The sequence below is a fragment of the Enterobacter sp. kpr-6 genome, from assembly GCF_900116015.1.
Lineage (GTDB): Bacteria > Pseudomonadota > Gammaproteobacteria > Enterobacterales > Enterobacteriaceae > Enterobacter_D.
Genome location: NZ_FOYH01000002.1, coordinates 661708 through 719378 on the forward strand (window position 1 = coordinate 661708; position 57671 = coordinate 719378).

Sequence of the window (57671 nt, forward strand, 5' to 3'; positions counted from 1 at the left end):
CAGGGCTATATCTGCTGCGCACGCGGCGGGCAGCGCTCGCACATCGTGCAGGCGTGGTTACGCGCGGCGGGCGTGGACTACCCGCTGGTGATCGGCGGCTATAAAGCGCTGCGCCAGGCGGCGATTCAGGCCACATTCGACGAAGTACAAAAACCGCTGGTGCTGATCGGCGGCTGCACCGGCAGCGGCAAAACGCAACTGGTGAAGCAGCGGGCAGACGGCGTCGATCTGGAAGGGCTGGCGCGTCATCGCGGCTCATCGTTTGGCCGCACGCTCTCTCCGCAGCTTTCACAGGCGAGTTTTGAAAATGCGCTGGCTGCGGAATTGCTGCAAAAATCCGTGTCGCGCTGGGTGCTGGAAGATGAAAGCCGGATGATTGGCGCGAACCACCTGCCGGAATGTCTGCGCGAACGCATGAGCCAGTCACCGATTGCGGTGATCGAAGACCCCTTCGAGCTGCGCCTGACCCGTTTGCAGGATGAGTATTTTGTGCAGATGCATCAGGCATTTCACGCCGCGCTCGGTGAAGAAGCGGGTTTTGCCGCTTACGCGGAGTATCTGCATCACGGCCTGTACGCCATCCGCAAACGACTGGGGTTACAGCGCTTCGCCGAACTGGATGCGGCTTTGACTCAGGCATTAACCGTGCAGCAAAGCAGCGGCACCACGGAGGCGCATTTCGCCTGGCTGGTGCCGCTGTTAAATGAGTATTACGACCCGATGTACCGCTATCAACTGGAAAAAAAGGCCGCGAAGATTGTCTTTCGCGGCTCATGGCAGGATGTGGAAAGCTGGCTGTGAATGAGCACCCTCACCCCGACCCTCTCCCTCAGGAGAGGGAGGGAAATTGCCCCTCACCCCGGCCCTCTCCCTCAGGGAGAGGGAGGAAAACTGACCCTCACCCCGCTCCTCTCCCTCAGGGAGTGGGAGGAAAATTGACCCCACCCCGCTCCTCTCCCTCAGGGAGAGGGGGAAAAGCGGAATGGCGAGCCAGCGCTCGATCGGTTCCCTCTCCTGGGGGAGAGGGTTAGGGTGAGGGCGACATCACCCGCTAAACTGCCGGAACAGCGCCTTACCCTTCAGCAATCGCGTCCCCAGCCAGCCGCCGCAAATCGACAGCAGCAGCGCGCCGCACAGCGGTAGCGTCAGCCACAGCCGCCAGTCCGGCTCCCACGGGAAGTCAAACACCCGCGTCTGCAAAATCGCCAGTGCCGTTTCCGCGCCAATCGCCGCCACCAGCCCGGATACAAACCCCAGCAATGCAAACTCACACCAAAGCGTGGTGCGCAGCAGCTTTTTCCCCGCGCCGAGCGTGCGGTAGACCACCAGTTCCTGATGACGCTGGCGCATCCCGACCTGCACCTGGGCCAGAAGCAGCAGCACGCCGCAGCCGGTCACCAGCACTACCATCACTTCCAGCGCGCGGCTCACCTGCTCCAGCACCTGGCCAACCTGTTTTAAGATCGCGCCAATATCCAGCAGGCTCACCGTCGGGAACTCGCGGTTAAGCTGAGTTAACATCCCGTTGCCGTTTTCCCAGCGGAAGCTGGTCAGCCAGCTTTGCGGCTGCCCGTCGAGCGCGCCCTGCGGGAAGATAAAGTAGAAGTTAGGCCGCAGGCTTTCCCAGTCCACTTTGCGCAGGCTGGTGACTTTCGCCGTAAAGTCCTGAGTGTCACCCATAAAGGTCACGCTGTCGCCGAGCGAAATATTCAGCCGTTTCGCCAGTTCCTGCTCCATCGACACTTCCCCCGCTTTCGGTGGCCAGCTACCTGCGGTAATCGGGTTGTGATCCGGCTTGTGAGCCTGCCAGGTGAGATTCAGCTCGCGGTTGAGCGCTTCGTCTTCGTTACCGTCGGTGGAGTGCCCGTTAATCTGCGTCAGACGCGCACGCACAATCGGGTAGAAAGCGCCCGGCACCACCTGATGTTCCGCGAGGAAAGTTTTCACCGGCGTCACCTGCTCCGGTGCGATGTTGATCAGGAAATAGTTCGGGCTTTCCGCCGGCAGTTGCTGTTGCCAGCGATCGAGCAGATCGCCCCTGAGCACCAGCAGCATCGCCAGCAACATAAAGGAGAGCGAGAACGCCGAGAGCTGGCTGAGCGTCGACCACGGCTGGCGCAGCAGGCGGTTGACCGCCAGACGCAGCGCCAGCGCTTTTAACGTCAGCCGTTTGAGCACGTTAAGCAGCAGCCAGCCCACCAGACCGCACAGCGCGGCCAGCACCACCGCCCCTGCCAGCACCGCCCACAGCAGCACACTGCCGCCCATCAGCCACGCCAGCAGCAGCACGGCGACGGCGAAAATCACCGGGACGTAGAATTTCAGCGGCCAGACATCGGCCACCGCATCGCGGCGCAGTACGCGCAGCGGCTGGGTGGCGAGCAGCAGCCGGTACGGGCGCAATCCCACCAGCAGAGAAATCACCACCATCGCGCCGACTGCCCACAGCCACGGCCACAAGCTCGCCGGCGGAAGTGCTGCAGGCAGCACCGGCTTAAGCAGGATCATCAGCACCCGCTCAAAGAGCAGGCCTATCGCCCCGCCGGTGATGACCGACAGTCCGAGCACCATCAGCCACTGACCGACGATTAGTTTGCGCAGTTGCGCCCGCCCGGCACCGAGAGTTTTGAGAATCGCCACCAGATCGTAACGGCTGCGGCAGTAGTGACCCATCGCCACCGCGACTGCCGCAATCGCCAGCAGCAGCGTTAACAGCGCAGAAAGCAACAGGAATTGCTGCGAGCGCTGAAGGGATTTGCCGAGCGCCCCTTCGTCCTGCTCCATCCCGTACCATTTATGTTCCGCTTTTAGCTGCGGCAGCAGCCATTTTTCATAGGCATCAAGCTGCTGCGGGGTGCCGCCGAATTTAACCCGCCAGGTGACGCGGCTGCCGGACTGCACCGCCCCGGTTTTAGCCACATCGGCGGTGTTCATCAGCAGGCGCGGGGCCATCTGGAAAGGGTTAAAGCCGGAATCCGGCTCCTGCACCACTTCCCCGGCGATGCGCAGACTGGCATCGCCCACGTCAATGGTGTCGCCAGTTTTGAGGTTGAGCAGCGCCATCAGCCGGGGGGCGAGCAGCACCGAGCCCGCCTGCGGTTTGACGCCCGGCGGGCTGGTTTGCAGCTCGCCGTACATCGGGTAGATATCATCCACGGCTTTGACGTTCGCCAGTTGCGGCGTGTCCCCCGCGAAGGTCATGGTGGCGAAGTTGATTTGCTCCCCGACCTTCAGCCCCATCTTGCGCGCTTCATCAAGCCACCCGGCCGGGATCTCCCGCGAGCTACGCAGCGTCCGGTCGCCCGCCATAAACTCGCGGCTCTGCTGGCTTAAGCCTTTTTCCATACGGTCGCTGATGTTGCCGAGCGCCAGTACGCAGGCCACGGCGAGGCTCAGTGCCAGCCAGACGATCAGAAGCGAAGGCGAGCGCCATTCTCGCCAGAACCAGCGGGCAATCATGCTTCCTCCTGCAATTCACCGTTCACCAGCCGCAAACGCCGGTCGCAGCGCGCTGCCAGTTGCGGATCGTGGGTCACCAGGATCAGGGTCGTGCCGTGCTGTTGATTCATGGAAAATAAAAGATCGGCGATTTTCTCCCCGGTCTGACGGTCAAGGTTGCCGGTCGGTTCATCGGCAAACAGCACGCCAGGACGACCGTTAAAGGCGCGTGCCAGCGCCACACGCTGCTGTTCGCCGCCGGAAAGCTGCGCCGGAAGGTGATCGAGGCGCTTCGCCAGCCCCAGTTCGCTTAACAGCGCTCTGGCGTTCTCGCGGCTCTGGCTGCTTTTCTCGCCGCGCAGGAGCGCCGGAAGTTCAACGTTTTCCAGCGCGTTGAGGGTGGGAATGAGCATAAACGACTGAAAAACAAAGCCGACGTTTTGCGCGCGCAGGGCCGCCCGCGCCTCTTCATCCATGTTATGCAGCGGCTGGCCGAGCAGGTTAACCTCGCCGCTGCTACCATCGTCAAGCCCGGCCAGAATCGCCAGTAGCGTAGACTTGCCGGAACCGGACTCACCGATCAGCGCGATGGTCTGCGCGGGTTTGACAACCAGCTCAACTCCGGTGAGGATGGAAAGTTCATGTTCCCCCTGACCGACGGACTTCTTAAGATGATGAACTTCAACAATGTTTTCCGCTGGCATTTGCCCTTCCTTTTTTTGCTTTTGCTAACCTTTCGCGCCGCCGCAGCGGACACGCTGTTGATCCTGGGCGACAGCCTGAGCGCCGGGTATCGTATGGCGGCGAATGCGGCCTGGCCTGCGCTGCTTAATGAGAAATGGCAGCAAAAAACGCCGGTCATTAACGCCAGTATCAGTGGCGATACCTCGCAACAAGGGCTTGCGCGCCTGCCTGCCCTGCTTAAGCAACATCAGCCGCGCTGGGTGCTGGTGGAACTGGGCGGCAACGACGGCCTGCGGGGTTTTGCGCCCGCGCAAACCGAGCAGACGCTGCGTAAAATTTTACAGCAGATTAAAGCTGCCGATGCGCAGCCGCTCCTGATGCAAATACGCCTGCCCGCCAACTATGGTCGCCGGTATACTGAGGCGTTCAGTGCGATTTATCCCGGCCTTGCCAAAGAGTTTGATATTCCGCTTCTGCCGTTTTTTATGGAAGAGGTTTATCTCAAACCACAGTGGATGCAGGACGATGGAATTCACCCCAATCTTGACGCCCAGCCGTTTATTGCGGACTGGATGGCGACACGACTGGCACCTTTAGTAAAACATGACTCATAAATAATCGGGGCTGCCGACGGGTAAAGTTATGCAAAAATCGGTCTTAATTACAGGATGTTCCAGCGGAATCGGGCTGGAAACGGCGGTAGAAATGAAGCGCCAGGGGTTCTGGATCCTCGCCGCCTGCCGTAAACCCGATGACGTCTCGCGGATGAATGCGATGGGATTCACCGGCATTTTGCTGGATCTTGACTCCCCGGAGAGCGTTGACCGCGCCGCCGCCGAGGTGATCGCGCGCACCGAAAACCGCCTCTACGGGATTTTCAATAACGCGGGCTATGGTGTGTATGGCCCGCTTTCCACCATCAGCCGCGAACAGATGGAGCAGCAATTCTCCGCCAACTTTTTTGGCGCACACCAGCTCACCATGCGCCTGCTGCCCGCGATGATCCCCCACGGCGAGGGGCGGATTGTGATGACCTCCTCGGTGATGGGGCTGATCTCCACACCGGGACGCGGGGCCTACGCCGCCAGCAAATATGCGCTCGAAGCCTGGTCGGACGCGCTGCGTATGGAACTGCGCCACACCGGGATTAAGGTGAGCCTGATCGAACCTGGCCCCATCCGCACCCGCTTTACCAAAAATGTGAATCAGACCAGCGACAAGCACGTTGAAAATCCGGGTATTGCCGCCCGTTTTACGCTCGGTCCTGAGGCTGTGGTGGTCAAAGTGCGCCATGCTTTTGAGAGCAAGCGCCCGAAGTTACGTTATCCGGTCACGCTGGTCACTCACGCGGTAAGCTGGTTAAAACGCCTGCTGCCGGGACGCATGATGGATAAAATTTTACGCGGTTGAGTTGAAGGCAAACCGTCTGACCCCATGTAGAAGTAAACGCGAAAACAGAGATAACGCCATGTCCGTACAAAATATTGTCAATATTACCGAAGCGAACCTACAGCAAACCCTTGAGCAGTCCGTTGCCACGCCGGTGCTGTTCTACTTCTGGTCTGAACGCAGCCAGCATTGCCTGCAGTTAACACCGGTGCTGGAGTCGCTGGCGGCGCAGTACAACGGGCAGTTCCTGCTGGCGAAAGTGGATTGCGACGCCGAGCAGATGGTCGCCTCGCAGTTTGGTCTGCGTGCGATCCCCACCGTCTACCTGTTCCAGAATGGTCAGCCGGTGGATGGCTTCCAGGGGCCGCAGCCGGAAGAAGCGATCCGCGCCCTGCTGGAAAAAGTGCTGCCGCGTGAAGAAGAGCTGAAAGCGCAACAGGCGCTCGCACTGATTGAGGAAGGCAAACACGCAGAAGCGCTGCCGCTGCTGAAAGACGCGTGGCAGATGTCGAATCAGGCCAGCGAGTTCGGCCTGCTGCTTGCGGAAACGCAGATTGCGCTTAACCGCTCTGAAGATGCGGAAGCGGTGCTGAAAACGATCCCGATGCAGGATCAGGACACCCGTTATCAGGGCCTGGTCGCGCAGATCGACCTGTTAAAACAGGCCGCCGATACCCCGGAAATTCAGTTGCTGCAACAGCAGGTCGAGATCGACCCGGCGAATGCGACGCTGGCGACCCAACTGGCGCTGCAACTGCATCAGGTCGGACGTAACGAAGAGGCGCTGGAGTTACTGTTCAGCCATCTGAGTAAGGATCTTGCTGCCGCCGACGGTCAGGCGCGCAAAATGCTTCAGGAGATCCTTGCCGCACTTGGCACCGGCGACGCGCTGGCGTCGAAATACCGCCGCAAACTCTATTCCCTGTTGTACTAAGTCGCTGTAATAGGTTTATTCCCCGCCCCGGCAATCTTGCCGGGGTTTTTTATGCCTTTCTGTTCACATCTCTGCCCGCCCCATCCGTTTAGGGAGGGGTATTTGGCATGGATAAAAGTTATACTTACCCGACAGAGTGCATTCCCTAATGGACTGGTAAACAGGAGGTTATATTCATGCTAATTGTTATTCCTATTTTAATTTTTGTTGCGCTGGTGGTCGTTGGCGCTGGCGTCAAAATCGTGCCGCAGGGTTACCAGTGGACGGTTGAGCGTTTTGGTCGTTACACCAAAACCCTGCAACCGGGCCTGAGTCTGGTCGTGCCGTTTATGGATCGCGTGGGCCGCAAAATCAATATGATGGAGCAGGTGCTCGACATCCCTTCCCAGGAAGTCATCTCCAAAGATAACGCCAACGTTGCCATTGACGCGGTGTGTTTTATTCAGGTGATCGACGCGCCGAAAGCCGCCTATGAGGTGAGCAATCTGGAACTGGCCATCATAAATTTGACGATGACCAATATCCGAACGGTATTAGGTTCGATGGAGCTGGATGAAATGCTCTCCCAGCGCGACAACATCAACACCCGCCTGCTGCATATTGTGGATGAAGCAACCAATCCGTGGGGGATCAAAATCACCCGTATTGAGATCCGCGATGTGCGTCCCCCGGCTGAACTAATTGACGCCATGAATGCGCAGATGAAAGCCGAACGTACCAAGCGCGCCTACATTCTGGAAGCAGAAGGGATCCGCCAGGCGCAAATCGTTAAAGCCGAAGGTGAAAAACAGTCGAAGATCCTGAAGGCGGAAGGCGAACGTCAGTCGGCGTTCTTACAGGCAGAAGCGCGTGAACGTTCGGCAGAAGCGGAAGCCCGCGCCACGCAGATGGTGTCTGAGGCGATTGCGGCGGGCGACATTCAGGCGGTGAACTACTTTGTAGCGCAGAAATACACCGACGCGCTGCAACAGATTGGTTCTGCGAATAACAGCAAAGTGGTGATGATGCCGCTCGATGCCACAAGCCTGATGGGATCGATTGCCGGGATCAGCGAACTGATCGCGCAAAGCGGAAGCGAGCGTAAAAAATGATCGCCCTGCTGCTCTACCATCCGCACATTTTCTGGCTGAGTCTGGGCGGGCTGTTGCTCGCCGCTGAGATGCTCGGCGGAAATGGCTATTTGCTCTGGAGCGGCGTGGCGGCAGTGGTCACCGGGATGATCGTCTGGCTGCTGCCGCTGGGCTGGGAATGGCAGGGGGTGATTTTTGCCATCCTGACGCTGCTCGCCGCCTGGCTGTGGTGGCGCTGGCTGGCAAAATGCGTGCGCGAACAGAAGCCTGCCGACAGCCAGCTTAATCAGCGCGGTCAACAACTGGTAGGCCGCCACTTTACGCTGGAAACCGCACTGGTTAACGGTCGCGGACACATGCGCGTGGGCGACAGCTCATGGCCTGTGAGCGCAGACAGCGACCTGCCTGCCGGAACCGCCGTGGAAGTGGTGGCGGTCGACGGCATCACCCTGCGGATACGCCCGCGCATCAGTTAATTTTAGCCGGCGGCGTGCTGCTGCCGGGCATATCCATTAACACCGGTATTTATTACGCCGCGCGAAATCCACCATCTGAAATGTATCCACCCGCTGCGTCGATTCATGAAGCTGAAACAGGCTGGCGTCTTCCAGATACACCGCGCTGCGGATGGTAACCACATGACTGTCGCCGTGCAGATCCAGATGCTGACGCTCATCCTCACCCACCGGATCGACGGTGACGGTTTTAGTGGCGTAGCCTATCGGCAACGCTAAGCTGTTTTCCAGATAATCGTAGATCGACCCTTCGGCGACATCCGCCGGGATCGACGGCACCCACCGGCAGAAAAAGTAATCGCGATCGTAGATCACCGCTTCATGGCGGATCGCGCGTATACGCTCAAGGACGATAACCTCCGCGCTGCCTGCCGCCGGGCAGAGGCTGGCAAAACGCTCCGGCAAAATACCTTTTTCGTTTTTCAGCACCTTTGTATGCGTCAGTAACTGCCGATCCTTTTGCAGTTCGGTAAAACTGTGCAGGCCCGCGCCTTCGATTTGCAGCGGACGCACATCCAGCACCACCGATCCGCGCCGCTGCTTCTTAAAGATAAACCCGTTCTCCACCAGCAGCGCCTGCGCTTTGCGCACGGTTTCGCGCGACACCTGATACTGGCGGGCCAGCGCTTCTTCGGTAGGCAGCGTCTCCCCTGGCAGCCAGCGGCGCTCAAGGATCGCCTGCTCCAGATCGCGGTAGATATCATCATATTTTTTGCGCCCGCTGAGCGGTTCCAGGGGCTTCATGAGGCGTTTTCCTGTTTGCGAATCCAGGCGTCACGTCCCGGATAAGCCCGTCCGGCGGCGATCTCCTGCGCCCAGCGGGTTGATCCTGTGCCCGGAACCGGACCGTTAAGCAGCGGATCGTTTGTCTCGTGCATCCAGGCGGCGACCTTTTCACGCAGCGCTGTGGCGACAGCCTGATAGTCCGGGTGCTCAATCAGGTTGTGCGTCTCAAGGGGATCGCGGGCCAGATCGTAAAGCTCCTCCGCCACGTTCGGCACGTAGAGTCTGTCGCGCACTGCCTGCCCGGAAGGGCTCAGATGCGCATCGACGGGCACATACACCTGCGGGCCGTCGGCGAAATTTTTCACATAGCTGTAATCGCGGGTGCGCACGCCGCGCATGGGGTGGTAGCGGTCATGCCAGGTGAGTTCGGTGAAAAACGCGTCGCGGCCTTCATCACATGAGGTTTGCAGAAGCGCGGCAAAACTTTTGCCGTCAAGCTGCGGCGGGCAGGATGCGCCAACAAGTTCCAGCAATGTGGGCATCAGATCGATATTACATAACAGCGCCTGGCGACGCCCGGTGAGCGCGGATTTGCCCGGCAGCGCGATGATAAGCGCCGTCTCCAGCCCGGCGGTTTTCAGCGCGCCTTTTGCCAGCGGGAATGCCACACCGTGATCGGTGGTAAACACCACGATGGTGTTATCGCGAAGGCCGGTGTTATCCAGCGCCGCGCAGATGCGCCCCACCGCATAATCCAGCACTTTTAACGAACCGTTAAACAGGGCGATGTCCTCGCGCACCGCGCTAACATCGGGCAGGAAATCAAACACTTCAACCGCCTGCGGATCGTCGGCAACGGACTGGTATTCGTCAAAATCACGGTGGGTTTCAAAAAAGCCGACGTTGAGATAAAACGGGCGCGCGTCATGGCGGTGCGCCGTTAAAAATTCCACTACGCGATCCGCCACCTCTGGCGCGCGCTCGCCGGGCACCGGAATATAATCGTCGTAGCCCAGCGCGGTGGTCGAGGAAAATACACGATCCGCAACCGGCGGCACAGTATTAATGGTTTCATGGCTGAGTCCCGCCAGCACCGTATAATAACCGTTCTTACGCAGTTCATCCGGCAGCGTCGTAATACCGGGCGAAATACAAAATCCCAGATGCGCCAGCCCCATCATGCCGTTATTGTGAGGATATAAGCCGGTTAATATGCTGCTGCGACTGGGACTGCACTGCGGAGCGGGACAAAAATAATTGTCAAACTGTACGCCTGCGTTTGCCAGCGCGGTAATATTTGGCGTGGCGACACGATAACCGTAATTTTCAAATTTACGTCCGCTGTCGTGAGATATCATCATTACGATATTAGGCTTCATTATCGACATTCCTTTGCATCATCGTCGCACAAATCCTGACACTGGCTTTATGGATTGTCCAGACAAAATTCAAATCACCCTCACCTATAAATCATTGTTATATATTCATAAAATCAATATTTAAATCTCGTTAACGGCGCAAAAACTGACGTGTAATTATTCACTTAATTTGTCCAGACAATTTAGGATGCCTCACCATGAAAGGATCTCTGGAAGAAAACACGCGCGAACTTCTCGCGCTCATTGGCGGTCGCGAAAATATTATTTCTCTCGGTCATTGTCTTACCCGGTTGCGGCTGGTGTTACACGATGAACAGCAGATTAATATTAAAAACCTTGAGCGCAATGAATTAGTCAAAGGCTCCTTTAGCGCCAACGGGCAATTTCAAATTATTATTGGCCCCGGCCTTGTGGATAAGGTTTATAACGAACTTGCGCGCCAGTCGGGAAATAACCCGACACCTGCCCCGACCAGGCCCGCAGCGGGTAAAAAAACCAATATAGTGCAAAGGCTCATTAAAAATCTGGCGGATATTTTTATTCCGGTGTTACCGGCGATTGTCGCCTCCGGGTTATTACTGGGACTGAATAATATTCTGGCCAATCCAGGTATCTTTTTTAAGGAATCGCTGCTGGCGCATTATCCGGCGTGGCAGGGTGTGTCGGGAATTATCACGCTGATTGCCAATACCTCATTTATGTTTTTACCGGCGCTGATCGGCTGGTCGGCGGTGAAAAAGTTCGGTGGCAACCCGGTGCTGGGGATCGTGCTTGGACTGCTGCTGATCCACCCGGATTTAATGAGCGCCCAGCAGTTTTCAAAGAACCCGGACCTGGTGCAGTACTGGTCGGTTTTCGGCTTTGAACTCAAAAAAGTCGCCTATCAGGGACAGGTGATCACAGTGCTGCTTTCAGCATGGTTACTGGCGCGTACTGAACGCTTTCTGGCGCGTATTGTTCCCGATATGGTGCAGGTTATTGTGGTCGCGCCACTGACGCTTCTGGTCACCGGCTTTTCCGCCTTTTTGCTTATTGGCCCGCTGACCATGCTGGTGGGCGACGGCATGACTAACGGTATTCTGCGGCTGTTTGACGTGGCACCGATACTCGCCGGGGGCCTGTTCGCATTTATCCTCTCACCGCTGGTGATCACCGGTATGCACCATCTGTTTTTGGGGGTGAATCTGCAAATGATCGGCACCCTGGGTTACACCACGCTGTGGCCCATTCAGGTGATGGCGAGCCTTGCGCAGGGTATGGCGGCGCTGACTATTTTCTTTCTGGTACGCAATAAAAAGATGCAGGGCGTGGCGGTGATCGCCGCCGTCTCCGCGTGGCTTGGAGTGACGGAACCGGCCATTTTCGGCGTCAATCTGCGCTATCGCTTTCCGTTTATCGCCGCGATGTGTGGCGCAGGCATCGCGGGCAGCATTGTGGCCTGCTATCAGGTGAAGGCCACCTCAATCGGCATTTCCGGGCTGCCGGGGTTTCTGTCCATTTTTACTGAAAACTGGAAAGTGTACTTTTTTGCCATGGGCACCTCGCTGCTGCTGACTGGCCTGTTTACGCTGCTGCTCTCGCGCACCGTCTGGTTCCGTCAACAGCTATTGAGCAGCGAGGAGAGTTAATTATCCCGGCGGTGGCAACAGCCTGAGAGGTTATCGATGATTGGGCAATCCGCGCTGTCATCGCCGGGGCAGGAGGCCGCCAGCGCCAGCAATTGTTCGCGCATGGTTTGCAACTCAGCGATGTGGCGCTCAATGTCAGCGACCTTTTGCAGCGTGCGCGCTTTAACATCGGCACTGTGGCGGGCGGGATCGTTGAACAGCGTCACCAGTTCGCCGCACTCATCCAGATTAAACCCCACCTGCCGCGCCTGCCGCAGTAGCGTCAGTTCATCAAGATGCTGCTGCGTATAGTGGCGGTAGCCGTTTTCACCGCGCAGCGGTTTTGTCACCAGCCCTTTCTCCTCATAAAAGCGGATGGCTTTGCTGGTTAAGCCGGTGAGTCTGGATACATCACTAATATTCATCATTCCTCCTTGACCTTCCCCTTGATGGAAGGTTTACCCTTTATAACAGTTAGTCAATGCGATTAGCCAGGTCAACCCTATTTACCGGAGGTTTGCTATGTCCCACACAATTCAACTCGCGCTTGATGGCCTTACTTGCGGCCATTGCGTGAAACGCGTCAAAGAAAGTCTCGAACAGCGTCCTGATGTCGACCAGGCAGAAGTCACCCTGACTCATGCCGAAGTGAGCGGCAGCGCGTCTGCCGAAGCGCTGATCGACACCATCAAACAAGCCGGGTATGGCGCGGAGCAAGCGCACCCAAAGGCTAAACCGCTGACAGAGTCATCAACCCCGTCGGAAGCACTGACAGCGGCGCAACCAGAGCTTCCGGCAGCCGATGAGTCCGACGACAGCCAGCAGTTGCTGTTGAGCGGGATGAGCTGCGCCAGTTGTGTTTCCCGCGTTCAGCATGCGTTGCAGGGCGTACCGGGCGTGACGCAGGCACGGGTCAATCTGGCAGAGCGCTCTGCGCTGGTGATGGGCAGCGCCTCTGCCGCTGAATTAGTCAACGCCGTCGAAAAAGCAGGTTACGGCGCTGAAATTATTGAAGATGACATTAAACGTCGTGAACGCCAGCAGGAAACCGCCGTCGCCACGATGAAGCGTTTTCGCTGGCAGGCGATCGTCGCTCTGCTGGTCGGTATCCCGGTCATGGGCTGGGGAATGCTCGGCGACAATATGATGGTCACCGAGGCCAACCGCTCGCTGTGGCTGGCGATTGGCGTGGTGACGCTCGCGGTGATGATTTTCGCCGGGGGGCATTTTTACCGCAGCGCCTGGAAAAGTTTGCTCAATCGCACCGCGACGATGGACACGCTGGTGGCGCTCGGTACCGGAGCGGCGTGGCTCTATTCAATGAGCGTCAACCTCTGGCCGCAGTGGTTCCCGATGGAAGCGCGGCATCTCTATTATGAAGCAAGCGCGATGATTATCGGCCTGATTAACCTCGGCCATATGCTTGAGGCCCGCGCCCGCCAGCGCTCGTCGAAAGCGCTGGAGCGGCTGCTGGATCTCACCCCGCCAACCGCGCGCGTGGTGAGCGAGAGCGGCGAGAAAACCGTCCCGCTGGCTGAAGTGCAGCCCGGCATGACGCTGCGCCTGACCACGGGCGACCGCGTGCCGGTGGACGGCGATATCACCCAGGGCGACGCCTGGCTTGATGAGGCGATGCTCACGGGCGAGCCGGTACCGCAGCAAAAAAGTGCGGGTGATGCCGTTCATGCGGGCACGGTGGTGACCGACGGCAGCGTGCTGTTCCGCGCCAGTCGTACGGGTAGCCAGACCACCCTTTCGCGCATTATTCGTATGGTGCGCCAGGCGCAGAGCAGCAAGCCGGAAATCGGCCAGATGGCGGATAAAATCTCTGCCATCTTTGTCCCGGTGGTGGTCGCCATTGCGTTGCTGAGCGGTGCCGTGTGGTACGTTTTCGGCCCTGCACCGCAAATTGTTTACACCCTGGTGATCACCACCACGGTGCTGATTATCGCCTGCCCGTGCGCACTGGGCCTCGCAACGCCGATGTCGATTATCTCCGGCGTCGGACGCGCGGCTGAATTTGGCGTGCTGGTGCGCGACGCCGATGCGCTGCAACGCGCAAGCGAAATCGATACGCTGGTATTTGATAAAACCGGCACGCTGACCGAGGGCAAACCGCAGGTAGTGGCGGTAAAAACGCTCGGTGAGATGAGCGAGCGCGACGTGCTGCGACTGGCGGCGGCGCTGGAACAAGGCTCCAGCCATCCGCTGGCGCGCGCCATTCTGGAAAAAGCCGCTGACGAGGTGCTGCCGGAGGTAAATGACTTCCGCACCCTGCGTGGGCTGGGCGTGAGTGGCCGCGTGGACGGTCGCGCGGTGCTGCTGGGTAATCAGGCGCTGCTTAACGAGCAGCAGATCGCCACCCAGGAACTGGAAACGCAGATGGCGGAACAGGCCGCACAGGGCGCGACGCCGGTGCTGCTGGCGGTGGACGGTCACGCGGTGGCGATGTTTGCGATCCGCGATCCGCTGCGCGAAGACAGCGTGGAAGCGCTGACCCGGCTGCATAACGCCGGTTACCGGCTGGTGATGCTCACCGGGGATAATCCGGTTACCGCTAACGCGATCGCCAAAGAAGCGGGAATTGATGAAGTGATCGCGGGCGTGCTGCCGGATGGCAAAGCGGAAGCGATTAAGAAATTACAGCAGGAAGGCCGGAAAGTGGCGATGGTCGGGGATGGCATCAACGACGCCCCGGCGCTGGCCCAGGCAGAAGTGGGCATCGCCATGGGCGGCGGCAGCGATGTGGCAATTGAAACGGCAGCCATTACCCTGATGCGCCACAGCCTGATGGGTGTCGCCGACGCGCTGGCGATCTCCCGCGCCACGCTGCGTAATATGAAGCAGAATTTGCTGGGTGCGTTTGTGTATAACTCGCTGGGTATCCCGGTTGCGGCAGGGATTTTATGGCCGCTGACCGGCACGTTACTCGACCCGGTCGTGGCGGGGGCGGCGATGGCGCTGTCGTCGATTACGGTGGTGAGTAATGCTAACCGGTTGCTGCGGTTTACGCCGAAGGGGTAGTGGGGTTTCCACCCTCACCCCGGCCCTCTCCCTGAGGGAGAGGGAGAAAGGCCAGCCCGCGCTCGATTTGTCCCCTCTCCCTGAAGGAGAGAGTTAGGGTGAGGGGAAAAACCCACCCCGCGCTCGATCTGTCCCCTCTCCCTTAGGGAGAGGGCCAGGGTGAGGGTAACCCCCGTCACACCATTTGCACCGCCCTTCCCCCCGCGCTAGCATGGACGTTTCTTTTCAGGGAGCGTGTATGAGCCTGTTCAGCCGATTAAAATCCTCGTTTCGCGCCCTGTGGCAGCCGACCTACCCCTGGCCGGCGCTTGATGTTCATCTTTCTGGCGAGCGGCATCTGCACCTTGTGGGCAGCATTCATATGGGCACCCACGACATGTCGCCCCTGCCCGCGCGGCTTATAAGCAAACTCCAGCAGGCTGATGCGCTGATTGTCGAGGCGGATGTCTCCGGCAATGAATCCCCGTTTTCAGCGCTCCCCCCTCGCCCGCCGCTCGCACAACGTCTGACACCAGAACAGCTGTCCGCGCTGCAAAAGATCCTCAGCGAACTCACGCTGTCGATTGAGGCTTTTGACGATCAGCCCGCGTGGAAAATCGCGCTGGTGCTTCAGGCGACCCAGGCGCAGCGGCTGGGATTGCGGCCCGATTACGGCATCGATTACCAGCTATTGCAGGCTGCACATGTAGCGCAGGTGCCGGTCATCGAACTGGAAGGAACGCAAAATCAGATCGATTTGTTAAGCCAGCTTCCCGATGATGGCCGGGCGCTGTTAGAGGATACGTTAGTGCACTGGCACACCAATGCCCGCCTGCTGCAAATCATGATCGGCTGGTGGATGAATAAGCCTCCGCAGGCTCAGGAGATGACCCTGCCCTCCACCTTTAGCGAGCCGCTGTATGAGGTGCTGATGCATCAGCGCAATCAGGCGTGGTGCGAACGGCTTCACGCGTTGCCGCAGGGCCGGTATGTGGTGGCTGCGGGCGCGCTGCATCTGTATGGGGAAGGGAATTTGCCGTCGTTGCTGGCGCAAAAAAATGGCCAATAATCATATTGGCCCGTCAAAGAGGAATTTCATCGTTATTATCATTCCGGCATGAGTGCCGGTGCGGGTTGATTGTCGCTCAAACTTATCGTTACTGCTAACACTATTGCGCAAGATGGTACTATTTTTGCGAGCCGTGTCAGGCGTAAGCTGGTGGCGTACGCTCCCTGTAATAAGAAGGATTTTTATGACCCCCGCCGTTAAATTACTCGAAAAGAATAAGATCCCGTTTCAGCTTCACACCTACGATCACGATCCCAGTGAAACTAATTTTGGCGATGAAGTGGTGCGTAAGCTCGGCCTCAACGCCGACCAGGTCTATAAAACGCTGCTGGTGGCGATAAACGGCGATATGAAACAGTTAGCGGTTGCGGTCACCCCCGTCGCCGGGCAGCTCGATCTGAAAAAAGTGGCAAAAGCGCTGGGGGCGAAAAAAGTGGATATGGCCGATCCAATGGTCGCCCAGCGCACGACCGGTTATCTGGTGGGCGGCATCAGCCCGCTCGGGCAGAAAAAACGTTTACCGACGCTTATAGATGCCCCAGCCCAGGGGTTTGCCACTATTTATGTTTCAGGCGGCAAGCGCGGGCTGGATATTGAACTGGCCGCAGGCGATCTGGCGAGCATTCTGGGTGCCACTTTTGCAGATATCGCGCGCAGAGAGTAAACCACCCTCACCCCGGCCCTCTCCCTGAGGGAGAGGGTGAAAGGCGGGTCCGTGCTCGATCTGTCCCCTCTCCCTGAGGGAGAGGGTTAGGGTGAGGGTAAAATCCCCACTTTACTGCCACACCACCTCGCCTTCCGGCTCATATGCGGCGGCATCCAGCGGTGAGTTTTTCTGAATAAACTCCTTCAGTACTTCAGCGTCGATAAACCCGGTGTTCACATACCCCGGTTTGTCATCCAGACGCGGATAACCATCGCCACCGGTCGCGTTAAAACTCAATGTCGCCATGCGGTAAGTTTTGGCTTCATCAATCGGCTCGCCTTTGATTTTCAGGTCGCTGAGTTTACCGTTCGCCGCGTTAAAGCTGACGTTAGCAAACTGCGGATACGCGCCGGAATCAGGCTTCATCTGCGCCACGGCGGTCAGGTAGTCAATCACCTCTTTGCCGGTCATGTCGGCGTAAACCACCAGGTTGCCAAACGGCTGTACCTTCAGCACATCTTTGTAGGTGATATCGCCCGCCTCGATAGAGTCGCGGATACCGCCGCCGCTCATCACAGCAAAATCAGCCGTGGTGCGCGCCATCTGTGCGGCTAAAATCAGGTGCCCCAGATTGGTCTGCACAAAACGTACTTTGCTGCGGTCGCCTTCAAGATGCGCGTTGACGTTGCCGATTTTCACCTCAAGCTGCGCTTTGCCTTTGTTCTGGAACGGCGTCAGCAGGGAGAGCATCTGGGCGTTTTCCGGGATTTCCGGGGTGTAAAGTACGCGCTCACTTTCACCGTTATCGTAGGTCACTTTTTTCTTCAGGTTGACCGGGATTAACTGGTAGTGAACCAGTTTCATCTCGCCGTTGCGGAATTCGAAATCCGCGCGACCGACATATTTGCCCCACTCGTGGGCCTGCACAATCCAGATGCCGTTCTGCTGATCCGGCGCACAGGGCGTACCCGGCACGTAATCCGCCTGTTTTTTGTTTTCCGATGCCATGCACACCGGATCCTGTGAGTGACCGCCCACAATCATTGCCAGTGAACCGGCTGGCAGGCTGCGGGCCATTTCCACGTCGCCCGGCGCGTTAGAACCGTGCTCGCCGTTGTCGTAATGCCCCATATGGGTGGTGGCGATCAGTACGTCCGGCTTCTCGTTGGCATTCAGCTCCTGAATAACTAGCTTCGCTTCTTCTGCTGGTTTGCGGAACTCAATGTCGGTAAAAAACTCAGGATTGCCAATTTTGGCGGTGTCGTCCGTGGTTAAGCCGATAACGGCGATTTTCAGATCCTGGCGTTTGAAAATTGCCCAGGGCTTGAATAAGCGCTCGCCGGTGCTTTTCTGGTAAATATTGGCGGAAAGGAACGGGAATTTGGCCCATTTTTCCTGCTGGCGCAGCACGCTCAGCGGGTTATCGAATTCATGGTTGCCGACGGCCATCGCGTCGTAGCCAATCAGGTTCATGCCGCGAAAATCGGGCTCGGCATCCTGGAGATCGGACTCCGGGACGCCGGTATTAATATCGCCGCCGGAGAGCAGAAGCACGCTGCCGCCTTCGGCCGCCACCTCTTTACGAATGCCGTCCACCAGCGTTTTTTGCGCCGATAAACCGTATTCCCGGTAGTCGTTGCGCCAGAAATGACCGTGATGATCGTTGGTATGAAGGATGGTGATTTTGTAGGTTTTATCCTGTTCGTATGCCTGGGCCGGTGCGCTTACCAGCCCCCAGGCCGCGAGGACGGCCAGCGCGACGCCCTGCTTTAAAAATTTCATGCTTCTCTCCCTGACTCATTAATAAACAAAAAAAGTAACGTGCTCCCGCATAATAGACAACTATGTTTTCAGAATTGCGACTTTCCTCAAATCTTTAGTGCAGGTATGTTAGGCAGGTAATAATAAGTAACGCACTGAAATCCCGCCCTCCCCCACAATAAAAGAAAGATTTAATTTTATGGCAATAAGTGAACCCACCCAGACGCTGTCTGGTTCGTCTGCGCCTAAGGCGCGCACCGCGTTTGGTATTTTAGGCGCGATCAGCGTTTCTCACCTGCTGAACGATATGTTGCAGTCGCTGATCCTCGCGATTTACCCGCTGCTCCAGGATGAGTTTTCCCTGTCATTTGTGCAGATCGGCCTGATTACCCTGACCTTCCAGCTCGCATCGTCGCTGTTGCAGCCGATTGTCGGTGCTTACACTGATAAACACCCGATGCCGTGGTCGCTGCCGATTGGCATGTGCTTTACGCTAAGTGGGCTGGTGCTGCTGGCGCTGGCGAGCAGTTTCGGCATGGTGCTGCTGGCGGCGGCGCTGGTGGGAACCGGTTCTTCGGTGTTTCACCCGGAGTCGTCCCGCGTGGCGCGGATGGCGTCCGGTGGTCGTCATGGTCTGGCGCAGTCGCTGTTCCAGGTGGGCGGTAACTTTGGTAGCTCGCTCGGACCGTTGCTGGCGGCGCTGGTCATCGCCCCTTACGGCAAGGGAAACGTGGCTTGGTTTGTATTAGCCGCGCTGCTGGCGATTGTGGTGCTGGCCCAGGTCAGCCGCTGGTATGCCGCGCAACACCGGGTTAATAAAGGCAAACCGGCCGTCAAAGTGGTCAATCCACTGCCGCGCAATAAAGTGATCCTCGCGGTTTCCATATTACTGATGCTGATTTTCTCGAAATACTTCTATATGGCGAGCATCAGCAGCTATTACACCTTTTATCTGATGGAAAAATTCGGCTTATCGGTACAAAGCGCCCAATTCCATCTGTTCGCCTTCCTGCTGGCGGTAGCCGCAGGCACGGTGATTGGCGGGCCTTTGGGCGATAAAATCGGACGTAAATATGTGATTTGGGGCTCTATCCTCGGTGTCGCGCCCTTTACGCTTGTTTTACCCTATGCATCGCTGTACTGGACGGGGATTTTAACCGTCATCATTGGTTTTATCCTCGCGTCGGCCTTTTCTGCCATTCTGGTCTATGCCCAGGAGCTGATGCCGGGACGTATCGGTATGGTTTCCGGGCTGTTTTTCGGCTTTGCTTTCGGCATGGGCGGCCTTGGCGCGGCAGTGCTGGGGCTGGTTGCAGATCATACAAGCATCTTTTTAGTCTATAAAATCTGTGCTTTCCTGCCTCTTTTGGGGATGTTGACCATATTCCTGCCTGATAACCGGCATAAAGCGTAAAATAAGGGCGACCAAACAGCCTGTCTGGTCGCCCGCTTTACCCGCCCGTCTGTGCCTGCCGCCACATCGCATCGGTAATCTCCCCTCATAGTGAAGTTTTCGCATCTGATTGTTGTTTTGTTCATAATTCAACAATTATTCATGATCATAATGGCAAAAATTGTCATAGACTGTAATTCGGGCTTTTGGTTTTTATAGCCAAAATGGACACACCTTCATGAAAGGAGACGGGATGCATCACGCCACACCGCTTATCACCACCATTGTCGGCGGCCTTGTGCTCGCTTTTATCCTCGGCATGCTTGCCACTAAACTGCGTATTTCCCCTCTGGTGGGCTATTTATTAGCCGGTGTGCTGGCCGGGCCGTTTACCCCAGGTTTTGTTGCCGATACGAAACTGGCACCTGAACTGGCCGAGCTTGGCGTTATTTTGCTGATGTTTGGCGTCGGTCTGCATTTCTCCCTGAAGGATTTGATGGCGGTAAAGTCAATCGCCATTCCCGGCGCGATAGCCCAGATTGCGGTGGCGACGTTGCTGGGTATGGCGCTCTCCGCCATGATGGACTGGTCGCTGATGACCGGCATCGTGTTTGGCCTCTGTCTTTCCACCGCCAGTACCGTGGTGCTGCTGCGCGCGCTGGAGGAACGGCAGCTTATTGACAGTCAGCGCGGGCAAATCGCTATCGGCTGGCTGATCGTTGAAGATTTGGTGATGGTGCTGACGCTGGTTCTGCTGCCCGCAGTGGCGGGGATGGTGGAAAAGGGCAATGTCGGGCTTGCCACGCTGGCGCTGGATATGAGCATAACCATCGGCAAGGTGGTGGCGTTTATCGCCATTATGATGCTGGTCGGTCGCCGTCTGGTGCCGTGGATCCTCGCCCGCAGCGCGGCAACCGGCTCGCGTGAGCTGTTTACCCTTTCGGTACTCGCCCTGGCGCTCGGCATTGCGTTTGGCGCAGTCGAGCTGTTCGACGTCTCTTTTGCCCTCGGCGCATTCTTTGCGGGCATGGTGCTGAACGAATCGGAACTCAGCCATCGTGCCGCCCATGACACTCTGCCGCTGCGCGATGCCTTTGCGGTTCTGTTTTTTGTCTCGGTGGGGATGCTGTTCGATCCGCTGATTTTGATTGAGGAGCCGCTGGCGGTTCTCGGCACGCTGGCGATCATTATCTTTGGTAAATCCGTGGCGGCCTTTTTCCTGGTGCGCATGTTTGGCCACTCACCGCGCACCGCCCTGACTATTGCCGCCAGCCTCGCGCAAATCGGTGAATTCGCCTTCATTCTGGCGGGACTCGGCATGGCGCTGGATCTGCTGCCGCAAACCGGGCAGAACCTGGTGCTGGCGGGGGCGATTCTGTCCATTATGCTCAACCCGATTCTGTTCACCGTGCTGGAAAAATACCTCGATAAAACCGAGACGCTGGAAGAGCAGACGCTGGAAGAAGCTATCGAAGATGAGAAGCAGATCCCGGTGGATATTTGCAATCATGCGCTGCTGGTGGGCTTTGGCCGCGTCGGTAGCCTGCTTGGTGAAAAGCTGATGGCACAGGGCATTCCGCTGGTGGTGATTGAAACGTCACGCACCCGCGTGGATGAACTGCGCGAGCGCGGCATCCGCGCGGTGCTGGGTAATGCCGCCAATGAAGAGATTATGAATCTGGCGCATCTGGACTGTGCCCGCTGGCTGCTGCTGACCATTCCGAACGGCTATGAGGCGGGCGAGATCGTGGCGACCGCGCGGGAAAAATGCCCGAATATTGAGATTATCGCCCGCGCGCATTATGACGATGAGGTGGATTACATTACCGAGCGCGGCGCGAATCAGGTGGTGATGGGCGAGCGCGAAATTGCGAATACGATGTTGACGCTGTTGAATAAGCCGCCGGTTGCAGAGGCGGTGACGGGGTAGGTTTGGGGGTCACCCTCACCCTGGCCCTCTCCCTGAGGGAGAGGGGATAGCCCGAGCACGATCCCGCCCTTCCCCCTCTCCCCTGGGGAGAGGGTCGGGGTGAGGGGTCCCCGCTAAATCACCGCTCCCAGTACGCCTCTTCCAGACTGTCTTCCCGCTCCGGCAGGCCGCGCGTTAAGCGCGGTGAATGCTGATTCAGCACCTGATAGCTCACGCGGTTAGCGTATTTACACACCTGCGCCAACGACGAATAGGTCAGCCAGGTGAAATTGTGTTTGCTGGAGTTCGGCACGTTGGTGCGGTGGAAGTTGTTGGCGGTGATATCGTGCAGCAATGCTGCCAGCGCGCCGTCGCCTGCGCCGTTGGTGTTCATGATTTTCTCCGGCCCGCCCATGTACGGCGCGATGTGGGAGAAAATCCGCAGCGGGTTCTGGCAATCCTGATGGCGCATGGCGCGGCTGAATTCATACTGGTTAAACTCGGCAATGGCCCCCGGCAGCAGCGGATGCTGGGTTTTGCGCTTCGCCTGCTCCTCGGTAAAGCCCGCCATATATAACCCCACCGGGCCTGCGGTGCACAGCACCAGGTCAACCCAGTCCAGCGCTTTGTCGCAGGCGAGCAGCGGATCGCTTTCGCCGGTCAGCGCTTCGGCTTCTTCTTCGTTCATCGCCAGAATCGACACGTTCTCTTTCAGGAAATCACGCCACCACTGCGGGTTATCGGCAATCACGTATTTGGTGCCCAGCGTCAGCACTACCGGCACGTTATATTTTTTGGCGTATTCCACCGCCTTCATGGTCGCTTCCGGCATCGGCTCGCCAGGCTTGCAGCGCACCAGATAGGACGTCAGCACCAGCGCGGAAGCGCCAGCAATCACCGATTCAGGGATGCTTTCCGGGCGCAACTGGTTCATCGCGCCGGGGCTGATGGCGAAGGTACGCTCGCCGGAATCGCTCACCAGCGTAAAGCAGCGGCCAATCGGACCGTTCACGCCCTGAAGGTAGTTTAAATCGGTACGGCTGGAGGTGTTGCACAGGTAGCGATAAGCGTAGCCACCGATTTCAATGTTGCTGCACATCACGCCCAGCAGCACCGAGCGGTCATCCGCCAGCACGGAATAGTTGTGCATGGTGTTGCCGATGGTGCCACCGGCAAACTGATGGGTGATCAGATTTTCGCGCATCAGTTCCTGATAGAGGGCCTCGGCAACCTCATCGCTGATGACCAGTGAATGCCCGGCGCTCAGGCCATAACGCGCGACAAACGCATCGTCTACTTTCGCTTCGATATCCACCAGCGTCTGATCGATCCCGACCACCCACGACGTACTGGCGTCGCTTTCAGGTTGTATTTGTTGCAGTAATGGATCGCGGGCGTTGACGGGGAAATAGTGTTTGGATTTGCGTTTGCCGGGAAATTTCATACATATGCTTGTTCGGGAATTGGGCCGGAAATGGTAGCACATTCCCGGCCCGCGGCGCGATCAGCGATAGGGTTCGGTGAGACTCACCATCATCTCAATGTGATCGGCATTATCATTAAGCGCCGGAATGTATTCGTATTTCTCTCCGCCCGCTTCGAGGAAAAATTCCCGGTTCTGCACCGCAATTTCCTCCAGCGTTTCAAGGCAGTCGGCAGCAAAACCCGGACAGGCCACCTGAATATGCTTCACGCCTTTTTCACCGAGCATTTTTAAAGTTTCGTCGGTATAGGGCGTCAGCCACGGTTCACGGCCAAAGCGCGACTGGAAGGTCATCATCACTTTTTCCGGCGGCAGGCCGAGGGCAGAAACGATTTCGCGGGTGGTGTCGCGGCAGCGCTGCGGGTAGTCGTCCCCTTCATCGGCGTAGCGTTGCGGAATGCCGTGATAGGAGAGCAGCAGCAGATCCGGCTCGCCGTGTTCGGCAAACGATGCGCGGATGCTGTTGACCAGCGCGTTGATGTAGGCGCTGTCATCGGCGTAATCGCGGATGAAGGATACGCCGGAGATGCGTCGTTTTTTGCCGAGGATGCGCGCCAGTTCGTCCCAGACGGCCGCCACGGTGGAGCAGGAATATTGCGGGTAGAGCGGCAGCACCACGATGTGTTCCACGCCCTGCGCTAACAGTTCATCGACGGCGCTTTCCAGGGAAGGCGAGCCGTAGCTCATCCCCAGTGCGACGGGCACATCGGCCAGACGTGCGGCAAGCGCGCGCTGCTGACGACGGCTGTAGACCATCAGCGGCGAGCCCTCTTCCATCCATACTGACTGGTAGAGTTTGGCCACGCGCGGCGAACGAATCGGCAGGATCACGCCACGCAGTAGCGGCCACCACAGCAGACGCGGGGTATCCACCACCCTGCGGTCGCTTAAAAACTGCCGTAAGTAGCGTTTCACCGCTCCGGGAGTGGGAGCATCGGGGGTACCCAGATTCGCCAGCAGGATGCCGGTTTTCGCCTGACTCATTCGCGCCTCTTATCCTTTTAAATGGCTGATAATTGTAGCTGAATTGAGTATAAACGGAACCGATTGTAGCGAGAGGAAAAACAGAGGGGGAAATACCCCGGCGCAGGCACCGGGGAGAGAGGCTTAACCGAGGATTTTCGCCAGTTCAGCGCGAACATCGCTCACGGCCTGGGTGCCGTCAACTTTCGCGTACTGGGTGTTACCGGCTTCAGCTTCTTTCTGGTAGTAGCCGATCAGCGGCGCAGTTAGCTGATGGTATTCCACCAGACGTTTACGCACGGTTTCTTCCTGATCGTCTTTACGGGTGGACAGCTCTTCGCCGGTCACGTCGTCTTTGCCTTCCACCTTCGGCGGATTGAATTTAACGTGGTACACACGGCCAGATGCCGCATGAACGCGACGACCAACGATGCGGTCAACGATCAGTTCGTCCGGTACATCGAACTCCAGCACGTAATCGACCTTGATGCCCGCTTCTTTCATCGCGTCAGCTTGTGGAATGGTGCGCGGGAAGCCGTCCAGCAGAAAACCGTTGCGGCAGTCTTCCTGAGAAATACGTTCTTTTACCAGCGCGATAACCAGTTCATCGGTTACCAGTTTGCCCGCATCCATGATGTCTTTGGCTTGTTTGCCCAGCTCGCTGCCTGATTTCACTGCGGCGCGCAGCATGTCACCCGTAGAGATCTGCGGAATACCGTATTTCTCCATGATGAACTGAGCCTGAGTGCCTTTACCTGCGCCAGGAGCGCCGAGCAGAATGATACGCATTGCGTAGTTCCTCTACGTTTGAATTTTTTGTAACGTGATTTGAAGCGAAAACCATACCACTAAAGGCAGTATAACCACAAGGCAACGCGGCGCGGCGGAAGGGGTTTGGCGGGAATTTGCACAGCTGAATCGGTTATTTGGGCGTTGCTTTGGGGAAGCACCCTCACCCCGGCCCTCTCCCTCAGGGAGAGGGAGAAAACCACACCCTCACCCCTGTACGCGCTCGGGCTGTCCCCTCTCCCGTGGGGAGAGGGTTAGGGTGAGGGGTGAGTGACTTAAGACACCAGCAACTGATTCATACGGCGGATAAACTGGTTCGGATCTTCCAGCGTGCCGCGCTCGGCGAGCAGCGCCTGATCCATCAGCAGTTCCACCCATTCTTTAAACTGCGCTTCGTCCTGGGTGTCGGCGGTACGTTTCACCAGCTGGTGATCCGGGTTCAGTTCAAAGATGTATTTCACTTCCGGCACGGCCTGGCCCGCAGCGGCAAAGAGTTTCGCCATCTGGGTGCTCATTTCGTCGTTGTCGGTGGTGACAATCGCTGGCGTATCGGTCAGACGGTGCGTCAGACGGACCTCTTTCACGCGATCGCCGAGCAGGGTTTTCACACGCTCAACAAACGGCTCAAGCGCTTTTTCCGCTTCTTTGACGCTTTCGTCCACTTCGTCGTTCAGCTTGTCCAGCGACTCGTCGGCTTTGGCGACGGACTGGAATGGCTTGCCGTCGAATTCGGTCAGGTAGCTCATCATCCACTCGTCGATGCGGTCAGAGAGCAGCAGCACTTCGATGCCCTTCTTACGCAGCAGTTCCAGATGCGGGCTGCTCTTCGCGGCCGCGTAGCTGTCGGCGGTGATGTAGTAAATCTTCTCCTGGCCTTCTTTCATGCGCGCAACGTAATCGGCCAGCGCCACGGTCTGCTCGGAAGAGTCGGTATGCGTGGAGGCAAAACGCAGCAGTTTAGCGATAGCTTCCTGGTTAGCGTTATCTTCCGCCGGGCCTTCTTTCAGCACCAGACCAAATTGTTTCCAGAAGCCGAGGTATTTCTCGTTGTCATCCTTCGCCAGTTTTTCCAGCATTTGCAGAACGCGTTTGGTCAGCGCGCTGCGCAGGTTGCGGGTGACAGAGCTGTCCTGCAGGATTTCACGCGATACGTTGAGCGGCAGATCGTTGGAGTCAATCAGGCCGCGCACAAAGCGCAGGTAGTTCGGCATGAACTGTTCGGCTTCGTCCATGATGAACACGCGCTGCACGTACAGTTTCAGGCCGTGCTTGTGATCGCGGTTCCACATATCCCACGGGGCCTGCGACGGAATATAGAGCAGGCTGGTGTACTCCTGCTTCCCTTCCACGCGGTTGTGGCTCCAGGTCAGCGGATCGGTAAAGTCGTGGGCGATGTGCTTGTAGAATTCCTGATATTCGTCGTCTTTGATTTCCGACTTGTTACGCGTCCACAGCGCCTGGGCTTTGTTGATTTTCTCCCAGGAAACGACGGTTTCGCCGTCCTGCTCTTCGCTTTTCTCAATCTCAACCGGCAGCGCGATGTGATCGGAGTATTTACTGATGATCGAACGCACGCGCCAGTCGTTGAGGAAATCGTCTTCACCTTCACGCAGGTGCAGGGTGATTTCGGTCCCGCGATCTTCTTTGGTGATGTCGGCTACGGTGTAGTCGCCTTCGCCAGCGGATTCCCAGAACACGCCGTTTTCAGCGCTGTCGCCCGCCGCACGGGTGCGTACGGTGACTTTATCGGCAACGATAAACGCCGAGTAGAAGCCCACGCCGAACTGACCGATTAGCTGGCTGTCTTTCGCCTGGTCAGAGCCCATGGATTGCAGGAAAGATTTGGTGCCGGATTTGGCAATCGTGCCCAGGTGGTCGATGACCTCGTCGCGATTCATGCCAATGCCGTTGTCGGCAATGGTCAACGTACGCTTATCTTTATCGAACGACACGCGCACGCGCAGTTCACCGTCGCCTTCATAGAGATCGGGATTGGACAGCGCACGGAAGCGCAGTTTGTCTGCCGCATCCGAGGCGTTAGAGATAAGCTCACGCAGGAAGATTTCTTTGTTGGAATAGAGCGAGTGGATCATCAGATGTAAAAGCTGTTTTACTTCTGACTGGAAGCCGCGTGTTTCTTGTCCTTTCATCGGAAAATTACCTCAACAATGCCATTTGGTGTTGAGGGGGAGATGGGGTTATGGCGGAATGATTTCAAGCGGGGGCAATAAAAATTGCCCCCGTTTTTTGCTAAAAGCGGATTTTGTGACGCCCGGCCAGCGAGTGCGAAAGCGTTGTGCCATCGACCATCTCCAGCTCGCCGCCGACCGGCACGCCGTGGGCGATGCGGCTGGCTTCCACGCCATATTGCGCGCAAAGTTCAGCGATATAGTTGGCGGTCGCCTCCCCTTCCACCGTCGGGTTGGTGGCGAGGATCACTTCTTTCATCTGCTCCGACTCCAGCCGCTGCTCCAGCCGGTCGAGGCCGATATCATCCGGTCCGATGCCATCAAGCGGCGAGAGATGCCCCATCAGCACAAAATAGCGGCCGGAAAACTGCCCGGTTTGCTCGATGGCGTAGATGTCTGCCGGGCTTTCCACCACGCAGATTTGGCCATTTTCCCGACGGCGCGGGTTCGCACAGATGTTGCACACTTCCTGTTCGGTAAAGGTACGGCAATCGGCACAGTGGCCGATCTCAGACATCGCGCGGGTCAGCGCCTGCGCCAGGCGCATACCGCCGCTGCGATCGCGCTGCAACAGCGTAAACGCCATGCGCTGCGCCGATTTCGGACCGACGCCCGGCAGACAGCGCAGCGATTCCATTAATGCGGTAAGTAACGGACTGGTTTGCATTACACCCGTCCTTTATAAAAAGAGTTCATCGATAGCGGCTGGCAGTGCATTCTCAGGCTTCATTCCATCAGGGATCTTAACTCATAGCCTAACATCCGCCCTGCGGATCAACAACGCGCAGGCAGAAAAACGGCTATCCGCAGATAGCCGTTTCGATCAGGTTACAGATTGTCCAAAACGTCCCATCCGGTGATCGTGAAGCGCCTGGTCGATCTCCTCGCGGGTGTTCATGACAAAGGGCCCTTCGCCGACAACCGGTTCGTTTAACGGCTCGCCGCTCAGTACCAGCACCACCGCATCGTTGTTGGCTTCAAGCGTGACGGTTTCGCCTTTCGCGTCCAGCACCACCAGTTGCGAATCGCGTACCACCTCCTGACCGTTAATTTCCAGCGTGCCTTTGAGCACCACCAGCGCGGTGTTCCAGCCATCCGGCAGCGTCAGTTGCGTGACGCCATGCGGTTGCAGGCGCAGATCCCAGATATGCATCGGCGAGAAGGTGTGCGCCGGGCTTTTCTGGTCGCCATATTCTCCGGCGATGACCCGCAGCTCACCGGCGTTATCCGGCAGCGTCACGCGGGGGATATCCGCATCGGCAATGGGCTGATAAGCAGGCGCAGTGTTTTTGTATGCCGCCGGGAGGTTAACCCACAGTTGCACCATTTCCAGCGTGCCACCGCTTTCGCTGAAGGCCGGAGAGTGAAACTCCTCATGCAAAATCCCGCTACCGGCGGTCATCCACTGCACGTCGCCTGGTCCAATCAGCCCGCCGCTGCCGATGGAGTCGCGGTGCGCCACTTCCCCTTTGTACACGATGGTCACGGTTTCAAAACCCCGATGCGGATGCACGTCCACGCCGCGCTGACCTTTGATGCTTGGTTTGAATTCAGCGGGGCCCGCGTAGTCGAGCAGTAAAAACGGGCTGAGCTGGCTGGCAAAATCCTGGTACGAAAACAGGGTACGCACCGGAAAACCCTCACCCACCCAGTGCGGTGCCGGAGCAGAGTAAACGCCAAGAATTGCTTTCATGATTGACTCCAGGTCATGTCGATTTTTGATGCTTTAAGCTTACTCATAAGACAACCGGCCCGGTAGAGTGCTAATCTGGACTCAGCGTTCTATATTCAGGACAATCAAATGCAGGATTTGAACGATTTCTGGTACTTCGTGCAGGTGGTGGATCACGGCGGGTTTTCGCCTGCCAGCCGGGCGGTGGGCATTCCGAAATCGCGCCTCAGCCGCCGCATTCAGTTGCTGGAAGAGCGGCTGGAAACCCGGCTTATTCAGCGCTCCACCCGCAGTTTTACTGTCACCGAGGCCGGGCAGATTTTTTATCGCCACTGCAAAGCAATGATGATTGAAGCCGAAGCCGCGCAGGAAGCGATCGACAGTTTGCGCGCTGAACCGCGCGGCGTGGTGCGCCTGACCTGCCCGATTGCGCTGCTGCATGTGCACGTGGGCGCGATGCTGGCGCAGTTTATGGCGCGTTATCCGCAGGTGACGGTGCAACTGGAGGAGACGAATCGCCAGGTGGACGTGGTGAATGAGAGTGTCGATCTGGCGATCCGCGTGCGGCCAGGACCGCTGGACGACAGCGAACTGGTGATGCGAAAACTGGCGGATCGCGGCATGTGCCTGGTTGCCAGTCCGGCGCTGGTGGCGCGCTTTGGCCTGCCCTCTTCCCCCGCCGATCTTGCGCCCTGGCCGAGCCTTGCGCTCTCCCGCGTCCAGCAGACCTATCGCTGGATCTTGTTTGGCCCGCAGGATCAGGAGGCGATTCTGCACCATAAACCGCGTTTTATTACCACCGATATGATTGCCCTGCGTAGCGCGGCCATGGCGGGCGTGGGCATTGTGCAGTTGCCAATGATGATGCTTAAAGAGCAGTTCGCAGACGGCAGCCTGGTGCATTTACTCCCGCAGTGGCGAACGCGGCGGGAAATTATTCATGCGGTCTACCCTTCACGGCGCGGACAACTACCGGCGGTGCGGGCGCTGATTGATTTTCTGGTGGAAAGCTATGCGGGGTTTGTCGAGGAGTAAAACAAAAAGGCGATCCGCAGATCGCCTTTTTTATGCCATCAGAACGGCATTTTGAAGCCTGGCGGCAGTTGCATCCCGGAGGAGACGCCTGCCATTTTTTCTTTCTGCGTTTCTTCAATGCGACGTGCCGCATCGTTGAAGGCCGCAGCGACCAGATCTTCCAGCATGTCTTTGTCGTCTTCGAGCAGGCTCGGATCGATTTCCACACGGCGGCAGTTATGCGCACCGTTGATGGTCACTTTCACCAGACCGGCACCCGATTCACCCGTCACTTCCAGCTTCGCGATTTCTTCCTGCGCCTGCTGCATTTTTTCCTGCATCTGCTGGGCCTGTTTCATCAGGTTACCCAGACCGCCTTTACCAAACATAGGCATCTCTCTTTGCTTGTGGTGGCTTAGCCATTGGATAAGCCACGTTCAGGGTTGCGACAGGCAGTTGTACTTCCTGTCAAATGGGGCGAATACTCTCTTCATCCAGATCCGCATCGAAAAAACGCCGCAGCGTCTGGATGTTGGTATCCGCAACTATCGATTCTCGCGCGCTCGCGAGCTTTTCTTCGTAAATCGTCTGCCGCCACTCAAGCGGCGTGCGCACTGCCGGATTATCATCTTCAACAATCGTCAGTTCAACTGCTACGCCCGTTAAGTTACTCAGCGCCTCGGTCAGCGCTTTTGCTGCACCCGGTGAATTAAGGTGCCGCTGAGTCGTGCGCAGGTGCAGACAGATACGGTTGCCGTCCTGCTCTTTCCAGGCGTTCAGCGCCACTTGTTCAACCAGTTTTGGTAAGTGTAGCTGACTGACCTCGGCTGCCCACGGATCGCGCAAAATGGCTTCGTCCGCCAGCTTTTTGGCCAGCTCCGGCGTTCTTTCATGCTCCAGCGCTTTTTTGAGCGCCTTCGGCGTGGCGACCTCTTCTTTCACCTCAACGGTGGTAAGCGTCGTTTTCCAGCGATAGGCTTCTTTTTTCGCAGGCGTTTGTTCTGCCGCCGGTGACGATGCGCGGGCCTGCGTGCGCTCGGTCATCGATGCCAGGCGTTCAAGCGCAGCGTTATTCACCGGCCGCGCGCGAGCGCCCGCTGCCGGTTCATTCTTTTTTGCTTTGGTCGCTCCCGCGGCACGCTGGAGCTGATTGCGCGCGGCCAGCACCTGACTGGTGGTGTCGGGCAACGGCGCACTGTTCACCGGCTGTGCGGGTGCAACAGGTGGCTGTTGGACCACCTGGGTTGGCGCAAGGACTGCCGTGGGCGCAACGGGCGCGAACGACTGCGGCTGCACTTCCGGCTCCGGCAACGGCATACGCGGATGGAACGCCAGCGCACGCAGAAGCGTCATTTCCAGTCCCATCCGGCGATCCGGCGCATAAGGCAATTCTTTGCGCCCTATCAGCATGGTCTGGTAGTAAAGCTGCACGTCGGCAGGCGGCACGGTGCGCGCGAGTTCACGCATCCGCTGCTCAATGGCCGCCATATCGCTGCCGAGCGCCGAAGGCGAGAGTTGCACCATGGCAATACGGTGCAGCAGGGTTTGCATTTCGACCAGCAGGGCTTCCCACTCCACGCCACGCGCGGCCGCCTCGTTGATCAGCGCCATCACGCGCTCACCGTTGGCCTCTACCACCGCTTCAATCAGCGACAGCGCCTGATCGTCATCCAGGGTGCCGAGCATCTGGCTGACTGCCTGAGCGGTAAGCTGCCCGTCGCCGCTGGCAATCGCCTGGTCGGTGAGACTTAACGCATCGCGCAGGCTGCCGTCGGCGGCGCGCGCCAGCAGTTGCAGACCGCGCGGCTCGTGGCTGATTTTTTCTTCATCAAGAATATGCTCAAGCTGCTGGCGGATTTGTTCAACATCCAGCGCCTTGAGGTGAAATTGCAGGCAGCGCGAGAGGATCGTCACCGGCAATTTTTGCGGATCGGTGGTCGCCAGCAGGAATTTAACGTGCGCGGGCGGCTCTTCGAGCGTTTTTAACAGCGCATTGAAGCTGTGGCGCGACAGCATGTGTACTTCATCGATCAGATAGACTTTGAAGCGGCCACGGGCTGGCGCGTACTGGACGTTGTCCAGCAAATCGCGGGTATCTTCAACTTTGGTGCGGGAAGCGGCGTCGATTTCGATCAGATCGACAAAGCGTCCCTGCTCGATTTCACGGCAGTTATCGCAGACGCCGCAGGGCGTGGCGGTGATGCCGGTTTCGCAGTTGAGGCCCTTCGCCAGCAAACGGGCGATAGAGGTTTTACCGACGCCACGGGTGCCGGAAAAAAGATACGCGTGATGAATGCGTCCTAAGGATAAGCCGTTCGCCAGTGCGGTCAGCACATGCTCCTGACCGACGACGTCAGCAAAAGTTTGTGGTCGCCACTTACGGGCTAAGACCTGATAACTCATGGGCAGGCTCTGAAACGCTGGATGGTGGATTCACGAGGGGCCATGCTAACACAGCACCTCAGTGAATACACTTCATCATGCAAGCCCGCAGGCTTGCGTATATGAGGGGGGATCAATGGCCTGGGAATGGAACCAGACTGAAACAGGTAATTCCCTGTTTTTCGAGGCGCTGCTCGCCGCCAATATCGAACAGATTGATGATAAACGCAGCGTCGGTGACTTCACCGCCCAGACGACGGATCAATTTAACGGTAGCTTCGATGGTGCCGCCGGTGGCCAGCAGATCGTCAACGACCAGCACTTTGTCACCAGGCTTAATAGCATCGACATGGATTTCCAGCTGGTCGGTGCCGTATTCCAGTTCATAGCTTTCCGCGATGGTTTCACGCGGCAGTTTACGCGGCTTGCGTACCGGGACGAAGCCCACGCCGAGTTCCAGCGCAACCGGTGCGCCAAATAAAAAGCCGCGCGCTTCGGTACCCACTACTTTGGTGATACCGGCGTCTTTGAAACGCTCCACCAGCAGTTCAATGCTGAGGGCGTACGCTTTCGGGTCTTCCAGCAAACTGGTGACATCACGGAACAGGATGCCCGGCTTCGGATAATCCTGGATACTTTTGATGCTGTCTTTTAAATACTCAAGCTGCTGCGCAGTCGCGGTCATGGGTTTTTGCCTGATAGAAACGGTATTACTCACGGCACGCTGATTCGGTTTAAATGCAACCATTGTTTAACATTTAACCGGGTGTGCCCGTGCTCGAAAACGCTCGAATTTACTGGCAGAACGCGACAATTGCAACTGACTTCCGCCTGCGTCACTGATTTTGTTGTTTTTCGTCAACCACCGGGATGCGCCACATAAAAATCAGCAGGCAGGCCAGAATCGCCAGCAGCAAAATACGCACCCACATGACGTGAACCAGCCATAATGAAACCGCAAACGTTATGAGGATCACCGCGATAGCGCGCGGTTTGGCTCCCGGCGGCATGGCGCGGTACTTCTGCCAGTGGCGGAGATAGCCGCCAAACCAGGAGCGATAAAGCAGCCACTGGTGAAAACGCGGTGACGAACGGGCAAAGCACCAGGCGGCGAGGAGGATAAAGGGAGTCGTCGGCAATAAGGGTAAGACCACGCCGAGCGTCCCAAGCGCTACCGCCAGCCAGCCGATAATGATTAAAATAGTGCGTTGCATGGTCAGGATCGTTATTGAATTTTACGGCTACTGTAGCACAGCCATTTTAAATATAGACCGGAGAGATGTGTGAAAACGGCTCGACTATTACAGGCGCTGTCGCAGCAGCTTGATGCCCTGCACGCGCAGGCGGCTCCGCTGGCCGGGCATGCTACCGTCAGCGCACGATTCGATCGCCAGCTGTTTCGCACCCGCAGTACGCTGATGTTTGCGTATCTGGAAGAGGCGCAGCACAATTTTACCGCGCTGCGCCACGCGGTTGAAAACGGGCAGCAGGAACAGGTCGGCTGGCTGGCGGAGCATCTGAGTGCGCAAATCGCCGCGATTATGCGCGAGACGGCCACCTGGTCGTTACGCCAGTGGGACAGCCCTTCTCCCTCCATCGCCAAATGGCAGCGCAGACGCTTGCAGCATCAGGAGTTTGAGCGTCGTCTGCTGGCGATGAAGCAGGCGCGCGAAAAGCAGTTAGCGCAGGTGACCCGGCTGGATGAGCAACAAGTATTAGTGCGGGAAGTGACCGCGCTGGAGGGGCGTTTGTCGCGCTGCCGCGACGCGTTAAGCCGGATTGAACGCGTGCTGGCGCGGTTAACCCGTTAAGAAAAGGAATCGGTGATGTCTTTAGAAAATGCCCCGGATGACGTCAAGCTGGCGGTGGATTTGATTATGCTGCTCGAAGAGCACCAGCTTGCGCCGGAAACGGTGCTGAGTGCGCTGGAGATGGTGAAGCGGGATTTTGAGAAGAAGGTGGAAAGTACACCCTCACCCCGGCCCTCTCCCTGAGGGAGAGGGGGAAAAGGCAGGCCCTCTGCCATGGAGGGGGGAAAACAGACCCTCACCCCGGCCCTCTCCCTCAGGGAGAGGGAGAAAAGCGAGTCCGTGCGCGGGCTGTCCCCTCTCCCGTGGGGAGAGGGTTAGGGTGAGGGGTTAACTCAGGCCAGACGCGGCGCGGGGTTCTCGCCGTCCAGATCGCGCTTCACCTCGGTACACTCCTCACCTTTAGCATTACGCAGATGTACTTCCAGCTGATTAAACGCAATGTCGATGCCGTTTTCGCGGCACAGCCGGTCAATCGTGCGGTTCAGTTCATCCACTGTGTAGCTGCGGTCGCGCAGTTCGCGGACGTACAGACGCAGTTCATGATCCAGTGTGCTCGGGCCAAAGGTGGTGAAAAACACCGCCGGTTCAGGGTCGTGCATCACTTTCGGGTGATCCATCGCCGCCTTCAGCAATACCTCTTTCACTTTATCAAGGTCAGAACCGTAGGCCACGCCCAGGCGTACCACCACGCGGGTGATGGTGTCGGAGAGCGACCAGTTGATCAACCGCTCGGTCACAAACGCTTTGTTCGGAATGATCACCTCTTTCCGGTCAAAGTCGGTGATCGTGGTCGCGCGGATACGGATTTTGTTAACCGTCCCGGAGAAAGTGCCGATGGTCACCGTGTCGCCAATGCGCACCGGGCGCTCAAACAGGATGATCAGACCCGCCACGAAGTTACCGAATATCTCCTGTAAACCGAAACCCAGACCAACCGACAGCGCGGCCGCCAGCCATTGCAGTTTGTCCCAGGAGACGCCGAGCGAGCCGAACACCGTCATCGCACCGACGGCGATAATCACGTAGTTGAGGATCTGGGTGATGGCATAGGAGGCACCCTGGCGCATTTTCAGCCGCGAGAGCACCAGCACTTCCAGCAGACCCGGCAGGTTGCGGATCAGCGCCCAGGCGACCGCCAGCGCGATAAGCGCAAACAGCAGGCTGCCCATGGTGACGTTTTTCACCACATTGGCCCCGGCTTCGGTGCCGTTGTAGTGCCAGAGCGTAATGCTGTCGAGATAGGCAAACACGGTGATGAGATCTGACCAGATCGCCCAGAAAACCAGGCCGAACAGCGCCACCATCACCAGCATGGTAATGCGCAGAGTTTGCTGGTTGACCTGCTCCAGCGCGATGGTCGGCTCTTCCTGCGGCTCCGCCCCTTCCGCGCCCTCTTTCACCAGATTCTGTCGGCGTGCCAGCGCGCGACGATAGGCAATACGCCGTGCCGCTACGCTCAGTCCACGCAGGACGGTCTGATAAAGCAGGTTCCAGATAATGACCAGATAAACGGTTTCAATCCAGCGTCCGGACAGGCGCAGCGTGGTGTAGAAATAGCCCGTCACCGTCAGCACCATCAGCGCCAGCGGTACGATCGACAGAATGGTGATGGTCATCAGACGAATGGCGTGGGACTCTTTGTCGCGCCAGCTATCGCGGCACATCGGCAGAACCAGCACGGCGATGAGCAGCAGGTTGAGTAAAATCACCACCTGCCCGACCACATCGTCCATTAAATGCAGCGGCGAGAGTTCAGAGACCACCGACCAGAAGTGCAGCGGTAACAGGGCAAGGCTGATGCGCACAATCTGCCGACGCCAGTGGCTGGTGAGTTGCGCAGGCATGTTGAAGTGCGTTACCGCCACGCCGTCTTTTTCCAGTACTTTCCAGCACAGGCCAAATATCAGCCAGAACAGTGCCAGTTTTTTACTGAATGCCCAGAGCAATTCGCTGATGTTGAGCTGCATGGTCAGGAGGATTAGTCCCGTCGCCAGGATCAGCAGACAGACCGGCAGTGCCCGGATCAAATCAATCAGAATGGCTTTTGGCGTGTGTAGCTGGCTGTCGTTACGCAAATTCCCGACTTCATCGGCCAGTTTTGCCTGGTATTTTCTCAGCCAGCCGAGACGCCAGCGGATCAGGCCGGCAATCAGTAACAGCGGTAACCCCGCGAGGAATGCGATAGCGACCGCAGGCCACGCTTTTTCCCAGTTCACGGTGATTTTCATCGCCTTAAACTGTTCTTTCAGCGCCTGCGGGAAGGCTTTGATCCAATCCCAGTCCATCGGTTTGTTACTGTTAACCCAGAAAATCTGCTGGGTCAGGATTTCCTGCAAGCTTTTGGAAACGCTCATTAATTGTTGCTGATTAACCTGCAGGTTAATCGCCATCATGAGCTGGTTGCCCAACTGTTTATTAAGCTGATCGAGCAGTTCGCGGCGCATATCGACAATTTGCAGCAGCGCATCGTGTACTTCGCTGTTGATGTCGCTCTGGTGACCCTCTTCCAGTTTTTTGACGAAGGCTTCGTTCTGGAAAACGGCATCACGCTGCTGGTTGACTTCAAACTGTTCCAGACGCAAATCCGCGATGCGGTTGGTCATGTCCTGCAGTTCATCCGCCGACGGCAGGGTTTGCTGCTGCTGATACAGAATGCGCGACAACAACAGGCTGCCTTTGAGTACCGCGATTTGCTCTTTGATATTGCGTTCGGATTGCTGCGCCCGATCCAGCCAGTTTTTGACTTTGATATTTTGCTGAACCAGCGAGTTGCCGTTTTCAGTGGCGCTAATCAGCCGCTGACTTAACTGGTGGTTGACGTCCAGCTCCTGTTTGACCAGCGGATCGGCCTGAATACGCGCGGTTTCATCCGGGGACATCGCTTCCTGCGCGGTTTTTTCGGTCAACGTCAGGCGCTTATTGTTAATCGCTTCCTGTAAAAGCTGTAGCTGATGCTCCAGCGCATTACTGTTGGCCATCACGTAATCGCGCTGTTTTTGCAGCAGATCCTGAAGCGTGGTGTTGCCTTCAAGACTTTTACGCTGTTGATCGATTTGCGCGTTCAGGAGCGCCTGTTCCGCCATAAGCAGACTTTGCTGACTGGGACGCAGTGCGCCCTCGCCGGACAAAGTCCCGTTCAGGCGGTTACGGATCTGCTGTAATTGCTGCGTGGCGGTGTACATCGCATTTTGCACACGCTCCGGCTGCGTCTGGAGCGACACAAGCTGGCTGTTATAAGTGGAGAGATCGCCCTGCGCGGCTTGCAGATCGTCCAGCACGCGCGAACCGCGTAATTCAAGCTGGCGAAGCGAAAGGGTCGACAGCGTTTTACGCGTTTCGTCGTCGTTATCTTTGTCACCTAAGGCATTCAGCCCTTCCGTTGCCTGACGTAATTTTTCGGGGGCTTCGGAGACCTTCTGACGCAGTGCGGCGGTTTCCTGTTTGACGCGCTCGATTTTATCCAGCGTCTCCAGGGTTTGCGTCAGATCGTCGATGACCAGTTTGTCCTGCGCGGAATGCGATTTTTGCTTATTCAGCGCATCAAGCTGCGTTTGCACTTCGCTGCGGGTGGGAAGATCGTTGCTGGCGTGCGCTGTCGTCACCGTCATTACAAAACAGGCGGCGATGAAAAATAGCATGAGAGCAAAAGCAGAACGTGTTTTTTGCGGGTGTATAGTGTGCAACATAATTTTTGTGTGCGTCATTTAATAATAATGAAGTGGCCAACGGTAGCCAGGCGCGAAGAATATCACGCCCGCTGGCGACAAAATAGCAGCGCGCAAAGGCTCCAGGAGAAATCCTGGCAGCAGGAATATTTACGCGGAAAGCGTGTCAGGCCGGGCGCGCATGGTGGGGCATAGCTGGAACATTTCCAGTAAAATTTCCACGTAATCCCGCGCTTCTTTTTTAAGATCAAATGACTGAGGGGCAAACAGCCAGTTTTCCATGATCCCGGAAATATAGCTGCGCATCAGGATCGCCGCCCGGCGCGTCAGCAGATTCGCGGGCAACATTTTCGACTGAATGCAAAGGTTTAAGGTTTGTTCAATACGATCGTAACTTTCGAGGCATAAACTGCGTTGTGCCTGTTGTACAATCGCCATTTCGCCGACAAACTCACACTTGTGGAAAATGATTTCCATCATTAAACGGCGGCGCTCTTCGACAACGGTTGCTTCAAGAACATAGACCAGTATTTCCCTTAAAACTGAGAGTGGATCGCCGGGGAATTTTGCCTGATACTCAATCTCTAAATCGCCAATACTGGACTCTGAGAGTTCCCAGATTTCACCAAATAAGTCTGATTTGTTTTTGAAATGCCAGTAAATCGCGCCGCGCGTTACGCCCGCAGCCTGTGCAATCTCCGCCAGTGAGGTCGAAGAAACGCCCTGCGATGAAAACAAACGCATTGCCACATCCAGGATGTGTTGGCGTGTTTCTAACGCTTGTTGTTTGGTTTTTCGTGCCATATGTCGGTGATTTTTAAGCAGTCGATTTACATACATTTATGAATGTATGTACCATAGCATGACCATAATATAAACGCAGCAATGGGTTTGTGGACATTTGATCCATTGATCAATTTGAAATCGGATACGAGGTTTACATATGAACAAAAACAGAGGGTTCACGCCTCTGGCGGTCGTTCTGATGCTTTCAGGCAGCTTAGCGCTTACAGGATGTGACGAAAAACCGGCTGAACAAGGGGCAGGTCAGCAGACGCCGGAAGTGGGGATCGTGACGCTCAAATCCGAACCTCTACAAATCACTACCGAATTGCCTGGCCGTACCAGCGCTTTTCGCATTGCAGAAGTCCGTCCTCAGGTCAGCGGAATTATTTTAAAACGTAACTTTACTGAAGGCAGCGATATAGAAGCGGGCGTTTCGCTTTATCAGATCGATCCGGCGACCTATCAGGCCTCGTATGAAAGCGCGAAAGGCGATCTGGCAAAAGCACAGGCCGCGGCAAAAATTGCGCAGGTCACGCTTAACCGTTACCAGAAGCTGAGCAACACCAAATATATCAGCCAACAGGATCTCGACACGGCGCAGGCCGATGCGATGCAGGCTAATGCCGCAGTCGTGGCCGCGAAAGCCGCGGTGGAAACGGCGCGTATTAACCTCGCGTATACCAAAGTGACCTCCCCTATCAGCGGTCGTATTGGTAAATCTGCGGTTACGGAAGGCGCGCTGGTACAAAGCGGCCAGACGACCGCGCTGGCAACCGTGCAGCAACTCGATCCGATTTATGTTGATGTCACCCAGTCCAGCAACGATTTCCTGCGTCTGAAAGAGGAACTGGAAAGCGGCAAGCTGAAACAGGAAAACGGCAAAGCGAAAGTGGAGCTGATGACCAATGACGGTAAAAAATTGCCGCAGAGCGGTACGCTGGAATTCTCCGACGTGACCGTGGATCAAACCACCGGCTCGATTACGCTGCGCGCGATTTTCCCGAATCCTAACCAGTCTCTGCTGCCTGGCATGTTTGTCCGTGCCCGCCTGGAAGAAGGGACTAACCCAAATGCGATTCTGGTTCCTCAGCAAGGCGTAACCCGTACACCACGCGGGGATGCAACGGCGATGATCGTGGGTGAAGGCGATAAAGTTGAAGTGCGCCCGATCACCACCTCACAGGCAATTGGCGACAAATGGCTGGTGACCGATGGCCTGAAAGCAGGCGATCGCGTGATTATTACGGGTTTACAAAAAGTTAAACCCGGTGCTCAGGTAAAAGCGCAAGAAGTGACCTCTGATAATAAAGAGCAAGCTAAGAACGGCGCTCAGTCTGAACAACCGAAGTCTTAACTAAAACAGGAGCCGTTAAGACATGGCTAAGTTTTTTATCGATCGCCCCATCTTTGCGTGGGTTATCGCGATCATCATCATGCTTGCCGGGGCGCTGTCGATCATGAGCCTGCCGGTGGCGCAATATCCAACCATTGCGCCGCCTGCTATCGCAATTTCTGCAAGCTATCCGGGCGCTGACGCCAGGACCGTGCAGGATTCCGTCACTCAGGTTATCGAACAGAACATGAACGGTATTGATGGCCTGATGTATATGTCATCAAACAGTGACTCGACGGGTACGGTACAGATCACGCTGACGTTTGAATCCGGTACAGATGCCGATATCGCGCAGGTTCAGGTGCAAAACAAATTGCAGCTGGCGATGCCACTGTTGCCGCAGGAAGTGCAGCAGCAGGGTGTAAGCGTTGAGAAGTCCTCCAGCAGCTTCCTGATGGTTGTCGGCGTTATCAACACCGATGGCACCATGACGCAGGAAGATATTTCTGACTACGTGGCGGCGAACATGAAGGACGCCATCAGCCGTACGACGGGCGTGGGTGATGTGCAGTTGTTCGGTTCTCAGTACGCGATGCGTATCTGGATGGACCCGAACAAACTGAACAACTTCCAGCTCACACCGGTTGATGTCGTTACTGCCATTAGAGCGCAGAACGCCCAGGTAGCAGCTGGTCAGTTGGGCGGTACGCCGCCGGTGAAAGGGCAGCAGTTGAATGCCTCGATCATCGCGCAAACGCGTCTGACCTCAACGGACGAGTTCGGCAAGATCCTGCTAAAAGTGAATCCGGACGGCTCCCAGGTTCGCCTGCGTGACGTTTCGCGGATTGAACTGGGCGGTGAAAACTACGACGTTATTGCCAAGTTTAACGGGCAACCGGCGTCTGGTTTGGGTATCAAGCTGGCAACAGGCGCGAACGCCCTGGATACAGCGAAAGCCATTCGTGCTGAACTGGCAAAAATGGAACCGTTTTTCCCGTCAGGCATGAAAGTGGTTTACCCGTACGACACCACGCCGTTCGTCCAGATCTCGATTAACGAAGTGGTTAAAACGCTGGCGGAAGCGATCCTGCTGGTGTTCATCGTTATGTACCTGTTCCTGCAAAACTTCCGCGCCACGCTGATCCCGACCATTGCGGTGCCGGTGGTGTTGCTGGGGACGTTTGCGGTTCTGGCGGCGTTTGGCTATTCGATAAACACCCTCACCATGTTCGGTATGGTGCTGGCGATAGGCCTGTTGGTGGATGACGCCATCGTGGTGGTCGAAAACGTCGAACGTGTGATGATGGAAGAGGGCCTGCCGCCCAAGGAAGCCACGCGTAAATCGATGGGGCAGATCCAGGGTGCGCTGGTCGGTATCGCCATGGTGCTGTCAGCGGTGTTTATCCCGATGGCCTTCTTCGGCGGTTCAACCGGGGCGATCTATCGTCAGTTCTCCATCACCATCGTGTCGGCCATGGCCCTGTCGGTGCTGGTGGCGTTGATTCTGACCCCTGCCCTGTGTGCCACCATGCTGAAGCCGGTCGCTAAAGGCGATCACGGCGAAAGCAAAAAAGGCTTCTTCGGCTGGTTTAACCGCATGTTCGAAAAGAGCACGCACCATTACACCGACAGCGTGGGGAGCATTCTGCGCAGCACCGGTCGTTATCTGCTGCTCTACGTCATTATCGTTGTCGGTATGGCCGTTCTGTTTGTCCGTCTGCCCAGCTCCTTCCTGCCGGAAGAAGACCAGGGCGTATTCCTGACCATGGCGCAATTGCCTGCCGGGGCTACCCAGGAAAGGACGCAGAAAGTGCTGGATGAGGTGACCGACTATTACCTCAACAAAGAAAAAGACAACGTGGCATCCGTGTTTGCGGTTAACGGCTTCGGTTTTGCGGGTCGTGGTCAGAACACCGGTATTGCGTTCGTCTCGTTAAAAAACTGGGCTGACCGTCCGGGCGACGAAAACAAAGTTGAAGCCATCACCGGTCGCGCAATGGGGACTTTCTCCCAGATTAAAGATGCGATGGTGTTTGCCTTTAACCTGCCTGCGATTGTGGAACTGGGTACGGCAACCGGCTTTGACTTCCAGTTGATTGACCAGGCCGGTCTTGGCCATGAAAAACTGACCCAGGCGCGTAACCAGTTGTTTGGTGAAATTGCCAAACATCCGGATGTGTTAGTGGGCGTGCGTCCAAACGGTCTGGAAGATACGCCGCAGTTCAAGATCGATATCGATCAGGAAAAAGCGCAGGCGCTAGGTGTTTCCATCAGCGATATCAACACCACGCTGGGTACAGCCTGGGGCGGTAGTTACGTCAACGACTTCATCGATCGTGGTCGCGTGAAGAAGGTGTACGTGATGTCGCAGGCAGAGTCGCGTATGTTGCCTTCTGATATCAACACCTGGTACGTTCGCGGAACCGATGGTCAGATGGTGCCGTTCTCGGCCTTCTCGACCACCCACTGGGAATACGGTTCGCCGCGTCTGGAGCGTTACAACGGTCTGCCGTCCATGGAACTTCTGGGTCAGGCAGCACCGGGCAAAAGTACCGGTGAAGCGATGGATTTGATGGAGCAGCTTGCCAGCAAACTGCCTACCGGCATCGGCTATGACTGGACGGGCATGTCCTACCAGGAACGTCTGTCAGGTAACCAGGCACCGGCGCTGTATGCGATTTCGCTTATCGTCGTCTTCCTGTGTCTGGCTGCGCTGTACGAGAGCTGGTCTATTCCGTTCTCGGTCATGCTGGTCGTTCCGCTGGGTGTACTGGGTGCACTGCTGGCCGCGACATTCCGTGGGCTCGGCAATGACGTGTACTTCCAGGTGGGCCTGCTGACAACCATTGGCTTGTCAGCAAAGAACGCGATATTAATCGTGGAATTTGCCAAAGACCTGATGGACAAAGAAGGCAAAGGGCTCATTGAAGCAACGCTTGAAGCGGTCCGTATGCGTCTGCGTCCTATCCTGATGACCTCGCTGGCGTTTATCCTCGGCGTTATGCCGCTGGTTATCAGCACGGGTGCCGGTTCCGGTGCACAGAACGCCGTAGGTACGGGCGTAATGGGCGGGATGGTCACGGCAACCGTACTGGCTATCTTCTTCGTTCCGGTGTTCTTTGTGGTGGTTCGCCGCCGCTTTAGCCGGAAATCAGACGATATTGAACATACGCATCCGGTAGAACATCGTTAAGCATTCTGTTTCCTGGATAAAAGGCCGCGCAAGCGGCCTTTTTTATCAGCGGAAAATGATAAAAGAGGCTTATTGTCGCTCTGTTTATTTTATGCTGATTAAATAAGACCTATAATTTTTAAGCCTTAACTTCTCATCTTAAAATCTTAGGTATAATTCTTAATTATTGGATTTATCTTTTAGTAGTAAGAATATTCCTGGTCATTAGTTAGCCGTGGTGTATAACTATATCGTTGCGTTTGAATGATCCTGCGCTAAACTAATGAAAGTAAAGGTCAGGCATGTTTATTCGCCAAATTCATACACAGAAACAGATCCGACCTTTGCCTGTTATTTAAGTCACAAATCGCAATAATTGTAATTTTTCGTAATAGCCCCATGAAAACCCCATCAGTCTGGATTATAGTTGGAATGAGGCCTGAGAGCAGGTAACGCAGAAGTGAAGAGAGCAGTTTCCATCCCGATACGGTGTCAGGTTAGTAAAAAAACCACATATGAAGGGGATGCGTTATGGACGAATACTCACCAAAAAGGCATGATATCGCGCAACTGAAATTTCTCTGTGAAACGTTGTACCATGATTGCCTGGCTAATCTTGAAGAAAGTCATCATGGCTGGGTTAACGACCCAACGTCGGCCATAAATTTGCAGCTAAACGAACTGGTTGAACATATCGCGACCTTCGCACTTAATTATAAAATTAAGTACAATGAAGATAATAAACTGATTGCCCAAATCGATGAATACCTCGATGACACGTTTATGTTGTTCAGCAGCTACGGCATTAACACAGAAGACTTACAGAAATGGCGCAAATCCGGCAATCGACTGTTCCGCTGTTTCGTCAATGTAAGCAGAGCTAACCCCGTTAGTCTCTCCTGTTAAAAATATTTCATTACAAGGGTGAATTTGTATGTCTGATAAACCATTAACTAAATTTGATTATTTGATGCGCTTGCGTCGCTGCCAGTCAATTGACACACTGGAACGCGTTATCGAGAAAAATAAATATGAACTCCCCGATAGCGAGCTAACGGTGTTTTATTCAGCAGCCGATCATCGCCTCGCTGAACTGACTATGAATAAGCTGTATGACAAAATCCCATCTTCCGTATGGAAATTTGTTCGCTAATTTTCGGTATTTTCCCTCACAGCATTTAACGGGCACGAACTGACCGCCATTTTTCTGGCGTGTCATTTTGCATAATAGCGGGATCACGATCACAAGCCATTGCACCGATAATACCCTTGCGGGCTATCTCGTCTTACGGTATGTCCGTCATGTTCATAAGTGAGATAGCCATGAGTGAAGAAAAAGAAAAAATGATTGCCGGAAAGCCATACCGGCCTTCAGATGAAACACTGCGTGCAGACAGGATGCATGCCCGCCAGATCCTTCACCGTTATAACCATTCCTCACCCGACGAAAAAAGCGAACGCAAAGCATTACTCGCAGAATTGTTCGGCGACAGCGCAAACGCGTATATCGAACCTAATTTTCGCTGCGACTATGGTTACAATATTTATGTGGGCAAAGATTTTTACGCTAATTTTGATTGCGTATTTCTGGATGTCTGCCCGATTCATATTGGCGATAATTGTATGCTGGCACCGGGCGTACATATTTATACTGCAACGCATCCGGTCGATGCGATTGAGCGCAATAGCGGACTTGAATTCGGCGCACCCGTCACTATCGGGCATAATGTCTGGATTGGTGGCCGCGCGGTCATTAACCCCGGCGTGACCATCGGCGATAACGTGGTGATCGGTTCAGGCACGGTGGTCATTCGCGATGTCCCTTCCGATGTGGTTATCGCAGGCAATCCCGCCCGCATTATCAAAAAGCTCACGCCGCCCGCCCAATAACTGTTATTGGTTTTTGCCGCGTGACTGTTACTTTTTTCCACCTGGACGGGCGCTTAAAATGGGCTGTTACACCTGCGCACCGTCCGACTATAAAGGTAAAAAATGACCGAGATCCAGCGGCTACTCACCCAAACAATTGATGAACTTAACGCCCGGGAAAAGCGTGATAACAAACCGCGCTTTAGCATTAGTTTTATCCGTAACCATCCGGGGCTGTTTGTCGGCATGTGGATCGCCTGGTTTGCCACCCTCGCCGTAATGCTGCAATCCGAAACGCTGTCGGGATCGGTCTGGCTGCTGGTGGTGCTGTTTGCGCTGCTGAACGGTTTTTTCTTTTTTGACGTTTACCCGCGCTACCGTTTTGAAGATATCGACGTCCTCGACTTCCGCGTCTGCTATAACGGCGAATGGTACAACACGCGCCACGTTCCCCCCGCGCTGATTAACGACATTTTGCAGTCCCCCACCGTCAGCGAAAAAGAAAAATCCCAGCTATCGCAAATGATCGCTAAAAAAGGCGACCTCTCTTTTTACGATATCTACACGCTGACAAAGCCGGATACCGCGAAAGCCGCCTGACCTGGCACGTTAATTTGACTCATCTGGCACTGTCTCTGACAGGCCGAAAGCCTTAGTCTTAACAGACCTCTCGCACAAGGAGCCAACATGAGTCAATTAAACCAATACGGGCAGCCGGTGGGCGACGCCCTGCCCGACTGGCAGGCGCGTCCGAAGCCACAGCGGATCGCGCTGGAAGGTGAATATTGCCGCATTGAACCGCTTCAGATCTCCCATGCCAGCGCGCTATTTACCGCATTGCAGCACTATGGTGACGGACGCAGTTACACTTATCTGTTCCGCGAGCCGGAAAACACGGTCGCTGAATACCGCGCATGGGTCACAAGCGTCTGTGAACTGGCCGATCCCATCCACTTTGCGGTCATCGACAAAAAGACAAACAATCCGGTAGGCACCCTGGCCCTGATGCGCATCGATGCGCAGCACGGGGTGATGGAGATTGGGCATATTCAGTTTTCGCCGCTGATGACCGGCACACCCCTGTCGACTGAAGCGCAGTGGCTGATGATGCGTTACGCCTTTGAGACGCTTGGTTATCGTCGGTATGAATGGAAATGCAACAGCCTGAATGAGCCTTCCCGCCGCGCCGCCCTGCGTCTGGGGTTTCAGTTTGAAGGCCGCTTCCGCCAGGCGCTGGTGGTGAAAGGCCACTCCCGTGACACCGACTGGTTTTCCATCATCGACAGCGAGTGGCCTGCGATTAACACCGCCTTACAGCGCTGGCTGGCCGCCGACAATTTTACTGCCGACGGCAAACAACGGCACACTCTGGAAAGCTGGCGTAGCCGCACGGCTTAACGTCTTTTCTTTCTGCCCTGCACCGCTTTAAAGCGCGGGTTTGATTTGCAAATCACATATAAACGCCCCTTGCGCCTGACGAGCTGGCAGTCAGGGTGGCGTTGTTTTGCACTGCGTAAAGAGTTCAGCACCTGCATGATTTAGTCCTGTTTTGAACCGATAAAACGCCCAAAGCGCTGCTGGAATTTCGCCGCGCTGCCTTCATTGGTAAATGTCTTCTGCTTGCCGGTGTAATACGGATGCGATTTGGACGACACTTCAATGGTGATATAGGGATATTTTTCCCCGTCCAGCTCGATCTCCCGGTCAGTTTTAATCGTTGATCCCACTTTAAAATATTCGTTCGCGCTGGTGTCATGGAACACCACGGTACGGTAGTGCGGGTGGATATTGGCTTTCATCTTGATCTCGTGTGTTTTGTTATAACATAACAAAAGTCTATCGAAGATAAAAACGAATTACAAGCGGTGCAGGCGTGCAGGATGGGATGCAAAGAAAAAGGTGCGCCGGGAAGCGCACCTGAAGAAAGGGATTATGCGTCGTCTTCGACTTTACCCACCAGCATGGTGGTGAGGGTAAACGACAGCACCAGCGAGATTGCCACGCCAGACAGCGCGAACATAAAGTACGGGCCGATGTAGGCAGGCAGGCTGAAAATGCTCGATAAAATATAGCCATACAACCGCACGCCGAAGAAAGCGATGAATGCCGAAGCGAGCGAACTGGCGACCGTCGCAGCAATAAAGGCTTTTTTGTAGCGCGTTAGTACGCCAAACAGCGCCGGTTCGGTAATACCCAGCAACGCAGAGATCCCCGCCGACAGCGTCACCGTCCGGTCCTGACGATTTTTACTGATCCGCCAGATTGCAAAGGTCGCGCCGGCGATCGCCATGTTAGCCATAAACATCATCGGCATCAGCATGTCGTAGCCGCGATCGCTGAAGTTTTGCAGCGCGATGGGCGTCATCGCGTGGTGCATCCCGGTGAGGATCGCCACCGGCCGGATCGCGCCCACCACCAGCCCGGCAAAGCTCGCCGAGACGCCGAACAGCCCTTCGATAAAGAACGCCAGCGCTTTACCGAGATAAATGCCGATCGGTCCAATCACCACCAGCGCCGCCAGCGCGCCGAGGAACAGCGTCAGCGTCGGCGTGAACACCGTTTTCAGCACGTCCGGCATAAAGCTGTCCACCCAGCGGTGGATGTAGCTGAGCGCCAGAATCGAGAAAATTACCGGGATAACGCTGGCGGAATAGTTAAACACCGATACCGGAATGGCATTCAGTAACCAGAACGCGCTCAACGCGTCCGGCTGGTGCATCGCCAGCGCTTTCGCCGCCTCAATCAGCGACGGATACATCAGACACGCCGCCACCGCTGCCGCGAGGTATTCGTTAGTTTTAAAGATTTTTGCCGCCGACACCGCAAGGAAAAACGGCAGGAAATAAAAAACGCCGCTGGCAATCAAATCGATCACCACCACCGTATCGCTCTTCGCGGACACCAGCTTCAGTGCAATCAGTCCGGCGAGCAGCCCCTTGATCATCCCCGCGCCCGCAATCGCCGGAACGATAGGCCCGAAGACGCCGGAGACGGTATCCATAAACATCGACACCAGGCTCTTACGCCCTTTCTGCGCCGGTGCCGCAGGCGCATCGTCCGTGCCGAGCACCGTCAGCATCTGTTCGTACCAGCTATTAACCTTCGGCCCGATAATAATCTGGAACTGATCGCTCTGTAGCTGCGCCCCGAGCACGCCCGGCAGCTTTTTGATTTCACTTTGATCGACTTTGTTATCGTCGACCAGATCAAAGCGTAGCCGCGTCATACAGTGCCACACTTTGTTAATATTACCCTCGCCGCCAACCAGACGGATAATATTGTTAATGGCGTCTTGCGTCCCCATAAAAAGCTCCTGCCGGATGTGTTGTCGTTTTAATATCTGCTTAACATGGTAGGTAAATCCTCAAGCCAAAACAAACCAATAAAACATGAATCCGGTCACAATTATCCTGTATACGCGCCATAAAACTGCCATTAAGTGCAAATTGGTCTGGTTTTTAATTAAATATTATTCAAATAACTGACCAAAATTTTTATTAAAAAAAAGCGTTTACCTTTTGCAGAAATTCAGGGGATGATAATAGCCATTCCGTTTTATTAAGGCTTTGGAAGGAGTATTCCCGTGACGCCAACAATTATCCAGAATATCGAATGTTTTATTACCCGCCCTGACCGTCATAATCTGGTCACCGTGCGGGTAACCACCGATAAAGGCGTCACGGGCCACGGTTGCGCCACCTTTCAGCAGCGCCCGCTGGCGGTCAAAACGCTGGTCGATGAGTATCTCAAACCACTGATGATTGGCCGCGACGCCAACCATATCGAAGACGCCTGGCAAATGATGAACGTCAATGCCTACTGGCGCAACGGCCCGGCGATGAACAACGCCATCTCCGGCGTCGATATGGCGCTGTGGGACATCAAAGGCCAGCTTGCCGGGATGCCGCTTTACCAGCTTTTAGGCGGCAAATCCCGCGATGCGATCCCCGCGTACTCCCACGCCAGCGGCGAAACCCTTGAAGAACTCTTTACCGCCGTCGACCGTCTGGTTGCGCAGGGCTATCGCCATGTGCGCTGTCAGCTTGGTTTTTACGGTGGCACGCCCGCGCAGATGCACACGCCGGAAAACCCCACGCCCGGTGCCTATTTCGATCAGCAGGAATACATGAGCAATACGGTGGCGATGTTTGCCGCCCTGCGGGAGAAATATGGCTATGGTCTGCACATTCTGCATGACGTTCACGAGCGTTTATTCCCGCAGCAGGCGGTGCAACTGGCCAAACAGCTTGAGCCGTACCAGCCCTATTTTATTGAAGATATTCTGCCGCCCGCGCAAAGCGCCTGGCTTGAGCAGGTGCGGGCGCACAGCACTGCGCCGCTGGCGATGGGCGAGCTGTTTAACAACCCGGCGGAGTGGCACGATCTGATCGTCAACCGACGCATTGATTTTATCCGCTGCCACATCTCGCAGATTGGCGGCATTACCCCTGCGCTGAAGCTGGCGATACTGTGCCAGGCCTTTGGTGTGCGGCTGGCGTGGCACGGTCCCGGCGACATGACGCCGATTGGCGTGGCGGTGAATACCCACCTCAATATTCACCTGCACAACGCCGCCATTCAGGAATTTATTCCGCGCTCGGCAAGTACCGATGCGGTGTTCCCCGGCGCGCCGGTGGCGAAAGAGGGCTTTGTCTATGCCAGCGATGCGCCCGGTATCGGGGTGTCGTTTAATGAAGAAAAAGCCCGCGCCTGCCCGGTGGTTTACCGCCCGCATGAGTGGACGCAAAGCCGCCTGCCGGACGGCGCAATTCACACGCCTTAATTACTGCCCTGGCGAAAGCGCAGGTTATCGCGGTTATAGGGAATGACGTAGGTGCAGGTATAGTTGATATCAATAATGTCGCTGATTTCATATACCTGCCCGCCTTCCAGAATTCCGCGATTACTGATGTGCATCGCCGGACTGCCCTTCTTGCAGCCAAGCAGCGCCGCCTGTTCCCGGCTGACGCTCACGGCGCGATAGGTGGTGAGCAGATGCGACACCTGATACCCCTTCGCCAGCACATACTGTTGCAGCGATTGTTCAATCACCTGCTGATTAAGGTCAGGAAATTCCGCCACCGGCATCCGGGAAACTTCGATTTGCACCGCCTCTTCATCCACAAAACGCAGACGGCAAAACTGCCAGATAAAACTCTCTTCCGGCAGCCCGAAGATCTGCTGCTCATCGCGATCCGGGCGCTTTTTATGCAGGCTTATCATCCGAAAGCGGATCTGATCGAAGCGTTTTTCGGTGATCGAGTTATAGACCAGCGGATTGGTGCGCGACTGCTCGTTGATCCAGACCCCCGATCCCTGCACGATGCGCACCACGCCAATGCTGGCGAGTTTTTCCAGCGCCTGGCGGATGGTAAAGCGCGACACGCCGTACTCTGCCGCAAGCTGGCGTTCCGCTGGCAGCTTGCGCGGTCCCGGCTCGTTGTTCTGATAAATTTTGCTCAGCAGATCCTGCGTCACAAATTCTTTCTTTTTCATCCAACGCGTCCTGACTTAAATTGCGATGTGTGCGTGATATAACGTTATCATTCCATAAGCATTCATAGCCGTCAGATATAATTTCAATACGTCTGCCCCACATCAAAACAGGGATTTTTGATCATGACAAACCGACGGCTGGTAAAAGTCATTACAGGTGTACTTATTCTGGCCGTCCTGCTGCCGGTGGTACTCAGCATCTGGCTGGCGCACTATCAGGCGCAGGAAATCTTTACTGAAGAATTAGACGATTACGCCGATCGCGTCATGATGCGTACCGATAAAGTGCTGGCTCAGGCAAAACAGGCGATTAAGGAGATCGACGCCTTTCAGGGCGCGCCATGCAGCCCGGAACACCGAATGGCGATGCGCCGCGTCTCCTATTCCAACCGCTATATTCAGGAAGTGCTGTACCTCGATAATCTTACCCCGCAGTGCTCCTCACTGGAAAACCACAGCCGCGGAGGTGCACTGCCGCCGCCCCGCCGGATCACCCCGGACGGTTACCGCGCCTGGCTTACCCCGCAAAATGATATCGGCATAAAGCGATTAATGGGTGCGCTGGGCAGCGATCGCCATGTGGTGATGATCGATCCGGTTTCTCTGATCGACGTTTTACCGTTCGGCACCTGGGTGATTGATGTCGCGCTAATCAATACTGACAACAATCAGGTGATTACCAGCAGTGCGCCCTTTAAGCCCGGCGCAATAGCACACATCCAGCGGCACCATCTGACGCAGCTTAAATTCAACGGCACCCTGTATAACGTTAAACGCTACCCTGAGCTGGGCGTGGCGATTATCGCCCGCGCCCCTCTTGCGCCGCTGGAAAAACGCTGGCATCGCCAGATGCTCATCTGGTTACCCTTTGGCCTGCTGATGAGCCTGCTGCTGTCAGGATTTTTAGTCCATTATTTGCGCCGTCTGCAATCGCCGCACTACCGGATGCTGGACGCCATCAACGCGCGGGAAATTGAGGTCTATTACCAGCCGATTGTGACGCTCGGCAGCGGGAAAATCGTCGGCGCGGAGGCCCTCACCCGCTGGCCGCAGGGTGACGGCAGTTTCCTCTCCCCAGATATGTTCATCCCGCTGGCCGAGCAAACCGGGCTGATGCCGCAGTTAACCACCCTGGTGATCGAGAAGGTGTTTGAGGATCTGGGCGACTGGCTGCACCAGCACCCGGAGCAGCACGTGTCGATCAACCTGAATCCCGGCGATCTGACCAGCCCCGATCTGCCCGCCAGGCTTCACGAACAGCTTGCGCGCTGGCAGATCGCGCCGTCACAAATCGCGCTGGAGCTAACTGAGCGCGGCTTTGCCGATCCCACCATCAGCGCCCCGGCGATTGCCGCGTTTCGCAAGGCGGGCCATGCGGTTTACATCGATGATTTCGGTACCGGGTATTCAAGCCTGAGCTATCTGCAAAATCTGGACGTGGATATTATCAAAATCGACAAATCCTTTGTGAGCGCGCTGGAGTACAAAAACGTCACGCCGCACATTATTGAAATGGCGAAAACGCTGGGGCTGGCGATGGTCGCCGAAGGGATTGAAACCGAAGGCCAGCGCGAGTGGTTACGCAACCACGGCGTACAGTTTGGTCAGGGGTGGCTGTACAGCAAAGCGCTGCCGAAAGAGGCGTTTATGGCGTGGGCGGAGGAGAATTTGCGTTATCCCCTCACCCCAGCCCTCTCCCCAGGGGAGAGGGAGTAAACCACCCACCGCCTGCCCGCCCTTCTCCCTCTCCCTCAGGAAGAGGGTCGGGGTGAGGGTGAGACTTTCCCCCTCTCCCTCAGGGAGAGGGCCGGGGTGAGGGTGATACTTTCCCCCTCTCCCTCAGGGAGAGGGCCGGGGTGAGGGTGATACCTTCCCCTCTCCCGGAGGGGGAAACGCGGCCTACTCCCCCTGCCGCCAGCTAAACCGGTAATGCACCTGCTCTTCCCCGAGCAAAAACTCCGGTGACACGCTCGGGCTCCAGGAATCATCCCCGCCCACCCCCATATGGAACGCATCCAGATGCAGCCAGCAACCCGGCTCCTCTTTCAGCAAATGATGATGCGTCGTCACCTGCAACTGCGCCTGCCCGTAGCGGCTTAACGCAAAATGGAATCGTCCGTTAAACTGATGCGTACCGTAGCGCAGCTCGCGGGTATCGCAGCGCAAACCGTTATCGCCGGGGAAAATATACGGCGTGTGCAAAGCCTCCAGCGGTAACGTCCAGCGCCCCTGGCGGGCGGCGAGTTTGCGGTCAGGATAGTTCTCGTGCGGCCCCAGTCCCAGCCAGCTTGCCGTTGGCGCAACATCCGCTAACTGGCAGCTTAACCCGATGCGCGCAGGCGGCGGCGCGTCCTGAGCCACCTGCACCGTGACGTCGCCGTGCAGTACGCCGCTGTTGTCCACCCGCCACTGCTTATGGCTGATAAACAGCAGCTTGCCGTCAAACGCCCAGCCGTGGCGGGTCTCCACCTGCACGCTGTTTTCCAGTTGCTCCGCGCGGCACTCCAGCAGTTGCGCGCGCATGGCGTACATGCCGGCGGCTTTCCAGCGCTCAACCCACGCGTTGGGATCGATGCGCGTCACTTCGCTGACGCCGATGTCATTATCCAGCGGCGCACGAGTAAACTGGTCGCGCACTGGCGTCAGCAGCGTGGCGCGATCGCCCTGCCACCACTGGGTCAGATCGCCGCTGTTGCGCGAGAACTGCCAGCGCGAATCCTCATGGCTAATGACAAAATCGTCATCGCTGACCGTAAGCACCGGCGCAGCGCCGCCTGGGGTTTGCGGTTCCATACCGAGCGCGGTCGGCAACCGCCACTGATCCCAGGCACAGAGATGATCCGCAGGCGACCAGTCGGTAGCATCACACTGATAAATCTCCACATTCAGCCATAGCTCGCCGGGGGCGGCAGCGATCTCCGGCGCGTCAATCGTGATGCGCTGCGTCCCTTCGGGGGCGATATCAAGCAGCGTCTCGCCACTCGCCAGAGTTTCGCCGTCGCGGGCAATCGTCCAGCACAACCGCACGTTATCGCTGTGACGGAACAGATATTCGCTCGCGATCTCAATTTCCAGTGGCGCGGTGCCGACCCGGCGGAACTGGAAGAACTGCTGCGCGCGCTGGGCTTCATAGAGTGCCGGATGCGGCGTGCGATCCGGGAACACCAGCCCGTTCATGCAGAACTGGCGGTCGTTCGGCGTGTCGCCAAAATCGCCGCCGTAAGCCCAGAAGCGCTCGCCGTTTTCCCCGGTTTTGGTCAGCGCCTGATCGACCCAGTCCCAGACAAAGCCGCCCTGCAAGCGCGGATAGTCGCGGAACGCCTGCCAGTATTTGGCAAAGCCGCCGAAGCTGTTGCCCATCGCGTGGGCGTATTCACACAAAATCAGCGGACGATGTTCGTCGGGCAGGCTCAGCCATTTTTTGATTGACCACTTTGGCACCGCCGGGAACGGCTGGTCCATGTCCACGCGGGCATACATCGGGCAAATAATGTCGGTCGCGGCGGTGTTCGCCCCGCCGCCCTCGTACTGCACCGGGCGCGTCGGATCGGTGCTTTTCACCCACTGATAGAGCGCGTCGTGGCTGGCCCCGTGACCGGATTCGTTGCCCAGCGACCAGATGATGATCGACGGGTGATTGCGATCGCGCTGCACCATGCGCGTTACGCGCTCGCTCATCGCCGGGAACCAGCGCGGATCGTCGGACAGGCGGCTCATCGGCACCATGCCGTGGGTTTCAATGTTGGCCTCGTCCACCACATACAGACCGTAGCGGTCGCACAGGCGATACCACGCCGGATGATTCGGATAATGCGAGCAGCGCACGGCGTTAAAGTTATGCTGCTTCATCAGCATGATGTCCTGGCGCATTGTCGCTTCGTCGATGGCCTGGCCGTTTTCCGGGTGGTGCTCGTGACGATTCACGCCGCGCAGCAGCAGCGGTTTGCCGTTGAGTTTCAGCAGGCCGTTGCTGATCTCCACTTTGCGGAATCCCACATCGCAGGCCTCCGACTCCAGCACTTCCCCCTGCGCATTGAAAAGCGAAATCACCAGCCGGTAGAGGTGCGGCGTTTCGGCGCTCCAGAGCAGCGGTTTATCAACGGCGAGACTCAGGTTAAGCCGCTCCGCCCACGCGCCGCGCTCATCAACAATCGCGCTGCCCGGCGAGGTTTGCCCTTCAGCAATGATTTCCCCGTTGCGCCACAGCGCCACCGCCACCGCCACCTGGCAGTCGGTAAATGCGCCTTCAAGCTGCACCTGAGTGCGCAACTGTGCGTGGTTAAAATCGCCATTCAGCTCGGTCGCGACATGATAATCGCTGATGCGCGTCGTCGGTTTATGCAGCAGCACCACGTCGCGGAAAATCCCGCTCATCCGCCACATATCCTGATCTTCCAGATAGCTGCCGTCGCACCAGCGCAGCACCATCACCGCCAGGCGGTTAACGCCCGCGTGCAGCAGGCCGCTGAGATCAAACTCAGCGGGCAGGCGGCTGTCCTGGGAGTAGCCCACCCATTCGCCGTTGCACCACAGATAAAACGCCGAATTCACGCCCTCGAAAATAATGCGCGTCTGCCCGTCTGCCAGCCACTCCTCGTCCACCTCAAATGTGAGCGAGTAACAGCCGGTCGGATTTTCTTTCGGTACAAACGGCGGCGTCACCGGGATCGGGTAGGTGACGTTAGTGTAAATGGGGGTATCAAAGCCCTGCATCTGCCAGTTCGACGGCACCGGCATCGTCACCGCACCGGCCACATCCTGAGTAAGCCAGGAGTCGGGAACCGCTTCAGGTGCCGGGAAGAAAGAGAACTGCCAGTCGCCGTTAAGCAGCCGCCGGGACGGGGACGCCGCCTCTGTGCAGGCCTCCTGCGCCGTGCGCCAGCTATTCATCGGCGCGTGCGCCGGTAAACGATTCCATTGGGTGACGACCGGATTTTCCCAGTCGCGGCGGGCAATCAGAGTGGATAAAGCAGATGCAGACATTGAAACCTCATAGTTTTGCGAAGCGCTCACAATGAGATCCAGCATGCATGTTTACAGAGAAGAGGTAAAGAGGGGGATCCACCAGAAGTGGATCCGATCACAAAAGCGTTACCGTGTTTCCTGCCGGGCCACCAGTTGGGCTAACTCCACCAGCCGCTGCGCCAGGTTTTCGCCGTCGTCGTTTGCCGGTGAGGTGGAGCCGCGAACCACCAGCGTGACCGGCAGTTGCATCTGCACGGGGTGCGCTGTTTCCTCAGGGTTCAGCAGCCAGTCCACGCTGCGCTGCCCGGCGTCTTTAAAGGCCTGACGAACCGTAGTCAGTGGCGGCGTATACCAGGCGCTGTCGGCGGTATCGTCATAACCGACCACCGACACCTGGCCGGGCGCGCGAATGCCCTTCTCCGCACAGGCTCGGATAGCCCCCAGCGCCATCTGATCGTTAGCCACCAGAATGGCGGAAGGCGTACTGGTCGCCAGTAGCAGATGCGTTTTTTCATAGCCGGACGCCGCGCTCCAGTCGCCAAAAGCGCTGGCACAGGGCGTTACGCCTGCCTGCGAAAGCGCTGCCTGCCAGCCGGAAAAACGCGCCCGCGCTGATACCGAACCGGGCGGCCCGCCGAGCAGCGCAATCGCGCTGTGCCCCTGCCCCAGCAGATGCGCCACGCCGAGACGCGCCCCTTCATCTGCGTCGAACACCAGGCTGTTCACCGCCGCCGTCGGGCTGACGTCCAGAAACAGCACCGGCGTAGTTCCGGCCTGAGCCGCCAGCGCCTGCGCGTCGTCATCTTCAAGGGGAACGTTAATCAGCACCCCTTCCACGCGCTGGGACAACAGCTCCTGAAGCGCCGCCGTGCAGGTGGCGAGATCGTGCTGTTCCACCATCGAAATCAGCGTCGTTCCCCCCGCCTGTCCGGTGCGGGTTTTCACGGCGGAGGCGATCTGCGACGGCGCATGCAGCGCCAGATCGGTGGTCATCAGCCCCAGCGTGCGGGTGCGTTTTCCGGCAAGTTGCTGCGCGCCGCGATTAGGAATGTAGTGCAGCTGCGCCATCGCCAGTTGCACCTTTTCACGGGTGCGGGCGGAGACATGCTCCGCCTGATTGATCACCCGCGATACGGTCTGGTAGGAGACACCCGCATGGCGGGCCACATCATAAAGGGTTATGGGTTTCATAGAGATCACAGCAGCCAACGGAATGGCGTCAGTGTAACGCAATGCGCGCCGGACTGCTGTGAGCGCTTCGCCGAATCAGGCGAGCGCGCTTACCGCCGCCGCTTTACGCGGGCGAAACCATGGCAGGCAGAGCTGGATCAGCGGGCCGATAGTCAGGGCATAAAGTACGGTGCCGACGCCAAAGGTGCCGCCCATCGCCCAGCCGAGCAGTAAAACAGTAACTTCGATGGCGGTACGCACGGTACGCACCGACCAGCCGGTGCGGGCGTTGATCCCGGTCATCAGACCGTCGCGCGGCCCCGCGCCAAAGCCCGCGCCGATGTACATCCCGGTCGCCAGCGCATTGACGATAATCGCCGCGCCCAGCAACACGCTACGCGCCGTCAGTGATTCCAGCGGCGGCAACACTGCAAGCGCCGCATCTGCCGCAAGGCCAATCACGATCACATTACTGATCGTCCCAAGCCCAGGCCGCTGGCGAAGGGGGATCCAGAGCAGCAGCACCAGCGCGCCGGTGATAATCATCACCAGGCCAATATTCAGCGACAGCAGTTTTCCCACCCCGAGGTGAAAGACGTTCCAGGGATCGGCCCCAAGATCGGCCCGCACAAACATCGCCGTCGACACGCCATAACAGGTCAGGCCGAGATAGAGCTGAATCAAACGTCGTACCATACACACCTCAGAACGAAAAATCAGACTGCCATCTTCGCGGCAATTGGCATTATGATTAATGACCAGTTTTTAAAAAGTGGACTGCTATGTCATCCCGTCGTTTTGGAAGCCAGTCACTGCTGCGCCTGCTCGGTCAGTGGCAACATACCTCGTCCCGCACCCCGCTGTGGCGGCAGCTTGCCCAGGCGCTGCGCCTGTTGATCCTCGACGGCCGGCTGGCACTGGATACCCGTCTGCCCGGCGAGCGGGAAATGGCCGCCGCGCTCGGCGTCAGCCGCACCACGGTTGCCAGCGCGCTGGCGCAGTTGCGTGACGAAGGTTATCTGCTTAGCCATCAGGGTAGCGGTTCGGTGGTCGTGTTGCCGGAAAGCAGCCGGAAAGTGCCGACGCGAATGCAGCAGCAGACAGCGGTGGATCTCTCCACCGCCGCCCTTGCCGCCGGGCCGGAAATCCATCAGGCCTATCAACATGCGCTGAACCTGATGCCGACGCATTTTGCCAACACCGGCTACGACCAGCAGGGTTTGCTGGCGTTGCGTGAAACCATCGCCCGGCGCTACAGCGCGCGCGGCCTGGACACCCGGCCCGATGAAGTGATGATTGTCAACGGCGCGGTGAGCGGCTTTGCGCTGATTTTGCGTTTACTCACCGGGCCGGGCGATCGCGTGGTGGTCGATCATCCCACCTACCCGC

Annotated in this window: 50 protein-coding genes and 1 other annotated feature (2 of these 51 only partly in view); of the genes, 25 read left to right on the plus strand and 25 right to left on the minus strand. The window is 56.9% G+C overall.

Annotation, left to right across the window (positions count from 1 at the left end; translation table 11 throughout):
* Positions 1 to 801, plus strand: partial view of a tRNA 2-selenouridine(34) synthase MnmH gene (mnmH, locus tag BM373_RS07885; protein WP_090460866.1) — the 3' portion only. Its footprint begins 264 nt before the window's first position; 801 of the gene's 1065 nt are visible here — the last part of the coding sequence; its start codon lies beyond the left edge, outside the window; the stop codon is at positions 799 to 801.
* A 243-nt stretch (positions 802 to 1044) separates the two neighbouring features.
* On the opposite strand, the gene ybbP is transcribed toward mnmH, so the two are convergent.
* Positions 1045 to 3459, minus strand: coding sequence for a putative ABC transporter permease subunit YbbP (ybbP, locus tag BM373_RS07890; protein ID WP_090460867.1), 2415 nt, complete (start codon positions 3457 to 3459; stop codon positions 1045 to 1047).
* Positions 3456 to 4142, minus strand: coding sequence for a putative ABC transporter ATP-binding protein YbbA (gene ybbA, locus BM373_RS07895; protein WP_090460868.1), 687 nt, complete (start codon positions 4140 to 4142; stop codon positions 3456 to 3458). The genes ybbP and ybbA overlap by 4 nt, the downstream gene beginning before the upstream one ends.
* Here ybbA and tesA point away from each other — a divergent pair.
* The 5 genes from tesA to BM373_RS07920 all read left to right on the plus strand — a co-directional run bounded on the left by tesA (position 4113) and on the right by BM373_RS07920 (position 7991).
* Positions 4113 to 4736, plus strand: a complete 624-nt coding sequence (gene tesA, locus BM373_RS07900) for a multifunctional acyl-CoA thioesterase I/protease I/lysophospholipase L1 (protein WP_143102639.1) — start codon at positions 4113 to 4115, stop codon at positions 4734 to 4736. The genes ybbA and tesA overlap by 30 nt on opposite strands.
* A gap of 28 nt (positions 4737 to 4764) precedes the next feature.
* Entirely contained in the window at positions 4765 to 5532 is a 768-nt protein-coding gene (locus BM373_RS07905) for an SDR family oxidoreductase (RefSeq protein ID WP_090460869.1), read from the plus strand.
* A gap of 58 nt (positions 5533 to 5590) precedes the next feature.
* Positions 5591 to 6445: a co-chaperone YbbN gene (locus tag BM373_RS07910; RefSeq protein ID WP_090460870.1), complete on the plus strand. Its 855-nt coding sequence runs from the start codon at positions 5591 to 5593 to the stop codon at positions 6443 to 6445.
* Positions 6446 to 6621: 176 nt separating this feature from the next.
* Positions 6622 to 7536, plus strand: a complete 915-nt coding sequence (locus BM373_RS07915; RefSeq protein WP_090460871.1) for an SPFH domain-containing protein — start codon at positions 6622 to 6624, stop codon at positions 7534 to 7536.
* The gene (locus tag BM373_RS07920; protein WP_090460872.1) at positions 7533 to 7991 is read left to right on the plus strand and encodes an NfeD family protein; all 459 of its coding nucleotides are present in this window, start codon (positions 7533 to 7535) and stop codon (positions 7989 to 7991) included. The genes BM373_RS07915 and BM373_RS07920 overlap by 4 nt, the downstream gene beginning before the upstream one ends.
* A gap of 36 nt (positions 7992 to 8027) precedes the next feature.
* On the opposite strand, the gene treR is transcribed toward BM373_RS07920, so the two are convergent.
* Both treR and BM373_RS07930 read right to left on the minus strand, forming a co-directional pair.
* Positions 8028 to 8774 carry a trehalose operon repressor gene (gene treR, locus BM373_RS07925; RefSeq protein ID WP_090460873.1) on the minus strand — a complete coding sequence of 249 codons (747 nt, stop codon included), beginning with the start codon at positions 8772 to 8774 and terminating at the stop codon, positions 8028 to 8030.
* Positions 8771 to 10135, minus strand: coding sequence for a sulfatase family protein (locus tag BM373_RS07930; protein ID WP_090460874.1), 1365 nt, complete (start codon positions 10133 to 10135; stop codon positions 8771 to 8773). The genes treR and BM373_RS07930 overlap by 4 nt, the downstream gene beginning before the upstream one ends.
* A gap of 197 nt (positions 10136 to 10332) precedes the next feature.
* Here BM373_RS07930 and BM373_RS07935 point away from each other — a divergent pair, with 197 nt between their 5' ends.
* Complete coding sequence (locus tag BM373_RS07935; protein ID WP_090460875.1) at positions 10333 to 11763, plus strand: PTS transporter subunit EIIC; 1431 nt, start codon at positions 10333 to 10335, stop codon at positions 11761 to 11763.
* Here the strand turns inward: BM373_RS07935 and cueR are convergent.
* The gene (gene cueR / locus BM373_RS07940; RefSeq protein WP_090460876.1) at positions 11760 to 12167 is read right to left on the minus strand and encodes a Cu(I)-responsive transcriptional regulator; all 408 of its coding nucleotides are present in this window, start codon (positions 12165 to 12167) and stop codon (positions 11760 to 11762) included. The two genes, BM373_RS07935 and cueR, sit on opposite strands and share 4 nt — an antisense overlap.
* Before the next feature lie 97 nt (positions 12168 to 12264).
* Between cueR and copA the strand changes: the two genes are divergently transcribed.
* The 3 genes from copA (at position 12265) to ybaK (ending at position 16478) form a co-directional block, all read left to right on the plus strand.
* Positions 12265 to 14766: a copper-exporting P-type ATPase CopA gene (gene copA, locus BM373_RS07945; RefSeq protein ID WP_090460877.1), complete on the plus strand. Its 2502-nt coding sequence runs from the start codon at positions 12265 to 12267 to the stop codon at positions 14764 to 14766.
* A 238-nt stretch (positions 14767 to 15004) separates the two neighbouring features.
* The gene (locus BM373_RS07950; RefSeq protein ID WP_090460878.1) at positions 15005 to 15814 is read left to right on the plus strand and encodes a TraB/GumN family protein; all 810 of its coding nucleotides are present in this window, start codon (positions 15005 to 15007) and stop codon (positions 15812 to 15814) included.
* Between the two features lie 184 nt (positions 15815 to 15998).
* Positions 15999 to 16478: a Cys-tRNA(Pro)/Cys-tRNA(Cys) deacylase YbaK gene (ybaK, locus tag BM373_RS07955; RefSeq protein WP_090460879.1), complete on the plus strand. Its 480-nt coding sequence runs from the start codon at positions 15999 to 16001 to the stop codon at positions 16476 to 16478.
* 111 nt (positions 16479 to 16589) lie between these two features.
* Here the strand turns inward: ybaK and ushA are convergent, their stop codons facing one another.
* Positions 16590 to 18242, minus strand: a complete 1653-nt coding sequence (gene ushA, locus BM373_RS07960; protein WP_090460880.1) for a bifunctional UDP-sugar hydrolase/5'-nucleotidase UshA — start codon at positions 18240 to 18242, stop codon at positions 16590 to 16592.
* A gap of 178 nt (positions 18243 to 18420) precedes the next feature.
* Here ushA and BM373_RS07965 point away from each other — a divergent pair, with 178 nt between their 5' ends.
* Both BM373_RS07965 and ybaL read left to right on the plus strand, forming a co-directional pair.
* Positions 18421 to 19635 (plus strand): MFS transporter, encoded by a 1215-nt coding sequence (locus BM373_RS07965; protein WP_090460881.1) that lies wholly within the window; start codon positions 18421 to 18423, stop codon positions 19633 to 19635.
* 232 nt (positions 19636 to 19867) lie between these two features.
* Entirely contained in the window at positions 19868 to 21544 is a 1677-nt protein-coding gene (ybaL, locus tag BM373_RS07970; RefSeq protein ID WP_090460882.1) for a YbaL family putative K(+) efflux transporter, read from the plus strand.
* A gap of 118 nt (positions 21545 to 21662) precedes the next feature.
* Here the strand turns inward: ybaL and BM373_RS07975 are convergent, their stop codons facing one another.
* The 6 genes from BM373_RS07975 to BM373_RS08000 form a co-directional block, all read right to left on the minus strand.
* Positions 21663 to 22967 (minus strand): inosine/guanosine kinase, encoded by a 1305-nt coding sequence (locus BM373_RS07975; protein WP_090460883.1) that lies wholly within the window; start codon positions 22965 to 22967, stop codon positions 21663 to 21665.
* A 60-nt stretch (positions 22968 to 23027) separates the two neighbouring features.
* Positions 23028 to 23990, minus strand: a complete 963-nt coding sequence (hemH, locus tag BM373_RS07980; protein WP_090460884.1) for a ferrochelatase — start codon at positions 23988 to 23990, stop codon at positions 23028 to 23030.
* Between the two features lie 123 nt (positions 23991 to 24113).
* Positions 24114 to 24758: an adenylate kinase gene (adk, locus tag BM373_RS07985; RefSeq protein WP_090460885.1), complete on the minus strand. Its 645-nt coding sequence runs from the start codon at positions 24756 to 24758 to the stop codon at positions 24114 to 24116.
* 275 nt (positions 24759 to 25033) lie between these two features.
* On the minus strand, positions 25034 to 26908 hold the full coding sequence (gene htpG, locus BM373_RS07990) for a molecular chaperone HtpG (RefSeq protein ID WP_090460886.1): 1875 nt from the start codon (positions 26906 to 26908) through the stop codon (positions 25034 to 25036).
* A 100-nt stretch (positions 26909 to 27008) separates the two neighbouring features.
* Positions 27009 to 27614 (minus strand): recombination mediator RecR, encoded by a 606-nt coding sequence (recR, locus tag BM373_RS07995; RefSeq protein WP_090460887.1) that lies wholly within the window; start codon positions 27612 to 27614, stop codon positions 27009 to 27011.
* Positions 27615 to 27770: 156 nt separating this feature from the next.
* Positions 27771 to 28640 carry a pirin family protein gene (locus BM373_RS08000; protein ID WP_090460888.1) on the minus strand — a complete coding sequence of 290 codons (870 nt, stop codon included), beginning with the start codon at positions 28638 to 28640 and terminating at the stop codon, positions 27771 to 27773.
* A gap of 108 nt (positions 28641 to 28748) precedes the next feature.
* Here BM373_RS08000 and BM373_RS08005 point away from each other — a divergent pair, with 108 nt between their 5' ends.
* Positions 28749 to 29654, plus strand: coding sequence for a LysR family transcriptional regulator (locus BM373_RS08005; protein ID WP_090460889.1), 906 nt, complete (start codon positions 28749 to 28751; stop codon positions 29652 to 29654).
* A gap of 38 nt (positions 29655 to 29692) precedes the next feature.
* Here the strand turns inward: BM373_RS08005 and BM373_RS08010 are convergent, their stop codons facing one another.
* From BM373_RS08010 to BM373_RS08025, 4 genes are all read right to left on the minus strand, one after another.
* Positions 29693 to 30022 (minus strand): YbaB/EbfC family nucleoid-associated protein, encoded by a 330-nt coding sequence (locus tag BM373_RS08010; RefSeq protein ID WP_090460890.1) that lies wholly within the window; start codon positions 30020 to 30022, stop codon positions 29693 to 29695.
* A gap of 79 nt (positions 30023 to 30101) precedes the next feature.
* Positions 30102 to 32036, minus strand: coding sequence for a DNA polymerase III subunit gamma/tau (gene dnaX / locus BM373_RS08015; protein WP_090460891.1), 1935 nt, complete (start codon positions 32034 to 32036; stop codon positions 30102 to 30104).
* Positions 30705 to 30768: a sequence feature (DnaX frameshifting element), on the minus strand. (Overlaps the previous gene by 64 nt.)
* A 112-nt stretch (positions 32037 to 32148) precedes the next feature.
* Positions 32149 to 32700, minus strand: a complete 552-nt coding sequence (gene apt / locus BM373_RS08020) for an adenine phosphoribosyltransferase (protein WP_090460892.1) — start codon at positions 32698 to 32700, stop codon at positions 32149 to 32151.
* Between the two features lie 151 nt (positions 32701 to 32851).
* The gene (locus tag BM373_RS08025; protein WP_090460893.1) at positions 32852 to 33229 is read right to left on the minus strand and encodes a DUF454 family protein; all 378 of its coding nucleotides are present in this window, start codon (positions 33227 to 33229) and stop codon (positions 32852 to 32854) included.
* Positions 33230 to 33298: 69 nt separating this feature from the next.
* Between BM373_RS08025 and priC the strand changes: the two genes are divergently transcribed.
* Both priC and rsmS read left to right on the plus strand, forming a co-directional pair.
* Positions 33299 to 33826 (plus strand): primosomal replication protein N'', encoded by a 528-nt coding sequence (gene priC / locus BM373_RS08030; RefSeq protein WP_090460894.1) that lies wholly within the window; start codon positions 33299 to 33301, stop codon positions 33824 to 33826.
* A 15-nt stretch (positions 33827 to 33841) separates the two neighbouring features.
* Complete coding sequence (gene rsmS / locus BM373_RS08035; protein ID WP_090460895.1) at positions 33842 to 34009, plus strand: pleiotropic regulatory protein RsmS; 168 nt, start codon at positions 33842 to 33844, stop codon at positions 34007 to 34009.
* Between the two features lie 149 nt (positions 34010 to 34158).
* On the opposite strand, the gene mscK is transcribed toward rsmS, so the two are convergent.
* Positions 34159 to 37464: a mechanosensitive channel MscK gene (gene mscK / locus BM373_RS08040; protein ID WP_090461089.1), complete on the minus strand. Its 3306-nt coding sequence runs from the start codon at positions 37462 to 37464 to the stop codon at positions 34159 to 34161.
* Between the two features lie 177 nt (positions 37465 to 37641).
* Complete coding sequence (gene acrR, locus BM373_RS08045; RefSeq protein WP_090460896.1) at positions 37642 to 38295, minus strand: multidrug efflux transporter transcriptional repressor AcrR; 654 nt, start codon at positions 38293 to 38295, stop codon at positions 37642 to 37644.
* 139 nt (positions 38296 to 38434) lie between these two features.
* Between acrR and acrA the strand changes: the two genes are divergently transcribed.
* The 7 genes from acrA to BM373_RS08080 all read left to right on the plus strand — a co-directional run bounded on the left by acrA (position 38435) and on the right by BM373_RS08080 (position 46049).
* Complete coding sequence (acrA, locus tag BM373_RS08050) at positions 38435 to 39631, plus strand: multidrug efflux RND transporter periplasmic adaptor subunit AcrA (protein ID WP_090460897.1); 1197 nt, start codon at positions 38435 to 38437, stop codon at positions 39629 to 39631.
* A gap of 22 nt (positions 39632 to 39653) precedes the next feature.
* On the plus strand, positions 39654 to 42803 hold the full coding sequence (gene acrB / locus BM373_RS08055; protein ID WP_090460898.1) for a multidrug efflux RND transporter permease subunit AcrB: 3150 nt from the start codon (positions 39654 to 39656) through the stop codon (positions 42801 to 42803).
* A gap of 510 nt (positions 42804 to 43313) precedes the next feature.
* A complete protein-coding gene (gene tomB / locus BM373_RS08060) occupies positions 43314 to 43688 on the plus strand; it encodes an Hha toxicity modulator TomB (protein ID WP_090460899.1) in 375 nt (124 codons plus the stop codon).
* A 28-nt stretch (positions 43689 to 43716) separates the two neighbouring features.
* On the plus strand, positions 43717 to 43935 hold the full coding sequence (locus BM373_RS08065) for an HHA domain-containing protein (protein ID WP_090460900.1): 219 nt from the start codon (positions 43717 to 43719) through the stop codon (positions 43933 to 43935).
* 170 nt (positions 43936 to 44105) lie between these two features.
* Positions 44106 to 44672 carry a maltose O-acetyltransferase gene (gene maa / locus BM373_RS08070; RefSeq protein ID WP_090460901.1) on the plus strand — a complete coding sequence of 189 codons (567 nt, stop codon included), beginning with the start codon at positions 44106 to 44108 and terminating at the stop codon, positions 44670 to 44672.
* Between the two features lie 102 nt (positions 44673 to 44774).
* Positions 44775 to 45251 (plus strand): YlaC family protein, encoded by a 477-nt coding sequence (locus BM373_RS08075; protein ID WP_090460902.1) that lies wholly within the window; start codon positions 44775 to 44777, stop codon positions 45249 to 45251.
* A gap of 87 nt (positions 45252 to 45338) precedes the next feature.
* On the plus strand, positions 45339 to 46049 hold the full coding sequence (locus BM373_RS08080) for a GNAT family N-acetyltransferase (RefSeq protein WP_090460903.1): 711 nt from the start codon (positions 45339 to 45341) through the stop codon (positions 46047 to 46049).
* Here the strand turns inward: BM373_RS08080 and ykgO are convergent.
* From ykgO to BM373_RS08095, 3 genes are all read right to left on the minus strand, one after another.
* Positions 46046 to 46186 carry a type B 50S ribosomal protein L36 gene (gene ykgO, locus BM373_RS08085; protein WP_090460904.1) on the minus strand — a complete coding sequence of 47 codons (141 nt, stop codon included), beginning with the start codon at positions 46184 to 46186 and terminating at the stop codon, positions 46046 to 46048. The two genes, BM373_RS08080 and ykgO, sit on opposite strands and share 4 nt — an antisense overlap.
* A gap of 3 nt (positions 46187 to 46189) precedes the next feature.
* Entirely contained in the window at positions 46190 to 46450 is a 261-nt protein-coding gene (locus BM373_RS08090) for a type B 50S ribosomal protein L31 (protein ID WP_090460905.1), read from the minus strand.
* Between the two features lie 131 nt (positions 46451 to 46581).
* A complete protein-coding gene (locus BM373_RS08095; protein WP_090460906.1) occupies positions 46582 to 47955 on the minus strand; it encodes a PTS transporter subunit EIIC in 1374 nt (457 codons plus the stop codon).
* Positions 47956 to 48234: 279 nt separating this feature from the next.
* On the opposite strand from BM373_RS08095, the gene BM373_RS08100 reads away from it, so the two are divergent.
* Positions 48235 to 49434: an enolase C-terminal domain-like protein gene (locus tag BM373_RS08100; protein ID WP_090460907.1), complete on the plus strand. Its 1200-nt coding sequence runs from the start codon at positions 48235 to 48237 to the stop codon at positions 49432 to 49434.
* Here BM373_RS08100 and BM373_RS08105 read toward each other — a convergent pair.
* The gene (locus BM373_RS08105) at positions 49431 to 50147 is read right to left on the minus strand and encodes a GntR family transcriptional regulator (protein WP_090460908.1); all 717 of its coding nucleotides are present in this window, start codon (positions 50145 to 50147) and stop codon (positions 49431 to 49433) included. The two genes, BM373_RS08100 and BM373_RS08105, sit on opposite strands and share 4 nt — an antisense overlap.
* 123 nt (positions 50148 to 50270) lie before the next feature.
* Here BM373_RS08105 and BM373_RS08110 point away from each other — a divergent pair, with 123 nt between their 5' ends.
* Entirely contained in the window at positions 50271 to 51863 is a 1593-nt protein-coding gene (locus BM373_RS08110; protein ID WP_090460909.1) for an EAL domain-containing protein, read from the plus strand.
* A 183-nt stretch (positions 51864 to 52046) separates the two neighbouring features.
* On the opposite strand, the gene BM373_RS08115 is transcribed toward BM373_RS08110, so the two are convergent.
* The 3 genes from BM373_RS08115 to BM373_RS08125 all read right to left on the minus strand — a co-directional run bounded on the left by BM373_RS08115 (position 52047) and on the right by BM373_RS08125 (position 56978).
* Positions 52047 to 55130, minus strand: coding sequence for a beta-galactosidase (locus BM373_RS08115; protein ID WP_090461090.1), 3084 nt, complete (start codon positions 55128 to 55130; stop codon positions 52047 to 52049).
* Positions 55131 to 55238: 108 nt separating this feature from the next.
* Positions 55239 to 56303: a LacI family DNA-binding transcriptional regulator gene (locus BM373_RS08120; protein ID WP_090461091.1), complete on the minus strand. Its 1065-nt coding sequence runs from the start codon at positions 56301 to 56303 to the stop codon at positions 55239 to 55241.
* A gap of 75 nt (positions 56304 to 56378) precedes the next feature.
* A complete protein-coding gene (locus BM373_RS08125; RefSeq protein WP_090460910.1) occupies positions 56379 to 56978 on the minus strand; it encodes a membrane protein YczE in 600 nt (199 codons plus the stop codon).
* Positions 56979 to 57064: 86 nt separating this feature from the next.
* Here BM373_RS08125 and BM373_RS08130 point away from each other — a divergent pair, with 86 nt between their 5' ends.
* Positions 57065 to 57671, plus strand: the beginning of a protein-coding gene (locus BM373_RS08130; protein WP_090460911.1) for a MocR-like transcription factor YczR. Its footprint extends 821 nt past the window's final position; 607 of the gene's 1428 nt are visible here — the first part of the coding sequence; its start codon is at positions 57065 to 57067; its stop codon lies off the right edge, out of view.

Excerpts from the sequence above, each read along its gene's own strand:
- ybbP (WP_090460867.1), bottom strand. The coding sequence starts at position 3,459 with ATGATTGCCCGCTGGTTCTGGCGAGAATGGCGCTCGCCTTCGCTTCTG.
- tesA (WP_143102639.1), top strand. The coding sequence starts at position 4,113 with ATGAACTTCAACAATGTTTTCCGCTGGCATTTGCCCTTCCTTTTTTTG.
- ybbA (WP_090460868.1), bottom strand. The coding sequence starts at position 4,142 with ATGCCAGCGGAAAACATTGTTGAAGTTCATCATCTTAAGAAGTCCGTC.
- BM373_RS07905 (WP_090460869.1), top strand. The coding sequence starts at position 4,765 with ATGCAAAAATCGGTCTTAATTACAGGATGTTCCAGCGGAATCGGGCTG.
- BM373_RS07910 (WP_090460870.1), top strand. The coding sequence starts at position 5,591 with ATGTCCGTACAAAATATTGTCAATATTACCGAAGCGAACCTACAGCAA.
- BM373_RS07915 (WP_090460871.1), top strand. The coding sequence starts at position 6,622 with ATGCTAATTGTTATTCCTATTTTAATTTTTGTTGCGCTGGTGGTCGTT.
- BM373_RS07920 (WP_090460872.1), top strand. The coding sequence starts at position 7,533 with ATGATCGCCCTGCTGCTCTACCATCCGCACATTTTCTGGCTGAGTCTG.
- treR (WP_090460873.1), bottom strand. The coding sequence starts at position 8,774 with ATGAAGCCCCTGGAACCGCTCAGCGGGCGCAAAAAATATGATGATATC.
- BM373_RS07930 (WP_090460874.1), bottom strand. The coding sequence starts at position 10,135 with ATGAAGCCTAATATCGTAATGATGATATCTCACGACAGCGGACGTAAA.
- BM373_RS07935 (WP_090460875.1), top strand. The coding sequence starts at position 10,333 with ATGAAAGGATCTCTGGAAGAAAACACGCGCGAACTTCTCGCGCTCATT.
- cueR (WP_090460876.1), bottom strand. The coding sequence starts at position 12,167 with ATGAATATTAGTGATGTATCCAGACTCACCGGCTTAACCAGCAAAGCC.
- copA (WP_090460877.1), top strand. The coding sequence starts at position 12,265 with ATGTCCCACACAATTCAACTCGCGCTTGATGGCCTTACTTGCGGCCAT.
- BM373_RS07950 (WP_090460878.1), top strand. The coding sequence starts at position 15,005 with ATGAGCCTGTTCAGCCGATTAAAATCCTCGTTTCGCGCCCTGTGGCAG.
- ybaK (WP_090460879.1), top strand. The coding sequence starts at position 15,999 with ATGACCCCCGCCGTTAAATTACTCGAAAAGAATAAGATCCCGTTTCAG.
- ushA (WP_090460880.1), bottom strand. The coding sequence starts at position 18,242 with ATGAAATTTTTAAAGCAGGGCGTCGCGCTGGCCGTCCTCGCGGCCTGG.
- BM373_RS07965 (WP_090460881.1), top strand. The coding sequence starts at position 18,421 with ATGGCAATAAGTGAACCCACCCAGACGCTGTCTGGTTCGTCTGCGCCT.
- ybaL (WP_090460882.1), top strand. The coding sequence starts at position 19,868 with ATGCATCACGCCACACCGCTTATCACCACCATTGTCGGCGGCCTTGTG.
- BM373_RS07975 (WP_090460883.1), bottom strand. The coding sequence starts at position 22,967 with ATGAAATTTCCCGGCAAACGCAAATCCAAACACTATTTCCCCGTCAAC.
- hemH (WP_090460884.1), bottom strand. The coding sequence starts at position 23,990 with ATGAGTCAGGCGAAAACCGGCATCCTGCTGGCGAATCTGGGTACCCCC.
- adk (WP_090460885.1), bottom strand. The coding sequence starts at position 24,758 with ATGCGTATCATTCTGCTCGGCGCTCCTGGCGCAGGTAAAGGCACTCAG.
- htpG (WP_090460886.1), bottom strand. The coding sequence starts at position 26,908 with ATGAAAGGACAAGAAACACGCGGCTTCCAGTCAGAAGTAAAACAGCTT.
- recR (WP_090460887.1), bottom strand. The coding sequence starts at position 27,614 with ATGCAAACCAGTCCGTTACTTACCGCATTAATGGAATCGCTGCGCTGT.
- BM373_RS08000 (WP_090460888.1), bottom strand. The coding sequence starts at position 28,640 with ATGAAAGCAATTCTTGGCGTTTACTCTGCTCCGGCACCGCACTGGGTG.
- BM373_RS08005 (WP_090460889.1), top strand. The coding sequence starts at position 28,749 with ATGCAGGATTTGAACGATTTCTGGTACTTCGTGCAGGTGGTGGATCAC.
- BM373_RS08010 (WP_090460890.1), bottom strand. The coding sequence starts at position 30,022 with ATGTTTGGTAAAGGCGGTCTGGGTAACCTGATGAAACAGGCCCAGCAG.
- dnaX (WP_090460891.1), bottom strand. The coding sequence starts at position 32,036 with ATGAGTTATCAGGTCTTAGCCCGTAAGTGGCGACCACAAACTTTTGCT.
- apt (WP_090460892.1), bottom strand. The coding sequence starts at position 32,700 with ATGACCGCGACTGCGCAGCAGCTTGAGTATTTAAAAGACAGCATCAAA.
- BM373_RS08025 (WP_090460893.1), bottom strand. The coding sequence starts at position 33,229 with ATGCAACGCACTATTTTAATCATTATCGGCTGGCTGGCGGTAGCGCTT.
- rsmS (WP_090460895.1), top strand. The coding sequence starts at position 33,842 with ATGTCTTTAGAAAATGCCCCGGATGACGTCAAGCTGGCGGTGGATTTG.
- mscK (WP_090461089.1), bottom strand. The coding sequence starts at position 37,464 with ATGCTATTTTTCATCGCCGCCTGTTTTGTAATGACGGTGACGACAGCG.
- acrR (WP_090460896.1), bottom strand. The coding sequence starts at position 38,295 with ATGGCACGAAAAACCAAACAACAAGCGTTAGAAACACGCCAACACATC.
- acrA (WP_090460897.1), top strand. The coding sequence starts at position 38,435 with ATGAACAAAAACAGAGGGTTCACGCCTCTGGCGGTCGTTCTGATGCTT.
- acrB (WP_090460898.1), top strand. The coding sequence starts at position 39,654 with ATGGCTAAGTTTTTTATCGATCGCCCCATCTTTGCGTGGGTTATCGCG.
- tomB (WP_090460899.1), top strand. The coding sequence starts at position 43,314 with ATGGACGAATACTCACCAAAAAGGCATGATATCGCGCAACTGAAATTT.
- BM373_RS08065 (WP_090460900.1), top strand. The coding sequence starts at position 43,717 with ATGTCTGATAAACCATTAACTAAATTTGATTATTTGATGCGCTTGCGT.
- maa (WP_090460901.1), top strand. The coding sequence starts at position 44,106 with ATGAGTGAAGAAAAAGAAAAAATGATTGCCGGAAAGCCATACCGGCCT.
- BM373_RS08075 (WP_090460902.1), top strand. The coding sequence starts at position 44,775 with ATGACCGAGATCCAGCGGCTACTCACCCAAACAATTGATGAACTTAAC.
- BM373_RS08080 (WP_090460903.1), top strand. The coding sequence starts at position 45,339 with ATGAGTCAATTAAACCAATACGGGCAGCCGGTGGGCGACGCCCTGCCC.
- ykgO (WP_090460904.1), bottom strand. The coding sequence starts at position 46,186 with ATGCAGGTGCTGAACTCTTTACGCAGTGCAAAACAACGCCACCCTGAC.
- BM373_RS08090 (WP_090460905.1), bottom strand. The coding sequence starts at position 46,450 with ATGAAAGCCAATATCCACCCGCACTACCGTACCGTGGTGTTCCATGAC.
- BM373_RS08095 (WP_090460906.1), bottom strand. The coding sequence starts at position 47,955 with ATGGGGACGCAAGACGCCATTAACAATATTATCCGTCTGGTTGGCGGC.
- BM373_RS08105 (WP_090460908.1), bottom strand. The coding sequence starts at position 50,147 with ATGAAAAAGAAAGAATTTGTGACGCAGGATCTGCTGAGCAAAATTTAT.
- BM373_RS08110 (WP_090460909.1), top strand. The coding sequence starts at position 50,271 with ATGACAAACCGACGGCTGGTAAAAGTCATTACAGGTGTACTTATTCTG.
- BM373_RS08115 (WP_090461090.1), bottom strand. The coding sequence starts at position 55,130 with ATGTCTGCATCTGCTTTATCCACTCTGATTGCCCGCCGCGACTGGGAA.
- BM373_RS08120 (WP_090461091.1), bottom strand. The coding sequence starts at position 56,303 with ATGAAACCCATAACCCTTTATGATGTGGCCCGCCATGCGGGTGTCTCC.
- BM373_RS08125 (WP_090460910.1), bottom strand. The coding sequence starts at position 56,978 with ATGGTACGACGTTTGATTCAGCTCTATCTCGGCCTGACCTGTTATGGC.